Genomic DNA, 57,067 nt, shown 5'->3' on the forward strand with positions numbered 1-57,067 from the left:
GCTGGCCCCGGCCGCGGCGTCCTTGGACATGTTCGCCGACTACACGCACCGCGGGCGCAGCTTCGCGGCCGCCGTGCAGGCCCTGGACGAGAAGGACATCGGGAGATCCGAATGACAGCGGCGGCGCCGCGGCAAGCCACGGGTGCGACGCCGGGGCGGGCAGGGAGCAAGCCCCAGCAGCGTGCGCGAGCCGGATGGTTCGGAGCATGGCTGGCCCGCCCGCTGGCGTCGTTCCACCTCGTCGTCGCCATCGCGGTGCTGTTGACCGTGCTGGGTCTGGTCATGGTGCTCTCGGCCTCCAGCGTCGAGTCCTATGCCGATGGCGGCTCGGCGTATTCGCTGTTCATCCAGCAGGCCATGATGGCGGTCTTCGGCGCGGTGCTGTTCTACATCGCGCTGCGGGTGCCACTGCGGGTGATGCGGCAGCTGTCGTTCCCGGTCTTCGCGCTGTCGCTGGTGCTGCTGGTGCTGGTGCTGATTCCGGGCATCGGCACCGAGGTGCAGGGCTCGCGCCGCTGGTTCGACCTCGGCTTCGTGTCGGTGCAGCCGTCCGAGATCGTGAAAATCACGCTGGTGGTGTGGGGTTCGCACCTGCTGGCTTCCCGGAAGAGCGAAAGGTCCGGGTACAAGGACATTCTCATGCCGCTGGTGCCCGCGGGCCTGCTGGTCTGTTTCCTGGTCGTGCTGGAACCGAACCTGTCCACCACGATCGCGCTGGGCATCGTGCTCACCTCGCTGCTGTGGTTCGGCGGGCTGCCGCTGCGCATGTTCGTCACCATCGCGGTGTCCGGCGGCGTCGCGGCGGCCATCCTGGCGCTGTCGGCCGGGTACCGGTCCGACCGCATGCGCGCCTTCTTCAGTCCGGGCTCGGATCCGCAGGGCATCGGCTATCAGGCCCGGCAGGCCATGTACTCGCTGGCCGACGGCGGCATCTGGGGCCGCGGGCTCGGGCAGTCGCGGGCCAAGTGGAGCTATCTGCCCAACGCGCACAACGACTTCATCTTCGCCATCATCGGCGAGGAGCTCGGCTTCCTCGGCTGTGCCCTGGTGCTGGGGCTCTTCGCGCTGTTCGTCTACACCGGCCTGCGCATCGCGACCCGCTCGGTGGATCCGTTCATTCGTTTGCTGACCGCCTCGGCCACCACCTGGATCACCGGGCAGGCCTTGATCAATGTCGGCTATGTCGTGGGTTTGCTGCCGGTGACCGGTCTGCAGCTGCCGCTGGTGTCGGCGGGCGGTTCCTCGCTGGCCATCACCCTGCTCATGTTCGGCATCATCGCCAATGCCGCCCGGCACGAACCCGAGGCCGTGGCCGCGTTGCACGCCGGAGGCGACGGTCGCTTCAGCCGCCTGCTGCGACTGCCCAAGCCCGAAATGTATTCGCCCACACGGGCGCGCGCCGCCCGCGAGAAGTCCAAGGCCGCCCGCGCCCGGTCCCAGGCGAAGGCCAAGGTCAAGCCGAGCCCGCCCAAGCGCGCGCTACCATCGGGCCGTGGACGGGGCGGGTCGGAACCGGCCTCGCGCCGCTCGATAGATTCGGATTCGGCCCGGCGCACCAGCCGCTCGGCGGCGGACGACAATCGGGCTAAGGGGCGCAGCAGCCGATCCACGGAATCGTGGCGCGGCACCCGCGCCTGGGAACCCAACTATCCGATGAAACACGCGAGGGAACGGGGTAATTCGAGGTGACAGTGGAGCGGCCGGACAGCGAAGCGGCTACCGCGACCGAGCCGATCGCAGGAGAGCACACCGATTTACCCGAACACCTGCGGCGTGTGCACATGATCGGCATCGGTGGTGCCGGTATGTCCGGAATCGCCCGAATTCTCTTGTCGCGCGGGGGCATGGTGTCCGGTTCGGACGCCAAGGAGAGCCGCGGCGTGCTGGCCCTGCGGGCGCGCGGGGCCGAGGTGCGCATCGGGCACGACGCCAGCGCGTTGGACCTGCTGCCCGGCGGACCCACCGCCGTGGTCACCACCTACGCCGCCATCCCCAAGACCAATCCCGAACTGGTGGAGGCGCACAAGCGCGGCGTGCCCGTGCTGCTGCGCCCCGCCGTGCTCGCCTCGCTGATGCAGGGCCACAAGACGCTGCTGGTGTCGGGCACGCACGGTAAGACCTCGACCACCTCCATGCTCGTGGTCGCCTTGCAGCACTGCGGATTCGACCCGTCCTTCGCCGTCGGCGGCGAGCTCAACGAGGCGGGCACCAATGCCCACCACGGCACCGGCGGCATCTTCGTGGCCGAGGCCGACGAGAGCGACGGGTCGCTGCTGCAGTACGCGCCGGATGTCGCGGTGGTGACCAATATCGAGTCCGATCACCTGGACTACTTCGGCACGGACGAGGCCTACGTTCAGGTCTTCGACGACTTCGTGGACCGGCTCGAACCGGGCGGTCGCCTGGTGGTGTGCCTGGACGATCCGGGTTCGCTCGGGCTGGCCCAGCGTTCGGCGGCCAAGTTGAAGGACGATCCGCGCGGCATCCAGGTGATCGGTTACGGCTCCGGCGATTTCGAAGGCTCCGGCGTTCCGGTCGGCGCGCACCTGCTGTCGTTCGAACCCCGAGATGTCGGCGGCGTGGCCGTCTTCCAGCTCTCCGACGAGGCCGCCCCGCGCACCCTGCGCCTGTCGGTGCCCGGCCGCCACATGGCCCTCAACGCGCTCGGCGCGCTGCTGGCCGCCCGCGCCACCGGTGCCGATATGGGCGAAATCATCCAGGGCCTCGAAGGTTTCGGGGGAGTGCACCGCCGCTTCCAGCTCACCGGGCGCGAGAACGGCGTGCGCGTCTTCGACGACTATGCCCACCATCCGACCGAGGTGCGCGCGGTGCTCTCGGCCGCCGCCGAACTGGTCGCCCAGGAGGCCCGCGACGGCGCGCGCTCGCGCCCGGGCCGGGTGATCGTGGTGTTCCAGCCCCACTTGTACAGCCGCACCGCCACTTTCGCGACCGAGTTCGGCGAGGCGCTCTCGCTGGCCGACGAGGTCGTCGTGCTCGACGTGTACGGCGCCCGCGAGGAGCCGCTGCCCGGCGTGAACGGCGCGCTGGTGGCCAACGCGGTCACCAAACCCGTGCACTACCAGCCGGATATGTCCCGGGTCGGCAAGCAGGTCGGCGCGCTGGCGCGGCCCGGCGACGTGGTGATCACCATGGGCGCCGGCGATGTGACCATGCTGGGCGGCCAGATCCTGGACGGGCTGCGCGCCCGGCCCAGCCACGGGCGGTGAGCGCCCATGACCTCGGGTGGATCGCCGCCGACGACAACGGATGCGGCCGAAGACGATTGGGACGAGGCCGATCCGGCCGAAACCGATGAGCCGGAGGAGGCCGCCGAGAGCGCCGCGGCCCGCCGCGCGCGCCTGCGCCGCGGTCGTGTCCGCGAGGAATCCCGGTTTCTGAGCGCCTGGCGCTCCCGCAAGGTCCGCTTCGGCGTGCTCGCGGGAGTGGTGGCCCTGATCGCGCTGGGACTGGTCGCCTGGTTCACGCCGCTGCTGGCGGTCCGCGCGGTCCGCGTCGACGGCCTGAGCGCCATTCCGGAGCAACAGGTTCTGGACGTGCTCCAGGTGCCCGACGGCTCCATGCTGCGCCTGGACACCGATGCCCTGGCCGAGAAGGTCTCCCGGCTACCCAAGGTGCGCTCGGCCCGCGTGCAGCGGGTGTTCCCTTCGACGGTCCGCGTGACGGTCGTCGAACGCACCCCGGTGCTCTACTTCGACAGCCCCGATGGGACACACCTGCTCGATTGCGACAGCGTGGAATTCGCGATCGAGCCGCCGGGACCCGGAGTGCCCAAACTCATTACCGACCATCCGGGCGGTTCGGATCCGGCGACGAAGGCCGCCGTCGCGGTCATGGCCGCCATTCCGGTTCCGCTGCGCGATCAGGTGGGGGTGGGAGCGGTTGTGGCCCGCTCGGTTTCGGATATTGCCCTGGAGTTGCGTGACGGGCGTACCGTGCTCTGGGGAGGGACCGTGGATTCGCCGCGCAAGGCGGCGGTGGTCGGACCCCTGCTTTCCCAGCCGGGCAAGGTATTCGATGTTTCGAGTCCGAATCTGGTCACGGTAAAGTGAGCGATACCTATTGGGCCGCCGAAATTTTCGGTGGTTTGCCGGAAGGGCACCGTCGGTTCCGATCCAGGACCGGAGGGTAACCGTCCACGATACGATGCTCATGTGGGTCGGACGAGGCGAATCACACAAGATTCTGACACTCGTTTCGGCGCGCCTGCGCGAGTAACGGGGTGGCTGCGAATACCGTTCCGCACCAGGTACTTGACATAACGCTGAAGCTGTGGTTGAGGGTTTATCGGACCGAGACCATTCGCCCGGCATATGGCGAGTAACCGAAGACGACAAGCTGTTTCAGATCGAAGGAAGGCGAGAGCCCATGACGCCCCCGCACAACTACCTTGCTGTGATCAAGGTCGTCGGTATCGGCGGCGGCGGCGTGAATGCCGTCAACCGGATGATCGAACAGGGACTCAAGGGAGTCGAGTTCATCGCGGTCAACACCGACGCGCAGGCTCTGCTGATGTCCGATGCCGACGTCAAGCTCGATGTCGGCCGTGAACTGACCCGCGGCCTCGGCGCCGGTGCGGACCCGGAGGTCGGCCGCAAGGCCGCCGAGGACCACAAGGACGAGATCGAGGAAGTCCTCAAGGGCGCGGACATGGTCTTCGTGACCGCGGGCGAGGGCGGCGGCACCGGCACCGGTGGCGCCCCGGTCGTGGCGTCCATCGCGCGCAAGCTCGGCGCGCTCACCATCGGCGTTGTGACGCGGCCGTTCTCGTTCGAGGGCAAGCGCCGCAGCAACCAGGCCGAGGCGGGCATCCAGGCCCTGCGCGAGTCCTGCGACACCCTCATCGTCATCCCCAACGACCGGCTGCTGCAGCTGGGCGACGCGGCCGTCTCGCTGATGGACGCCTTCCGTTCGGCGGATGAGGTGCTGCTCAACGGTGTTCAGGGCATCACCGACCTGATCACCACCCCGGGTCTGATCAACGTCGACTTCGCGGACGTCAAGTCGGTCATGTCCGGTGCGGGCTCGGCCCTGATGGGCATCGGTTCCGCGCGCGGTGAGGGCCGATCGGTCAAGGCCGCCGAGGCGGCGATCAATTCGCCGCTGCTGGAAGCCTCCATGGATGGCGCGCACGGCGTGCTGCTCTCCATCGCCGGCGGCTCCGATCTCGGTCTGTTCGAGATCAACGAGGCCGCCTCGCTGGTGCAGGAGGCCGCGCACATCGAGGCCAACATCATCTTCGGTACGGTCATCGACGACTCCCTCGGCGACGAGGTCCGGGTCACGGTGATCGCCGCCGGCTTCGACGGCAGCGGGCCCTCCCGCCGCATCGAACCCGCCGTGAGCCGCTTCAGCTCCACGGCCAGCTCCACCGCCTCGGCCTCGGCCGGATCGGTAAGCCGCAGCAGCGAATACGCCCCGGCCCGCGCCGCCGAACCGGCCCGCCCGGCCGAACCGGCCCCCGCCCCGGCTCCCGCGCCCGCCCCGGTCGCCGAACGCGGCCCGGCCCCGTCCTACAGCGCCCCGCGCCCGACCTCGGTCGACCCGACCATCGGCGGCAACAACCGCGGCCACATCCAGCCCCCGGACGCCGATGACGACGACGTCGACGTCCCGTCCTTCATGCGCCGCTAACCCCAAGCGCCGCCGAGGATTTCGATCCGGACGCGCCCGTCCCGCTCACCGGGACGGGCGCGTTCGCGTATCCGGGTGTGGTGTGGGACCGATCTCCCCGGTGAGTGCGAGGTTGCCGGGGAATGGCTACTACCCTCGGAGGCATGACTTCAGCCGCACCTGTTTTCCGGACCAGACGCGTGGTGACCACCCGGGCGGGTGGGTTCTCGCAAGCGCCCTACGACTCGTTCAATCTGGGCGATCACGTGGGCGATGATCCGGAGGCGGTGCGGCGCAATCGGGTTCGGCTCGCGGAGAACATCGGGCTGGCGCCGGAGCAGCTGGTCTGGATGGAACAGATCCACGGGCGGAACGTCGAGATCGTGGATGGGCCGCAGAGTGAGCCGGTGCCCGCCACGGATGCGCTGGTGACCACGCGGCGGGATCTGGCGCTGGTGGTGCTGACCGCCGACTGCGTGCCGATCCTGCTGTCCGACGACGAGGCCGGGGTCATCGCGGCCGTGCATGCCGGGCGGATCGGGGCGCGCATCGGGATCGTGCCGCGGGTGCTCGAGGCCATGGCATCGCTGGGTGCGAAGCCCGAGCGCATCGGCGCGTTCCTCGGACCGGCGGCCAGCGGTCGCCAGTACGAGGTGCCCGCCGCCATGCGCGCCGATGTCGAGGCGCATCTGCCGGGCAGCGCGACCACCACGGCCAAGGGCACGCCGGGCCTGGATCTGCGCGCGGGCATCCGCCGGCAGCTGGAATCGGCGGGTGTGGGCGCGGTCGCGATGGACCCGCGGTGCACTATCGAGGACAAGACGCTGTTCTCACACCGCCGCGGCGCGCCGACGGGCCGACTCGCCGGTGTGATTTGGATGTCATCCGAGGGAGTTTCAGAATGACCGAAAGTTTTACCGCCGCAAAGGGATCCGATGCGACGGAGGTCACGCCCGACGCGGGGCGCGCCGCGGAGCTGAAAACCTCGCTCGCAGCGCTCATCGAGCGAATCGACGCAGCGTGCCGGGCCGCGGGCCGCGATTCGGGCTCGGTCCGGCTGCTCCCGGTCACCAAGTTCTTCCCCGCCTCGGATATCGAGATCCTCTATAACCTGGGCCGCCGCGAGTTCGGCGAGTCCCGCGAACAGGAGGCCGCGGGCAAGGTGGCGCAGCTGAGCCACCTGTCCCAGGTGCGCTGGGAGTTCATCGGGCGACTGCAGCGAAACAAGGCGAAATCCGTTGCACGCTGGGCCGATACCGTCTACTCGGTGGACAGCGACCGGCTCGCCGACGCCCTCGACGCGGGCGCGCGGGCCGCCCTGGACGACGGTGACCGTAAGACCCCCTTGCGCGTCTTGCTGCAGGTCTCTCTCGACGCCGATCCCGAGCGCGGCGGTGTCCGTGACGCCGCGCTGCACGCGCTCGCCGATCGTGTCGCGGCCTCCGAATCTCTGCAGCTCGCGGGCCTGATGGCGATCCCGCCGCTGGATGCCGACCCCGATGCCGCCTTCGAGCAACTTGCCCGCATCCACGCCTCATTAACGACCGACCACCCCGAAGCTATAGAGCTGTCGGCGGGCATGTCCGGCGACTTGGAGTCGGCCGTCCGCCACGGATCGACGTGCGTGCGTGTCGGTACTGCGCTGATGGGCGCGCGACCGATAACCTCGGCGTAGCAAAGAAACCTCATCAGTCACATTTGAAACATATGCTTGGTGGCAGACGAGGGCTGAGCAGGACAACACCCCAGGCCAACCGGGGCCGAAGGAAGGTCGACCAGATGAGCACGCTGCATAAGTTCAAGGCGTACTTCGGCATGGTTCCGCTCGAGGATTACGAAGACGACTACGTCGACGATCGCGGCGCCACCCGGAGCGCCGACGAGCGCGGTCAGCGTCGTTCCCGGTCCTACGTCGAACGCGAGCGCGACTACGACCGATACGGCGAGGACCGCTACGACGACGAGCCCGCCTACGAGCCGTCGTACAAGGCGCCCTACAAGCCGGCCGGTTACGCTCCCGTCTCCCGTCGCGACGACTACGCCGACGAGGTGCGCGAGCGCGACCGCTACGACGCCGACGACCGCTACGAGCCGTCGCGTCGTCCCACCCGCATCGACACCGCCCCGTCCAGCCGCACCCGGTCCATGGGCGGCAACGCGCCCATGGTGCGCGGCAGCACCCGCGGCGCGCTCGCGATGGATACCGACGCGGAGCGTCGCATTGAGGAGCTGCGGGAGCAGGAGCGCCGGATCGAGGCCGCCCGCCGTCCGCAGATCTTCGAGGACGGAGGCACCTTGTCCAAGATCACCACGCTGCGCCCGCGCACCTACGCGGAGGCCGCCATCATCGGTGAGCGCTTCCGCGACGGCACCCCGGTGATCATGGATCTGGTCGAGATGAGCAACTCCGACGCCCGCCGCCTGGTGGACTTCGCCGCGGGACTCGCCTTCGCCCTGCGTGGTTCGTTCGACAAGGTGGCCACCAAGGTCTTCCTGCTGTCACCCGCCGACGTGGACGTCTCCGCCGAGGAGCGCCGCCGGATCGCGGAAAACGGCTTCTACAACCAGAAGTGAGTGGCCCAACTCTCGGGAACTCTCAGGGGCTGCGCCCCTGAAACCCCTGGGGAGGGGTTGGGCCCCGCTCGTGCGGGCGGTAGCGGTCAGTGTCGCCGGTGAGCGGCAGAAGTTCAAAGCTTAACGGCAGCAACGAATTGCGCCGCGTATACGGGGGTTGCGAAATAGTCGCGGGGGAATCGCGGGGGAGTCTTGTGCCCGAGTTGTCGGGTATCCGGGTGCCACGAGGTGTGTCAGTGCGCCGTCGCGGTCATCAACATGAGTTATGTGGCAGCAGTACAGCTGTGACCGGCGCGATCAGTGTTTCTATTTTGCTGATCATGGATTCTGAGGCAGAGTGGTGCGGTGGCCCTGTTCCCGGTGCTGAACCTACTGCTGTTCCTCTTCTGGCTGCTGCTGATCAGCCGAATCATCGTCGAGTTCATCCGCAGCTTCGCGCGGGACTGGCGGCCGACGGGGTTCGTCGTGATCATCCTGGAGGTGATCTTCACGATCACCGACCCCCCGGTGAAACTTCTGAGGCGATTGATACCCCCTGTGAATCTTGGGGGAATTCGGCTCGATCTGTCCATTATGGTCCTGCTTTTCATCGTGTTCCTCTTGATGACGATCACGGGCCAGGCAGGGCAGTCGATAGCTCGGGTGTGACAGAATGGCCGGAAAGAAAGCTTGCCCAGATCTACCGCTAGATCTCCATACGAAGCGTGAAGGGATCGTTCCATGCCGCTGACCCCCGCCGATGTTCATAACGTCGCGTTCAGCAAACCGCCGATCGGGAAGCGCGGCTACAACGAGGATGAAGTCGATGCCTTCCTCGACCTGGTCGAGCAGGAGCTCTCACGCCTCATCGAGGAGAACGCTGATCTTCGCCAGCGCGTTGCCGAGCTGGACGCGGAACTGGCTGACGCCAAGAAGAATCGGGGCCCCGCGGTCCAGCCGGTGAAGGCGCCCGCGCCGGAGCCCATCAAGGCCGCCCCGCCGGTGCCCCCGGCCCCCATGCCGGCGCCGATCCCGGTCGCCCAGGTCAAGCAGGACGCTCCCTCCGCGGACGCCAATCTGCAGGCCGCCAAGGTGCTTTCGCTGGCTCAGGAGATGGCCGACCGCCTCACCTCCGACGCCAAGACCGAGGCCGAGCAGTTGCTGGCCAACGCCAGAGCCAACTCGGAGCGACTGGTCAGCGACGCACGGACCCGCTCCGAGGCCATGATCGCCGACGCCCGCCAGAAGGCCGAGGCCATGCTGTCCGACGCGCAGACCCGTTCGGATTCCCAGCTGCGCCAGGCCAAGGAGAAGGCCGACGCCCTGCAGGCCGACGCCGAGCGCAAGCACACCGAGATCATGGCCACCATCACCCAGCAGCGCAGCGTGCTGGAGAGCCGCATCGAGCAGCTCAAGACCTTCGAGCGCGAATACCGTGTGCGCCTGAAGTCCTACCTGGAATCGCAGCTGGAGGAGCTGGAGAACCGTGGTTCGGCGGTCCCGGTCGATGGCGGCGAATTCGGCGCGGACGCGTCCGGCAACGGCGCACTCCTCAAGGGCAGCAAGTAAAGTCGGTACTACGGCCAGCGATGCCGTACCGCTCCGGGCCGCTACCCGGGTGGTCAGGCATCGTCGCCAACCTTTCGAGTCCTCCGATAGCCCGTGCTGTCGAAGCCCAAGAAGGGGATGGTGCACTTGCTCGTAGTGACGCTGACGCTCGCCGCCGTGGGTTTCGGCCTGCTGGTGACCGCACTGACCACCGGTTCGGTGATCTGGGCATGGGGCTGCATCATCGTGTGCGTGATCGGCGCGGTGCTGTTGCTCGTCAGTGCGTTGTCGCTGCGGACCGAGAACGACGAGGACGCCTCGTCACGACCGGGCGGTAGACACGCGAAACATTGAGTTCTGGACACCCGGAACACCGAGATCTAGCTGTGGGGCGGGTCCGCGGAATAACCGCTGGACCCGCCCCGCTAGTATGGAGACAGCTTTACGGCGTTGATCCGGCCATCACCGGGGAGTCTTCGGAAGAACGGCGAGGTCACTCGCTTACTAGAACCGAACGGGTGAGCCCGTCACAGCTCGCAACGAGAGGCTTGGTCCCACAAGGGTTTTCGTGATCCTGGGGGCTGGGCAAGCGGGGTGGTACCGCGGTTACGACGCACCTGCGTCGCCATCGTCCCCGTGCCCTTAGGTGATGGCACGAGGAGACGAGAGGCCGCCATGGCGGACGAGACCACTACCCGAAGCGCATACCCCCGCGTCGAGCTGAGCAAGACCAGCGGTCAGGTGTCCTTCCCTGAGCTGGAGCAGCGGGTCCTGGACTACTGGGCCGCCGACGACACCTTCCGTGCCAGCATCGAGAACCGTTCCGATGCAGAGGAATTCGTCTTCTACGACGGTCCGCCCTTCGCCAATGGGTTGCCGCACTACGGCCATCTGCTCACCGGATACGTCAAGGATTTGATCCCGCGATTCCAAACCATGCGCGGGAAGAAGGTCGATCGGCGATTCGGCTGGGATACTCACGGCCTGCCCGCGGAAATCGAAGCCGAGAAGCAGCTCGGTATCACGGACAAATCACAGATCGATGCCATGGGTCTCGCGGAATTCAATGCCGCGTGCAAATCCTCGGTACTTCGCTACACCAACGAGTGGCGTAACTATGTCACCCGTCAGGCGCGCTGGGTCGACTTCGACAACGACTACAAAACCCTCGACCTCGACTTCATGGAATCGGTCATGTGGGCGTTCAAATCGCTGCATGACAAGGGCCTGATCTATCAGGGCTTCCGGGTGCTGCCCTACAGCTGGTACGAGCAGACCCCGCTCTCCAACCAGGAAGCGCGCCTGGACGATTCCTACCGGATGCGCCAGGACCCGGCGGTCACCGTCGACATGGTCCTGGAGGTGCCCGCGGATCATCCGCTGCACGCCCTGGACGGCGCCAACGCCCTGATCTGGACCACCACGCCGTGGACCCTGCCGTCCAACCTCGCGATCGCGGTGCACCCCGACGTCACCTACGCGCACGTCGAGGGCAAGGACGGCAAGCGGTACCTGCTCGCCGCCGAGCGGGTCTCGCACTACGCGCGCGAGTTCGGCGAGGAGCCGACGGTGCTGTCCGAGCATTCGGGCGCGGCGCTCGAGGGCCTGCGCTACCGGCCGCCGTTCGACTTCTTCCTCGGCCACCCGAACGCGCACCGCGTGCTCAACGCCGATTACGTGACCACCGACTCCGGCACCGGCATCGTGCACCTCGCACCCGCCTTCGGTGAGGAGGACATGGATGTCGCCTCCGCCAATGGCATCGATGTCGTGCAGCCGCTCGACGCGGGCGGCAAGTTCACCTCGATGGTGCCGCCGTACGAGGGCCTCATGGTCTTCGACGCCAACCCGGTCATCATCAAGGACCTCAAGGCCGCCGGAAAGTTGCTGCGGCACGAGACCATCGAGCACTCCTACCCGCACAGCTGGCGTTCGGGTCAGCCGCTGATCTACATGGCGGTGCCGTCCTGGTTCGTGGCGGTCACCAAGTTCCGCGATCGCATGGTGGAGCTCAACAAGGAGATCACCTGGGTTCCCGAGCACATCCGCGACGGCCAGTTCGGCAAGTGGCTGGAGAACGCGCGCGACTGGAACATCAGCCGCAACCGGTACTGGGGCGCGCCCATCCCGGTGTGGATCTCCGACGATCCGGCCTACCCGCGCGTGGACGTGTACGGCTCGCTCGATCAGATCGAGCAGGACTTCGGTGTGCGGCCGACCGATCTGCACCGGCCGATGATCGACGAGCTGGTGCGCCCGAATCCCGATGACCCGACCGGGAAGTCGATGATGCGGCGCACCCCCGAGGTGCTCGACTGCTGGTTCGAGTCGGGTTCGATGCCGTACGCGCAGGTGCACTACCCCTTCGAGAACAAGGAGTGGTTCGAGGGCACCGCCGACAGCGCCCCGCACAGCCCCGGCGACTTCATCGTCGAGTACAACGGCCAGACCCGCGGCTGGTTCTACAACCTGCACGTGCTGTCCACCGCGCTCTTCGATCGCCCGGCGTTCAAATCGGTTGTGGCGCACGGCATCGTGCTGGGCGACGACGGCCTCAAGATGTCCAAGTCCAAGGGCAACTACCCGGACGTCAACGAGGTCTTCGACCGTGACGGCTCCGACGCCATGCGCTGGTTCCTCATGGCCTCCCCGGTGCTGCGCGGCGGCAACCTCATCGTCACCGAGCGCGGCATCCGCGAGGGCGTGAGCCAGGCGCTGCGCCCGCTGTGGAACGCCTGGACCTTCCTGCAGCTGTACGCCTCGGCCCCCGGCACCTGGCGCACCGACTCGAAGAATGTGCTGGACCAGTACGTCCTGGCCAAGCTGGCGCAGACCCGCGACGTCATGACCGAGGCGCTCGAGGTCTACGACATCGCGACCGCCTGCGAGGAGCTGCGCACCTTCGCCGACGCGCTCACCAATTGGTATGTGCGCCGGTCGCGTTCGCGCTTCTGGGAAGAGGACCGCGACGCCATCGACACCCTGCACACGGTGCTCGAGGTGACCACCCGCCTGGCCGCCCCGCTGCTGCCGCTGCTGAGCGAGGTCATCTGGCGTGGCCTCACCGGCGAGCGGTCGGTGCACCTGGCCGACTGGCCCGCCGCGGACGAGCTGCCGCACGACGCCGAACTGGTGTCGGCCATGGACGAGGTCCGCACGGTCTGCTCCACGGTGCTGAGCCTGCGCAAGGCCCAGAATCTCCGTGTGCGCCTGCCGCTCTCGGAGGTCACCGTGGCCGCCGCCGACGCGGAACGCCTGCGGCCCTTCGTGGATCTGATCGCCGACGAGGTGAACGTCAAGCGCGTCGACCTCACCACCGACGTGGCCGCCCACGGCCGCTTCGAACTCGTGGTCAACGCGCGTGCCGCCGGACCGCGCATCGGCAAGGACGTCCAGACGGTCATCAAGGCCGTCAAGGCGGGGGAATGGAGCGAGGCCGCCGACGGCACCGTGTCCGCCGCCGGAATCGCCCTGCTCCCCGAGGAATACACGCAGCGCCTGGTCGCGGCCGAACCCGAGTCCACCGCCGCCCTGCCCGGCAATGCCGGTCTGGTGGTGCTGAATTCGGTGGTCACCGAGGAGCTCGAGGCCGAGGGCTGGGCCCGCGACCTCATCCGCGATCTCCAGGAGACCCGAAAGTCGCTGGGGCTGGATGTTTCCGACCGCATCACCGTGGTGCTGGACGTCCCCACCGAGCGGCTGGGCTGGGCGGAGACCCACCGCGAGCTGATCGCCGGTGAGATCCTCGCCACCGCACTCACTTTCGGTGAGGCGGGCGCGGGCGCCGCCGAGATCGTCGGCGGCGTAAAGGTCTCGATCACGAAGGCGTGAGCCAGTAGACGAGAAGGGGCGGAACCGATTCGGTTCCGCCCCTTCTCGTTTGCGCTATTTGCGGGGGCGCAGGCCGTCGAGGACGTGCTCCACCAGGTTCGGGGCGTCGAGCACATCGCCGACGCCCAGCAGGAACCGCAGATAGACCGGGCCGTAGATCAGATTGGTCATGACCAATGGCGACAGGTCGTCCCGGATCTGCCCGGCACGGATGGCCACCTCCAGCCGCTTCGACGCATTCGTCTGCCGCGGTTCGACGAAGGTGTCGCGGACGTTCTGCATGAGCTTCGGATCATGCTGCGCCTCGGCGATCACCCCGCGATAGACGCATCCGACATCGCCGGCGAACATCCGGGACAGCGCGGTGACCTGGGTCTTCAGATCGGCGGCGATATCGCCCGTATCGGGAAAGTCGGTGGCCGAACCGATCTGGTCATTGATGGCCTCGAGTGCGATCGCGCCCTTGGACGGCCACCACCGGTAGATGGTCTGCTTGCCCACCCCCGCCTTGGCGGCAATGGCCTCGATGGTGAGTTTGCCGTAGCCCTTGCTCACCGCCAGCTCGAAGGTCGCGTCCAGGATCGCCTGATGCGACGTGGCGTTGCGCAGCTCGGGATTCGGTGCCGGTGACATGCGTCGATAGTACCCCGCAACGAGACGGAACGTCTCGTCTTGACAGGCGATCATGACCGGTCTAACTTCTCTACATGAGACGAGACGGACCGTCTCGTCGGATTCATCGGGAACACGGTCGCTAGGAGCGAACAATGACCACTCTCACCACCACCGCCGCAGTCACCACCGCGAATGTCGCAACCCCCGCCGCGATGCCGTCGGTGCACCGGCGCGCCGTCATCACCTGGCTGGCCGTGTACCCGACCATCACCCTCGCGCTGGCCCTGCTCGGCCCTCTGATGACGGGCCTGCCGCTGATGGTCCGCACCCTGGCCCTGACCGCCGTCGTGGTCCCGGCCACCGCCTACGTGCTGATCCCCATGCTGATGAAGGCCAACCACCACCTGACCCTGCGGCTGCACCGCTGACCGTGTCTCGAAACCCGCACACCCCCAACGGATTCGAAGGAACCATCATGACCGACACCGCAACCACCGCCGCCGACCGCTTCGAGCGTGGCCTGTCCGTCCTCGACGAGGTCGGCGGGCCGAGCGGCCGCGCGGTGGTCGGCGGCCTGGCCGATATCGCCCCGGACCTGGGCCGCTACGTCGTCGAATTCGGTTACGGCGACGTCTATTCCGGCCCCGGCCTGACCCTGGCGCAACGGCAGCTCGCCACCATCGCGGCGCTGACCGGAATGGGTACCGCCGCACCGCAATTGCGCTGGCACATCGGCGGCGCGCTGAATGTCGGGGTTACCCCCGCCGAGGTGGTCGAGACCATCGTCCACATCGGCGTCTACGCCGGATTCCCGGCCGTGCTCAACGCGCTGGCCGAGGCCCGTGCGGTCTTCGCCGAGCGGCCCGAGGCCGGAAACCCGGTGACCGCCAGTGAGATTCGCCCGGACGAGACCACCCAGCAGCGCTACGAGCGTGGCCTGGCCAAGCTCGCCGAGGTCGACGGCGATGCCGCCGACCACATCTTCGAGACGCTCGGCGCGACCTCGCCGGACCTGGCGCGCTACCTCGTCGAATTCGCCTTCGCCGATGTGTATTCGCGCCCCGGACTGGATCTGAAGACCCGCGAGCTCGCGACCGTCGCCGCCTGTACGGCCATGGGCACCGCGGCTCCCCAGCTCCGCGTGCACCTGCACGGCCTGCTCAATGTCGGCGGCACGGTGGAGGAGGCCGTCGCGGTCATCACCCAGATGGCGTCCTACGCCGGATTCCCGGCCGCGATCAATGGCATCGCCGCGCTGCGCGAGGTGCTGGCCCAGCGTTAGGCGGCTTCGGCAACCGATTCGTTATCCGCCGGTCAGTATCTGACCGGCGGATCTTCTTTCGAGGTGATCTGGGTCTCGAGACACGCCAGCCCAGGTTCTCTTGTGGCTCATGTTGCGCGTGGGATACAACGGCTATCAGCTAGCAAATTGATCTTTGGCTGAAGCAGTTCCCGCGGTACCGCCGATGAAGGGGCGCGCACATGGCTCGAAGGCAGCTAGGCAGACTCAGAACATTCATCACCGCGATGGTGGCAATGGGGGTGACGGGGGCATTGGGTGTCGGTGCGGCCCACGCGGACAGCGGATCGGCGTCCGGATCCTCGTCGGGTAGCGGCACCGGTTCGTTCTCCGGAAGCGCCAGCGGCTCGGCGCAATTGCCGCTGGCCAGCCCGCGGGCCATGGCCGCGCTGGCATTGGCGGGCACTCAGACCGGCAAGCCCTACGAATGGGGCGGCACGGGCCCGGACACCTGGGACTGCTCGGGTCTGGTGCAGTGGGCCTTCCGCAGCGTCGGCATCAATCTGCCGCGCACCACGTGGCAGCAGGCCGAGACCGGGCTCGAGGTCCCCTTCGGCGCACTGCAGCCCGGCGATGTGCTCATCCTCAACGACGACGCCTCCCACGAAGGTATCTACGCGGGAGGCGGCAACGTGTTGAACGCGTACGACTGGGGTGTGCCCGTCGGTCTGACTCCGCTGAGTCAGTTCGACATCTACACCATTCGCCGGTACTTCTGAATCCTCTTACTCGACAACGAGTTCCACGGGGATGTTGCCCCGGGTGGCCTTCGAGTACGGGCACACCTGGTGCGCGGCCTCGACGAGCTCGCGGCCCTGCTCGTTCTGCAGCTCCTCGGGCAGCTCGACGCGCAGCACGACGGAGATGCCGAAACCGGTCTCCTCGTCCTTGTTCAGGCTGACGTCGGCGGTCACCGAGGCGTCGCCGATAGAGACACCCGCGTTGCGGGCGACGACCTGCAGCGCACCCGCGAAGCAGGCCGAGTAGCCCACCGCGAACAGCTGCTCCGGGTTGGTGCCGTCACCGCTGCCGCCGGCCTCCTTGGGCTGGGCCAGCTTCAGGTCGAGGTAACCGTCGGAGCTGACCGAGCGGCCCTCGCGGCCGACGGAGGTAGCGGACGAGGTGAAGAGCTTAGCCATTTCGAATCTCCCTAGACAGACTTGTCTGTTCAGACGTTGCCCAGAGTAGACAGACCTGTCTGCTATCGTCAATACCGTAATCCCGTGCAGGGGGAAGGAGTGCAGGTCAGCATGAGCGAAGCGCGTGATCGCCTGCTGGACACCGCGACTCGGCTGTTCTACGCCGAGGGCATCCACACGGTGGGCATCGACCGCATCATCGCCGAGGCGGGGATCGCGAAGGCGACGTTCTACCGGCACTTCAAGACCAAGGAAGACCTGGTCGTCGCGTATCTGGTGCGCGAATACGCCCGCCAGCGCGAGACTTTGGAAGCCATCCCCGGCGAGGGGACCGACTCCATCGTCGGCATTTTCGATCGGCTCGGCGAACTCAGTCGCGGGCCCGGTTTCCGCGGCTGCCCGTTCCTCAATGCGGCCGTCGAGTTCCCGAAGCCCGATCACGCCGTACGTCAGGTGGTCGACGACTACCGCGGCTGGTTCCGCGACCTCATGGCCGACCGGCTGCGCGCGGCCGGGTACACCGACGTCGACGACGCCGCGCGGATGTTGCTGATGACCCGCGACGGCGTGACCATCAGCGGGGGTGTGGGAGACAGCGAGACGGTCCGGGTGGGCATCCGGACCGCCTTGTCGCAGTTGGGCATTCGGCCGAGCTAGACCCCGACGGTCTCCTCCATTTCCTCTTCGGCCTCTTCGCGAGTCTCGACCGCGGCCGCGTGGCGTGGGCCGAGTTCGGCTGCGCGCCGGCGCTTCTCGGCCAATCCGGCGATGGCCATGAGCGCCACGCCCGCCGCGAACCACAGGATCAGGCTGGTGATGCGACCGCCGAATCCCGCGCCGTCGAAGTACATCAGGCTGCGCGCGCCCTCGACGAAGCCCGCGCCGTTCCAGAAGTCGTGCAGCGTCCCGAAGAAGTCGTTCTGCAGCCACGGGCTGTAGACGCCGCCGGAGCTGGTGAAGTTCAGCATCACGAACAGCACCATCATGGCCAGCGTGGTCCAGCGCTTCAGGAAGGTGTGCAGGCCGATGCCGATGGCCATGATGCCGGCCGAGTACAGCCACGACATGGCCCACACCGCGCCCGCGTCATGGTCGACCACGTGGAAGACCGGGCCCGAGAGCGCCAGGCCGATCAGGCTGACCAGCAGCGAGGTGATCAGGCCCAGGAGTCCGCGCGTCCACATGGGCAGGCCCGCGCCCGCCGCGCCGATGGCGGCCACGCTGCCGTAGGAGCCGATGCTCAGGGCGACAAGGAGGAAGAAGATGCCCTGCGCGGTCGGATCGCCGGAGGCCGGGCTGGTCACGTCGGTGACCGTCATCGGCACGTTCTGCTTGGCCGCGACCTGACCGAAGACGGCCTCGACCGCCATGGCGGTGGTGTCGGATCCGGCCTTGGCGACGAGCAATTCGGGCTTTTGCGGATCGGGCACGTAGGCGCCCGCCAGATCCCGGTCGCGCAGCTGGCTCACCGCGTCGTCGCGGGTGGGCACGGTGATCACGTCGAGGGCATTGCCGCCCTTGTCCTTCATGGTCTGCGCCAGCACCTTGACCTGCGGGCTGTCGCCGACCACGGCCACGGCCAGGTGGTTGGGCTCGGGCTGGTGGAACGCGCCCAGGTAGGCCAGGCCCATGCCCAGGCACATGAGCAGCGGGGTCAGCAGGTGGACGGCGACGTGCCGGATCTGGTGGGAGGCCATCAACTCATCTCCAATAGTTGGTAAATGCAACCAAGCGAAGTTGTAGTCTACAACCATGGACGGTTCACCCGCATTCCCCGGACGCGCCGATGCGATCGAGGTCATACAGCGCGAGCTCACCGCGTTCGCCCGCCGCGCCCGCGGGCGCGCCACCGAACTGCATCCGGAGCTGTCGCTGGTGGCGTCGAGCATCCTGGATCTGGTGATCGAGCGGAACGGCTGCCTGGCCGCGGACCTGGCCGGGCACTTCCACCTCGACAAGTCCACGGTCAGCCGCCAGGTGGCCGCGCTGGAACGCGACGGCTACCTCGCGCGCGAGGTCGATCCCACCAACCGCCGCAACCTGGTCCTCCACGCGACCCCGGAAGGCAAGCGGGTGGCGCGCGCCGCCGCCCGCAGCCGCGCCGCCGCCTTCGCCGAACGTTTCCGGGACTGGGACGACGCGGACGTGGAGCGAATGGCCGAATATCTGGTCCGCTACAACGCCGCCGACGAATGACCACCCGTCATCCCGGCGACGAGCGATCACTCGTCATCCCGGCGTGTATTTGGCCGGGATCCACACCGACGCAGTGGATTCCGGCCAAAAGCGCGCCGGAATGACGGGGGCTCAGGCTGTCTCGGGCAGTCCGAGGCCCTTGGCCAGGGTCGGCCACGAGGTGCGCAGCGCGTCCTGCCAGTAGCCCCAGGAGTGGGTGCCGGGCTTGGCGATATCGAAGGTCGCCGGAATGTCCAACTGCCGCAGGCGGGTTTTGAGGTTGCGCGCGCACCAGTCGCTGGCCGCCTCCAGGATGCCACCGACCAGGATCTGGTTCGGCAGACCGCCGTCGAAGGGGCCGAGGCTGCGCACGTCGGCGATGTTGTCGTGGCGGCCGGGTAGACCCGAACCGTTGGAGACGTAGATCCCGAGCCCGCGCAAGGCATCCGCGTGCACGTAGGGGTCGTTGGCGGCCCACTCCGGATCGTCGGCGGGGCCGTACATGTTCACCGGATTGCCGCCGCCGATGGAGATCACCAGGTTGGCGAACTTCTGCCCGACCGGATCGCTGATCTGCGCGCATCCGCTGTAGGCGGCGACCGCCGTGTACAGGCCGGGCGCGGCGATCGGCAGCTGCAGTACCGAGGTGCCGGACATGGACATGCCCGCGATGGCGTGAATCCCGTTGGTGTCCAGGGCCGTATCGACGAGCGGAGGCAGTTCCTCGGTGAGGAAGGTCTTCCATTTGGGCAGCCCGAATCGGGGATCCGGTGTGCGCCAATCGGTGTAGTAGGTGAATGCGCCGCCGATGGGCATCACCACGTTCACGTTCTTGTCGTCGAAGAACTCGCTGGAGTCGGTGTTTCGCTTCCAGGTGGCCGTATCCTGGCCGCCCCCGGCGCCATTGAGCAGGTAGAGCACCGGCCGCGGTTCGGAGGTGTCGGCGGGGCGCTGCACCTCGACCGCGATCTCGGTGTCCATGGCCGCCGAGTGCACGTGCAGCGTCAGATTGCGGTCGTCGCGAATCTCGAAGGAGCGGATGGTGGATCCGTCGTCGGAGACGGCGGTCCCGGCCAGGGTGGCGGTGCTGGTGATGGGATCGGGCGGTGCTCCGGAGGCCGCCCCCGCGGGGACCACTATCGAGAATGTGGTGACAACAGAACATCCTGCCGCCGCGAGCATCGCCGCTCGGGTGCCCAATCCGCCTAGCAAAATCGACCTTCGATCAACCGGGTGTCCCGACCCGCATGGATGATCGTCGAAACATGCCCCTATGTTTCGGGTTTCGACAAAATCGGTGATGTGATCTATTCGGCGACGAGCTGACGCAGCAGCGGCCCGTACTCCGGATGCGCCAGCGCCGAGGCGAATTGGGCGGTCAGGTAGTCGGCCGGGTTGCCGGTGTCGTACCAGCGGCCGCGAATCACCTGGCCGTACACCGGGTTCGAGGCGGCGAAGATATTGATGGCATCGGTCAGGTAGACCTCGCCGGTGCGGTGGGTGTACCAGTCGTCGACCTGCTTGCGCAGCTCGGCGATGATGCCGGGGGTGACCACGTAGCCGCCGATGGCCGCGAAGGACGAGGGTGCGTCGCTGGGCTTGGGCTTCTCCTTGAGGCCGCTGATCCGCATCAGGCCCTCGCCGACGGTCTCCTCCACCACCGGCACGCCGTAGCGCTGGGATTCGGACGGATCCATGGGCATGAGCGCCAGCACGGGCGCGCCGGTCTTCTCGTAGGCGTCCACCAGCTGCTGGGCGCGCGGCACCTCGGCGACGAAGACGTCGTCGGGCCACAGCACCAGCATGGGCTCGTCGCCCAGGTGGCGGGCGGCATTGAGCACGGGGGTGCCGTTGCCGTAGGGGCCGTGCTGGTCCAGATAGGTGATGTGCCCGGCGCGGCCGAGCTCACCGACCTCCTCGACGGCGTCGGCATAGGCGGCCTTGCCGTCGGCGCGCAGCTGGGCGACCAGGGCCGGATTGGGGCGGAAGTGGTCCTGGATCAAGGACTTTCCACCGCTGACCACGATGGTGATATCGGTGATGCCCGAGTCCACCAGCTCACGCACCGTGTGTTCGATGACCGGCTTGTCGCCGACCGGGAGCATTTCCTTCGGAATCGCCTTGGTCAACGGCAGCAGCCGCGAGCCGATGCCGGCGGCGGGAATCACGGCCTTGCGAATCGTCATGGCTCGATCATCACACAGATGAATGGACGTACCTGTCGGTAGCCGGTTGTAGATTTCCCGTTGTGAACACGTCCGCCGACCTCGAGGCGCAGGTCATCGAGCCTGCTCGCGGGCAACGTCGGTGGGTGCTGCACATCGATATGGACGCCTTTTTCGCCTCCGTCGAGCAGTTGACGCGGCCGACCTTGCGCGGGCGGCCGGTGCTGGTCGGCGGCATGGGCGGGCGCGGCGTGGTGGCGGGAGCCAGCTATGAGGCGCGGGTGTTCGGGGCCCGGTCGGCCATGCCGATGCATCAGGCGCGGCGGCTGGTCGGGGTCTCGGCGGTGGTGATCCCGCCGCGCGGGGCGGTGTACGGGGAGCTCAGCGGGCAGGTCTTCGACACCCTGCGGTCGCGGATCCCGGTGCTGGAGACGTTGTCGTTCGACGAGGCGTTCGGGGAACCGGCGGAACTGGCGGGGGCGACGCCGGATCGGGTGCTCGAATTCTGTGAGGAGCTGCGCGCGGCGGTGCTGGCGCGCACCGGGCTGGTGGCCTCGGTGGGCGCGGGCGGCGGCAAGCAGCTCGCCAAGATCGCATCCGGCTTGGCCAAACCCGATGGGGTGCGGGTGATCTCGGCGGCCGAGCAGGACAAGTTCCTGTCCGCGCTGCCGGTGCGCAAACTCTGGGGGATCGGCCCGGTCGCCGAAAGTCGTTTGCGCTCACTGGGAATCGAGACGGTGGGTGCGCTGGCCGCACTGCCGGAATCGGAGGCGTCCTCGATTCTGGGCGGCAGCATCGGGGTGGCCCTGCACCGGCTGGCCCGCGGCATCGACGACCGGCCGGTGGCCGAACGGGCCGAGGCCAAGCAGATCAGCGCCGAAACCACCTATGAGACCGACATTCTCAACCTCGCCCAGCTGCGCCCGGCCATCGAGGCCATGGCCGCCTCGGCGCACCGGCGGCTGACCGAGGACGGCCGGGCCGCGCGCACCGTGGTGCTCAAATTGAAGAAGACCGATATGAGCATCCTGACCCGGTCCTCCACTTTGCCCTATGCCACCGAGGATCTGGTGACACTCACCGCCGCCGCCCAGCGCTCGGCCCTCGATCCGGCCGAGATCGGCCCGATTCGCCTGGTGGGCGTGGGTTTCGCGGGTTTGTCGGAGATCCGGCAGGAATCGCTGTTCCCCGAACTGGATCAGACCGTCGACCCCGGCGGCGCGGTCTCCGACGAGCCGACCTTCGCGATGCCGCAGGCCCCGGATCCCGTGGTGCCGCCCGCAACTCGCTCCTACGCCGTCGGAACCTGGTATCCCGGACTCGATGTCGAGCACCCTGAATACGGCCACGGCTGGGTGCAGGGCGCGGGGCACGGCGTGGTGACCGTCAGGTTCGAAACCCGTTCCACCGGACCGGGTCCCGCGCGCACCTTCCCCGCCGAGGACCCGGATCTGCAGCGCGCGGATCCCCTCGACAGCCTGCGGTGATGCGGTTAAGACATATTTGCGCGAATTATGAGGATTCGGACTGAAAATGCCGCGTCATCGGCGACGAAGGGGGTTTCCGAGACCCTGCGTTGGTAGTCTCGCGAGTCGTCGAACGGATCTCCACGAATGCAAAGGACGAGCAGTTGAAGCTTCAGAAAACTGGACGCATCGCGGTTGCCGCTCTCGCGGTGGTCACCGTACTCGGGCTGTCGGCGTGTGGGAGCGATGACAAGAAGGACAGCAAGCCCAAGACCACCACCTCCAAGGCCACGACCTCGCAGACGGCCTACCCGCCGGCCCCGACCGCCGCGGACCTGAACGCCCAGCTGCAGAAGGCCCTCGACCCGAGCGTGCCGGATTCGGAGAAGCTGGACATGATGCAGGGCGTCTCGGCCGACCCGACGCTGCCCAACCGCCTGGCCGAGGCCTACAAGCAGAACAACGCCACCATCACCGTCACCAATGTGACCGATCTCGGCAACGGCACCCTCACCGCCGACGCTCAGGTGGCGGTCAACGGCGGCCAGCCGCAGCAGGCGGTCGTGCCGTTCGTGGCCGAGGACGGCAAGTGGAAGGTCCAGAAGGAATGGATCTGCAACGCCCTCTCGCTGGCCAACCAGACCTCCCCGGCCTGCAGCTAGGCCCCTAATGAGCGACCCGGCATCCCCTAACCCGGTGCCGGGTCGCTCCTCTCTTGGCGCGTGATCATGAGTTCCGCTTAGGATCGGCGGTCGTGACCGACGTGTTGGAGAAGGCGGGGCAGGATTCCGCCGGGAGTGCTGATGCCGAACCCGAGAGACGAATTCGAGGGGGATGGGCCCGGCCGCTCGCTCTGATCGCCGGCCTGGTGGCCGTGGTATCCGCGCTGGCCGTGCCGCTGCTACCCGTCGTGGTCGACAACACGACTCTGACCTGGCCGCAAGGCAATTCGACACAGAGCATCGAAGCTCCGCTGGTGACGTACGCGCCGTTGACCTTCGACGCCAGCATTCCCTGTACAGCCGTGACACAGCTCGGTTCGAAGGGCGGCACGCTCGCCGCCACCGCGCCCAATGGTGCGCCGGACCTCGAGCGCTACGGGTTCGTGGCCCGGGTCACGGCGGCCTCCACCGCCGACGGGGTGGCCACTCCGGGCAAGTTGGAGGCGATCACCCACCACAAGACGCTGGTGAGTGTTCCCACAGATCAGCTCCCGGCCGGGTGCGCTCTCATCGTCCACTCGGATATGACCGCCACCACCGCGACGCTGAGCGGCTCGTCGGTCGCGCCGGTCACGCTGAACGGTGATTACCGGCCGCAGCTGGTCGGGGTGTTCAGCGATCTGGGCGTCTCGGACGGGGCCAAGGTCACCGCGCAGGTGGACAGCCGCTTCACCTCGGTGCCTTCCACGATCAAGAAGATCGCCATCTGGACCGCGATCCTCGGCACGCTGGTCGCCTTGTTCGCGCTGTACCGGCTGGACCGCCTCGACGGTCGCCGCAGCCGCCGCTTCCTGCCGCAGCACTGGTGGAGTTTCAAACCGGTCGACGCGGTCGTGCTGGGGACACTGCTGCTGTGGCACTTCATCGGCGCGACCACGTCCGATGACGGCTACCAGTACGGCATGGGCCGGGCGTCCATTCACGCCGGGTACATGGCCAACTACTTCGGCTACTTGGGTGTGCCCGAAACCCCGGTCGGCACACCGTATTACGACCTGATCGGCCATATGGCGCAGATCAGCCCGGCCAGCCCGTGGATGCGGCTGCCGGCGCTGCTGTGCGGCATCGTGATCTGGCTGGTGCTCAGCCGCGAGGTGATTCCCCGGCTGGGCGCGCGGATCCGGCGGGATCGGATCGCGGTGTGGACCGGTGCGCTGGGCTTCCTGGCCATCTGGCTGCCGTACAACAACGGCCTGCGGCCGGAACCGCTGGTGGCGCTTGGGCTTCTGCTCACCTGGGTCTCGGTGGAGCGGGCCATTGCCACGGGCCGACTATTGCCTTACGGCATCGCCATCACGATCGGCGCGCTGAGCTGTACCGTCGGCCCGTCCGGCATCATCTGTTTCGCGCCGCTGCTCGCCGGTGTCCGGCCGATATGGCGGATTCTCAACAGGCGCGCAAGCGAATTGAGCAAGCCGGTGCCCGAGGGCTCGAATGGATTCACCGTGCTGCGCACCCGGTTCGGCGCGTATCTGAGTCTGTCGGCTCCGCTGGTGGCGGCCGGTGCGGTGGTGCTGGCGATCATGTTCGCGGATCAGCCGCTGGCCTCGATGTTCGAGATGCGGCGGGTGCACGATCTCATCGGGCCGAATGTGCACTGGGACGCCGAATACATTCGCTACCAGTACCTGTTCATGCCGACCATCGACGGTTCGCTGGCGCGGCGGTTCGGGATGCTGGCGTTCTGGATCGGGCTGCTCGCATGCACTTTCGTGCTGCTGCGCAAGGGCGGGCGGATTCCGTTCACCGCGCCCGGACCGGTGAAGCGCGTGTTGGGCACCGCTGTCGGCGTCATGCTGCTGATGATGACGACGCCCACCAAGTGGACCCACCACAATGGCATCTACGCCGGAATCGCCGGTGTCGTAGCCGTTCTGGCCGCGGTGGCCCTCGGTCCGCTCGTGCTGCGCTCGCCGCGTAACCGCGCGCTGTTCGCCTCGGTGATGAGCTTCGCCCTCGCGATCTCGTTCGCCAGTTGGAACGGCTACTGGTACGTGTCGAACTGGTCGATCTCCTGGAACGACAAGTCTCCTGTGATCGCGGGGACCGAGTTCTCCAAGATCTTCCTGGCGCTCTCGCTGGCGTTGCTGGGCCTGGCCGGTTGGTTCCACGTGCGCGCGCCGCATCAGCCTGGTCCGCACCGGATCTCGAAGTTCGGCTGGCGCTTCGTCGCCCTGCCGCCGCTGACCGTGGCGGCCGCGTTCATGGTGTTGTTCGAGATGGCATCGCTAGCCAAGGGCGCCGTGGCGCAGTACCCGGCGTTCTCGCTGGCGCGCTCGAATGTCGATGCGGTGCTGGGCAAGCCGTGCGGTCTGGCCAATGACGTGCTGGTGGAAGAGAATCCGAACAAGGGCATGCTGAAGCCGCTGAACGGCGACGCGCTCAGCGCCTTCACCGCGGACGCGGTCGGCTTCTCGCCCAAGGGTGTGTCTTCCGACCTGCGCACCGACGACGAGGCCGATACGGGCGGCAACGTGGGTACGGCGGTCAGCGGCCGCTCGTCCACGACGGTGGACGGAACCACCACCGCGCCACTGCCTTTCGGCCTCGAAGCGAACACCCCGATGCTGGGCAGCTACGGCAGCACCGAGGCCGTCTCCACCCTGACCACGGGCTGGTACTCCCTGCCCGCGGCCCAGGATCGTTCCGGCATCATCGCCATCGCCGCGGCCGGGCGCATTCGCTCGGTGGACAAGGACGGCGTCGTCACCCCCGGCCAGTCGGTCGAGGTGGAATACGGTGTGCCGGGCGCCGACGGCGTCGACGCGCAGGGCCGGGTGACGCCGATCGATATCGGTCCCGCGCCGACGTGGCGCAATCTGCGGGTGCCGCTCAGCGATATTCCCGCCGATGCCACCGCGATTCGCATTGTCGCCTCCGATCGCGACAGCGACGGCAAGCAGTGGGTGGCGCTCACCCCGCCGCGCATTCCGCAGACCGTCACGCTCGAGGATTACGTCGGCCGGTCCAAGCCGGTCCTGCTGGATTGGGAAGTGGGCCTGCAGTTCCCGTGCCAGCGGCCGTTCGATCACCTCGACGGCATTGCCGAGGTGCCGGACTTCCGCATCCTGCCCGACCGGGGCGGAGCGGCCATGACCACGCTGTGGCAGAGCCACGACGGCGGCGGTGCGCTGGGCTGGAGTTCGATGCTGCTGCGGCCGGTCACGCTGGCGACGTTCCTCGACAACGATCCGCGCCGGGACTGGGGTGAGCTCCAGCGGCTGGAGCGCATCGACGGTTCCGCGCAGACCGCGAAGCCGGTGGTGACCACCGAAACCCATTCGGGCCGTTGGAATCCCGGACCGATCAACGTGACCGGCTGGCAGTAACTCGCGGTCAGCCCTGCATCTCGGCCATGCGCTTCTGCATCTCCTCGGGGCTCACGTCCTCGACGTGCAGGGCCAGGGTCCAGCGGTGGCCCCACGGGTCCTCGAGGGCCGAGGTGCGGTCACCGTAGAACTGGTTGGCGGGCGGCTGGAGCTCCTGTGCTCCGGCCGCCAGCGCCGTCGAGTGGGCGGCGTCGACGTCATCGACATAGATGTAGAGGTTGACCGGCGTGCCGCCGATCGAGCGCGGATCCAGGAAGCCCATGGACGGTGCCGGGTCGCCGAGCATGATCACCGAAGTGCCGAACTGCATTTCGCAGTGGGCCACCTTGCCGTCCGGACCGGGCATGCGATAGCGCTCGTCGGCGCCGAACACATGCTTGTAGAAATCGATCGCCTGGGCCGCGCCGTTGCAGGCCAGGGCCGGGCTGACGGTCGGGTAACCATCGGGAATGGGTTTGACATCGGACATCGGAAACCTCCGATCGAGGTTATCGAGGTTGTTGTCGGACGCCCCGAGCCTATTCCCGGGTACCGGCGGGAAATACGCGAATATCCCGATGATCACCCGAAAAGAGTTGGGTACCGGAAATATTCCGGGAGCTACGGCCCGGCCGCGCCGCGCAGCTTGCGGACCTGCGCCGCGGTCATGGCGCTGAGCTGCTGCGGATCGGGTTCCTTGGCATCGGAGTAGGCGATCTGCACGACCGTCGAACCGACCAGGGTAATGCTTACATCGGTATAGAGCGTGAGCCCGTCACTGGTGGTGCGCACCTGGAATGCGGTCGATCCGTCACCGGCCTGCGGCTGATTCAAACCGCCCAGCCGGAATTCGACTTTGGTGTTGTCGGCATCCTTACCGGAATATTTCGTGCAGCCCTGCAGTAGTCCTTGCACGGCGGAAAAGGCCTGCGCCGCTCCGCCGTTCGCGTACGACGCGGCGTCGATGTCGATGGTGGCGAAATCGGATCCGGCGAACTGGGCCGCCGCCTGCGCGGCCGAGCCGGGAGCCTGATTGGCGATGGACGCCAGGATCTTCGCGCACTGCGCCGGATCGGTCTTGGCGCCCGCGCCGCCACCGCTGCCCGGCGGCGGATCATCGAGGGCGGTGAACCCATTGGGCAGCTGCGACGCGTCCAGCAGATCCGAGCGCAGCGTGTACTGATCCAGCACCGGCGCGTTACCCGGCGATTGCGAAGGCTGTACGGTCGGGCCGAGACTCGGCAGGGCGGGCGCGGAATCCTTGTTCCCGCAGGCGGTCACCGTCAGCGCGAGCGCGCCGAACAGCAGCGCCAGCCGCGTCACGCTCCCCACTGCACCTCCGTGCGCAGGGTCTGCCGCAGCGTCACCGCGCTACGCGGGTCGCGGTAGGTCTGGTTGCCGCCGACTTGGACGGTGCCCGAAACCGGCAGCGGCAGGCCCAGATCCACCGCGATGGTGCCGGTGCCGTGCATGAGGTAGTCGACGATCTCCAGCTGGCCCGCCTCGTTGGGCAGATGCCAGACAGTGGATTTCGGGGTCTGCACCACATTCAGTTCGATGGTGAGCTGGTTGCCGTCGCGGGCGGTCAGGGTCGCGGTGGTCACCTGCTCGAGCGGCACACTGCCGGAAACCTGTTGGCGCACCGTCCACACCGCGCCCACGCCGACCGGCTCCTGCGGGAACGCGATCGACTGGTACACCGCCTGATAGAAGGACTGTTCCAGCGCGGCGCGCGCGGTATCGGAGGTGGCGGGCTTGGGGGCCAGCTTGAGCGCGGTGATCGCGCCGAGTTCGTTGACGTCGAAGCCGACCTGCGACCCGTCGGCGGACAGCAGCGCCTTGGCGAGGGTCGGATCGGGGGAGGTGACATTGCCGAGGGTCAGCGCGACGCCGTCATTGCCGGTCTGCGCGATGAGCGGAATCGTCACCGAGGGCGGGGAGATGTCGCGCAGCGCCTGATTGTTGATCTGCTGCTCGATGTGATGCTCGGTGCTGAGCGTGACCTGCTGGGTGCAGCCCGGCTCGAGCGTGCGGCGCAGCTGTGCGCGGGGTTCGGCGCCCGGGTCGACGACGGTGGTGGTCACCGCCTCGATGGGCATGGTGACCTCTTTGTTGATGCCGACCGGCTCGGTGCCGTCGGCCTCGACCGTGCGCTCGGTGACATCGCTGCAGCCGACGCCGAAGGCCGTCAATGTCATCGCGAGAACTACCAGCAGAACACCCGAGCGCCCGCTGCCTCGCCGCGGTGGGCGCGGGGTGCCGGAACAGGGTGCGGTGGCGTTCGCCGAGCTGGGGGATGAAGACAACACCGTCACGTCGAACAGGTTACGGCGCGTTCCTGAAAAACAGCTGGGATCACGAGGGGGACGGCCATTCGAAGTCGCTGGGCGGGGATGAGGAATGATGGGCAGGGTGAGTACCGACCGCCCGCGCGAATCCGGCGCAGAGGAACCCGATATCGCAGCGGAACCCGAGACGTCGCCAGAGTCCGAGGACGCTGCCTCGTCGAAGGCCGAGTCGCAGGACGCCGAGGCCGCATCGAAGGAGACCGCGGCATCGCAGCCGCTACGGCTGCGCAACCTGCTGGTGATCGCCGCGGTGGTGCTGGCGCTGGACCTGCTGACCAAGACCATCGTGGTCGCGACCATGACCCCCGGCAAGCCGATCTATCTCATCGGTGACTGGGCGCGCCTGACCCTGGTCCGCAATCCGGGCGCGGCGTTCTCCATGGCCACCGGCATGACCTGGCTGCTGACCCTGGTCGCGGCCGCCGTGGTGATCGGTGTCGTCCGGATCGGCCGCACGCTGCGCTCGCTGCCGTGGGCCATCGGCCTGGGCATGGTGCTGGGCGGCGCGCTCGGCAATCTCATCGACCGGTTGTTCCGCGCGCCCGGGCCGCTGCAGGGACATGTGGTGGATTTCGTGGCCGTCGGCTGGTGGCCGGTGTTCAATGTGGCCGATTCCTCGATCGTGTGCGGCGCGATCCTGCTGGTGGCGTTGACCGTGTTCGGTTACGAACCCGACGGCAGCCGCATGCACCGCGAGCACGCGACGAGCGCGAAGGGGGAGACCGCATGAGGGAGACCCGCAGTATGCCGGTGCCCGACGGGCTGGACGGCATGCGTGTCGATGCCGGACTGTCGCGGCTGCTGGGGCTGTCGCGCACGGCGGTGGCCTCGATGGCCGAGGAAGGCGCGGTCCAGCTGGACGGCGTCGCGGCCGGGAAGTCGGATCGGCTGAGCGCCGGGGCGTGGCTGGAGGTCGAATTCCCCGAACCCAAGCGCGAACTCACGGTCGAGGCGACGCCGGTGGACGGGATGAAGATCCTCTACGCCGATGACGACATCGTGGCGGTCGACAAACCCGTTGGGGTGGCGGCGCATACGGGTGTCGGCTGGAGCGGGCCGACCGTGGTCGGCGGGCTGGCGGCCATGGGGTACCGCATCTCGACCTCGGGAGCCCATGAGCGGCAAGGGATCGTGCACCGGTTGGACGTCGGCACCTCCGGTGTGATGGTGGTGGCGCAGTCCGAGCACGCGTACACGCAGCTGAAGCGGGCGTTCAAGTACCGGACGGTGGAGAAGAAGTATCACGCGCTGGTGCAGGGGCATCCGGATCCGTCGAGCGGCACCATCGACGCGCCGATCGGGCGGGCGCGGGGCAACGACTGGAAGTTCGCGGTTACCGCGGACGGGCGGCCGTCGGTGACGCACTACGACACGATCGAGGCGTTCCAGGCCGCGAGCCTGCTCGACATCCACCTGGAAACCGGTCGCACCCACCAGATTCGCGTGCACTTCTCGGCCGTGCGGCATCCCTGCTGCGGTGACCTGACCTACGGCGCGGACCCGCGCCTGGCCGAGCGGCTGGGGCTGGAACGGCAGTGGCTGCACGCGCGGCAGCTGGGCTTCAATCATCCGGCCGACGGGCGCTGGGTGGAGATCACCAGCGAGTACCCGGCCGACCTGGAACATGCTCTTGACGTGCTGCGCGCACACTGATCGGATTCCTGGGTGGATGCAACGACGCTGCGCCGCGCCGGGATCGCCACGGCGGTCGTACTTTTCGCGGTTCTGATCGTCGTCCTGGGGTGGGCCATCCCGCCCCGGGCGGCGATCATCGCCACGGACCGGCTGGGGCCGGAGGGCGGCGAGCCGGTCGCGCAGTATCTGGCGCGGGCGCAGATGTCGTTGGAGGGCAGCGATTCCGGTGAGCACTGGGCGCTGATGTCCTTCAGCCCGGGCATCACCGCCGAGCGGATTCCCGAATTCAGCGGCGGCCTGCGGATTTCACAGGTCGAGTACCACGTGTCCGTCGACCGGGTCGCGACCCCGATTCTGGCTGTCGGCGTGCCGGCCGGTGATGCGGCCGCGGTCGCCTCGATCAAATCGGCTGCGGGGCAGGTGGAAACGACACCGACCTTCGACGATCGGTCGGCGCGGGTCAAGAAGCTCGTCGCCGCCCGCTTGAATGCCAACTGTCCGTGCGTCGTCGGTGTGGTCCTGCACGGCACCCTCCCGCAACTCCGAAACCTGGCCTCCCACCCAGGAGTTCGCGCCGTCGAGGCCCTCCCCGAAGACGCCCCGGCGGGCGTCTTCGCCGTATCACCGCTGCTCCCAGAACAACTCGACACGGCCAGCCCCACACCCGACGACGCACCCGTCCCCGAGCCCTGATGCTCCTGTTCCTACTGGCCCTGGCGGGCTTCGCGTTCCTCGACTCGCTCGACATGCTCCTGGTCGGCGTCACCACCGCGGTGGTCTTCGACAGCCGCCTGAGCCGCCGCTCGCCACTCCCCGGCGCCCTCAGCTTCCTAGCCGGAGTCTTCGCTGTCACAACGACTTTCGGCATCACCTTCGTCCTGGGCCTCCACTTCCTGACCAATCTGGTCAGCTTCGACATCACTCCGACGATGCGCTACTGGGCCGAACTCCTGGTCGGCGCAATCCTGCTGTTTCTGGGCAGCGTGCGTCTATCGAAGGGCGGCGGTGACGCCCCGGTCGTCCCGCCCTGGGCGCTGGAGGCCCGCCGAAAACCGCTGCTACTAGGCCTCGTCGGCATAGTTATCGGCCTGGCGCAGTCCCCGACCGCAGTCCCGTACCTAGCGGCCCTGACCATGATCTCGGCCCGCGACCCCCACCCGCCCCTGTGGCCTCTGATCATCGTCATCTACTGCGGGATCGCCCTCCTACCACCGACCCTGATCCTGTTGACCTCCCTCATGCCCTCGACCCGCGCACGCAAGTTCTATCGATCGCTGATCCGAGCCCTGAAACGCTTCGGCCCATGTCGATCCGCCTCCTGCTTCTACTGGCAGGCGTAGCCCTGATCACCGACGCCCTGATCCACCACGCCGCTCTCTAGCTCTCGCCGCGCGTGATGATGCCGAGCAATCGGCCATGGGTATCGGCGTCGGCGGCAGCGATCAGACCGTGCGGGGGAGTGTGCAGGGGTTGGCCGCCGAGTCCGCTGAGGGCGCACCCGGCCGCGCGGCAGACGGCGATGCCCGCCGCGAAGTGGACGTCGTCCCGTAGATCGCGGTCGACGACGTAGGCAGCCCGACGCCCCGCCGCGACCCAGGCCAACGCCAGCGAAGTGGAGAGGACGCGGGGATAGAAGTCGGCGGTGAACGCGGTGTCGCCGAACAGCTTCGCCGCGGAGAACCAATCCGTGTACGGGGTTGGATTGTCGGCGTCGACTTCCACCAGGCGGCTCGCGGCTCGAGGCCGCAGCGGATGGTCCTCGCCGTCGCGTCGGACGGCGGCGGTTGCGCCGTCGGTCCAAGAAGACCTCGGCGGCAAAGGGGTCCGCTACGGCAGCGGCGGTGATCGTGTCTCCCACCTTCAGTGCGATATTCACGGCCACGAGTGGGGTGGCGGCGGCGAAATTACGTGTGCCGCACAGAGGGTCGATCAGCCAGGTTCGGTCCGAGATCTCACCGGTGTTGCCGGACTCCTCGGCCAGGAAGTGGTCGGTGGGGCGTGCTGCCCGCAGGATATCGAGGATCGTTCGTTCGGCCTCGAGATCGGCTTGGGTCGCGAAGTCGTCGGAGCCCTTGTCATGGCGGGTGATCGGGGCGTGGAATTGGCTGCGGATCACGCCGGCGGCGGCTTCGGCTGCTCGGATGGCAAGTGCGACATCGGGTTCGTTCACGGAACGAACATTACCTCGGCTCTGAAATGCGCGAAGTTCTGAAATGTGTTGTATCACAATGGAATTCGGCTTCCGTGGCGATCTTTGGGGGCGTAGAATTAGCACATGGGTTCGAAAGGGGAGACACTCGACAGCTGCGGGCTTACCGAATTGGAAGCCGCAGTCCGCAACTGCGCCGACCGGGTGCAGTACGGCGACCTGTCCTCGCTGTCCGGTGAGGATGTGGTGGCGGTGATGCAGCGCGTGGAGACCTGCCAGCGTCAGCTTTCGGCGTTGGGGTCCAAGCTGATCATCGAGGCCAGCGACCGTGGTCTGCCCGAATCCAGCGGTGCGGGTTCGCCGGTGGCGTTCCTGCGTCATACCCTGCATTTGACCCGTCACGACGCCTCGACCCGCATCAAGATCGCTGCGCAGGTCGGGGAATTCCACCAGGCGAACGGACAGCTCGCCCCGCCGGTGCTGGAGGTGACCGCCGAAGCCTATGAGGCAGGCGACATCTCACGCGATCATGTCCGCAACATCGTCGACGTCATGAACCACCTGCCCGCTGATGTGCCGGTCGAAACCCGTGCCGAGACCGAGCAGATCCTGGTCAACTACTGCTGCGAGGGCTGGCCCGACGACCTGCCCCGCATGGGCCGCGAAATCCTGGCCCGCCTGGATCCCGAAGGCACGGTGGTCAGTGACGCGGATCGTCACCGCCGTCGCGGGATCAAGGTGGGCCGCCCGGGTATTGACGGGATGTCGTGGATCGAGGGCTGGATCACCCCGCAGTTGCGGGCGTTGTTGGATGCGTTCTTCGCCAAGTACGCCCGCCCGGGCATGTGCAACAGCGACGACGCCGACAGCCCGCACGTGTCGGATGCTTTGATCGACTCGAAGGTGCTGGACGCGGCCGCGCGCCGGGATCGCCGTGATGCGGGGCAGCGGGTGCATGATGCGTTCATCGCCCTGTTGCAGCCCGACTTGGATCTGCGCAAGCTCGGCTCCCATCGCGGCATGCCGGTGCAGGTCACCTTGCAGATGAATCTGGCGGATTTGGAGCGGGGTTCGGGTCTTGCGACCACCGCCTCCGGTGTCCAGATGTCGATCAACGAAGCGTTGAAGATGGCGGGCGGTACTCGCCCGGTGTTGATCGTGAACGATGACAAGGGGATTCCGCTCTACCTCGGGTACGGGCAGCGCATCGCGTCCTGCGGGCAGCGGTGGGGATTGCTGGCGCGCGATCGGGGCTGCACCTTCCCGGGTTGCGATGCCCCGGCGGATATGTGCGCGGCGCACCATGTCACCGACTGGGTCAAGGGTGGCCCGACCGACTTGGACAACCTGGCGCTGGTCTGTGATCACCACCACGCGTTGGTGAACGACAGCGTGAACGGGTGGAAGACGGTGATGTTGGGTAAGGAATCCCGGCATAGCGGTCGGATCGGGTGGATCGCGCCGAAGGCCCTCGACCCCACGGCCACACCGCGAGTCAACGAGAAGCATCACGTCGGGCAGCGGGTCGCCGCTGCGGTGGAAGCCAGTTGCCGGGAGTGGGGTTCAACGGCTGCGTGAGGCCCGGCTGCTCGTCTACGTCTGGTGTGCGCAGGGACGGGGAAGTGTGGTTGCTTCGCCTGCCCTACCGGACTGGGGCTGACGCCAAGTTGGGAGCCGCCCCCGCCGATCCCGGCCCACGGACTGCACGCATCACCTTCACAGACAACAGAACAAGAACCAAACCCCCAAGCACCAGTGATCATTGACAACTCCACAGGGTTTCTCACCCCGTCTGTTCGTCGAGCGGCACATCCTGGAGGGCCTTTGTCCGGCTCCTCCCTAATCCCGCCTCCAGGATGTTCCTCTCGATGACAGCAACCGGGCGAATCGGACACGCGCCGGGCGTCTTTGAGTGTTCTTCCCCGGGCCGCTGCGCGCCCGAGCCTCGAGGAGGCTGGTCCCGCCACCGAGGTGCCCAACCCAGCCCCCTCCCCACCCCTCCTCCTGGCGTCTTTTGTCTTTGTTTCTTTTCTCTCTTTATCTTTTCTTCTTTTGTCTCTTGGTCTTTTCAGTGATCGAACTGCCAGCGGGTGGCGCCGTGGGGGTCTGTCAGGGCAAGCCCGACCGCTGTGTGAATGGTGAAGCGGTACAGGTCCCACGGTCCCGGCCCGGCGCTCTGCGCGCTGTAAGGCGCGGTTATCGCATTGCCGGATCGTTCTGCGGGCCAGCCGGACTCGCGGAAGACGGCGGCGACCCGGTCGATCTCTCCGGGGTCGACAACGCGTTGCGCGACACCGGAGAGGACGAGGTCCACTTCGGGGAAGCGGAACGACAGCGTGCAGTACGGGTTTCCGGCCAGGTTCCGGGACTTCTTGGTACCCGGTCCGCTGGTGAAGTACAGGGTGCCGCCGGTTTCGATGCAGCCGATACCGGCGGAACTGGGTTTGCCGCTGGGGCTGACGGTTCCGAGGAACGCGGCCGTTTCGGCCAACCCGATGCCGGCTTCGGCGGCTTTGCGGACGAGGTCCCAAGGTAGTTGGCCGGTGCCGTAGATATTGAGGTCCTGCGCTGATATCGGATCATTGAGCATGGTGTCTCCTCAGCCCGCGGGCCGGAGCTGGGCTATGGCTCGCGGATCGTGGTCTACGGAGAACCAGAGGGTCAGTGCGTCTGACGTCCGGGTGGTGTGGATGTCGAGGGGTTCGCCGTAGCGGATGGGCTTGTTGTATTCCAGCACGAAGCGGTGGGGGGATTGGGTGAGTTCGGCGTCGTCGGCGGTGAATTCGTGGACGGCGTGCCAGTAGGCGGTGTTGGTGATGTGCTGGAAATGGTCGGTGTCGGTGCGGCGCAGGGGGAATCGGGTGCCGGGGCCGTCGGGGAGGGGTGCGTCGAGCCATTGCTTCCAGCGCAGGCGGTGTTCGTCGGTGGTGGTGCACATGAGGTCGAAGAACTCGTCGTGGACGCGGGACGGGCTCATCGTGTCCTTGTTCATGTGGATCCAGAAACCCTCGGTCTCGATCAACCCGCCGTTGTCGGAGTCGATGCGGGCCCGCATGGTGCACCAGCGCGGGGAGATGCCGGAGCACCAGCGGCGGATGCGGAGTTGGGCGGGCCAGGTGATGGGGCTGAGCACGTCGATGACGGTGCGGCGGCAGATCCAGTGCGGGTGGGATTCGAGGGCGTCCATGTGGACGAGGTGGTCGACGCCCGCGTCCTGTAGGTGCCGCGCGATGCCGTCGATGCGCAGGTACTGGTTCTCGTCCATATCGACGGTGCCGAGGCGGCGGGTGACGTCGAAGATATGGCCCGAACCGGGCACCGGCGCCAGGGGCCGGGTGAGCGGGTGGGGTTCGATCGGGGTGGGACGGTCTACGAGCTGGTTCATCATCGGCAGAACCTCCGGATCATCCATCCGAGTAAGTGCCCCCGAGCGTAGTGCGGAACCCGTAAAGACCACGGCTGGCCGGGTCGGCGTGCCCGCGAAGTGAGTAACGTCGTGATAGATCGATGTGGACGCATCGGAGCGGAAGAGGCGAGCACAGATGGAATTGACGCCGGAGCAGGCCGACCGGGCCGCGGGGGTACTGCTGGGCACAGCGGCCGGTGACGCGCTGGGGGCGGGCTACGAGTTCACCTATCCAGGCCCGGACGCGGAGATCCACATGAAGGGCGGCGGCTCGTTCATGTGGGCCCCGGGCGAGTGGACCGATGACACCGCCATGGCGGTCGCGGTGGCGCGGGCGGCCGCGAAGCAGGGCGACATCTGTAATCCGGAGGGCCTGGATGCGGTGGCCGCCGAGTTCGTCGCCTGGTGGGATTCCCAGCCCAAGGACATCGGCAACCAGACCCGGCAGGTCCTGGAGTGGCGTGACCAGACCGGCCGCGCCATGCAGATGCGAGCTCACGACCTCACCGGCCTGAAGGCGGGCAACGGCTCGCTCATGCGCACCGCCCCGGTGGCACTGGCCTACCTCGACGATGCCGAGAAGTGCGGCAAGGCAGCCAAACTCGTCAGCTCCCTCACTCACTACGACATGCAAGCCATGCAGGCGTGCAAGGTGTGGACCCTCGCCATTCGCCACGCCGTCATCCACGGCACCTACGACGGCCTCCGCGAGGCGCTGTCCCAGGTCGACACTGGATTCTGGGAACCCTTGCTGGACAAGGCCGAAACCGGCAGCCCGGCCGACTTCCCCAAGAACGGCTGGGTGGTCCACGCCCTGCAGACGGCCTGGTGGGCTATCACCCACGCCGAAACCCTGCCCGCGGCACTGGAACTCGCGGTTCGGGCGGGCGGCGACACCGATACGACCGCCGCCATCGCGGGCGGTCTGCTGGGCGCACGCTGGGGCGCGTCGGCCATCCCGGCCGAATGGCTGTCGGTGCTGCACGGCTACCCGGGCTACCGCACCGAGGACCTGCTGACGTTGACCCGCCAGATCACAGATCGCCGAGTTCCCTAGTCCGGCAGGCGAACTACCCCGTCGAGATAGCGGCGGCAGCGCCCGGTCAGCCGGACGCGGTCGTCGCTGAGGGTGCAGCGGAGCGAACCGCCGCGGCGGGAGAGCTGCCGGGCGGTGAGTGCGGTGCGGCCGAGCTCCTTGCTCCATAACGGCGCGAGCTGGGCATGCGCGGAACCGGTGACGGGATCCTCCGGGATCCCCTGGCCGGGTGCGAAGACCCGGGACACGAAGTCGACCTCATCGCCTTCGGCGGTGAGGATGGCGGCACGCTTCATTGCCGGGAACGCCGAGAAGTTCGGGCGTGATTCGCGCACTTCGTGTTCGGCGGTCACGAACAAAACGACATCGGTGCCCTCGAAGGCGCGCAGCGGGCGCACACCGAGCGCCTTGGCCAACATGTGCGGAATGTCTTCGTGAACATCGATTTCCACCGATGACACCGACGGCAGATCCAGCACCAGATCATCGCGGTCGCGATCCACGCGCAACCATCCGCTGCGCGTGTAGAAGTGGACGCGATCCGCACCGGGATGCATATCGTCGAGAATCTGGGCCGCCGCGGCCATGGTGGCGTGCCCGCACAGGTCGACCTCCACGGTCGGGGTGAACCAGCGCAGGTGGAACGCGGGCGAGTTGTCCGGCGGCGCACCCGCTTCCGGCGGCAGCGCGGACGTGTAGAAGGCGGTCTCCGCGAGATTGTTCTCCTCCGCTAGCCGCTGCAGCAGTTCGTCCGGCAGCCAGGACAACAGCGGCATGACCGCCGCGGGATTGCCTGAGAAGGGTGCGTCGGCGAATGCGTCGAGCTGATGCAGCAAGACCTCCATGAGCCACAAGGTACCTGCGAATTCGGTACCTGCCCAGCACGGTAAAGCCCCCGGCGAGCCAAACCATGCGACCAGTTTGGATGTAAAAGACGGCGGCACACCGGATGGTGTACCGCCGTCGTGGAAGGTGCTGAGGGTCAGTCGGTTTCGACCGGCTCAGCGGTTTGCGTGTGCGGCGACTCGCCCAGGTACTTGGCGCTCAGCCACCAAGCCACCTCGACGAGCACGATGCCGATGCCGCCGCAGATGACCGCCGAGGTCGTCAGCGCCACGTTGGACGGATCCAGTTTGAAGAAGTGGCGCGTGAACGGCACCGAGAACAGGATCAGGTACCCCGCAACGGAACCCGCGACGAGCAGGATCTTCCACCAGTTCCACGGCCGCGCCACGATCGCCAGCACCCACACAGCGATGATGAGCAGTGTGATGAGCGCACTGGTGCTCACCTGCACCTTCTCGGTCTCCCCGGGGTTGGGCCCCTTGTAGGCGATCATGTACGAGATGAAGGTCATCACGCCGATCACCAGTCCCGACGGCACCGCCAAACGCATGACGCGCCCGACGAATCCGCTGCGGGCACGCTCATTGTTGGGCGCCAGCGAGAGGATGAAGGCCGGGATGCCGATGGTGAACCAGGCCGCGATCGTCACATGACGTGGCAGGAACGGATAGCCGATCGCCTTGTAGTGGAAGATCTGTGAACCGATGCCCGCGATGCCGACCAGGAACGCCAGCACCACCGAGTACACGGTCTTGGTCAGGAACAGGTTGGAGACCCGCTCGATATTGCCGATCACCCGGCGGCCCTCGCCGACGACGTAGGGCAGGGTCGCGAACTTGTTGTCCAGCAGCACGATCTGCGCCACCGAGCGGGTGGCCGGGCTACCCGAGCCCATGGCGACGCCGATATCGGCATCCTTCAGCGCGAGCACGTCGTTGACGCCGTCGCCGGTCATGGCGACCGTGTGCCCGCGCGACTGCAACGCTCCGACCATGGCGCGCTTCTGATCCGGGCGGACCCGTCCGAAGACGGTCTTGTGCTCCAGCACATCCGCGAGTTCGTTCTGGTCGGTCGGCAAGGTGCGGGCGTCGACCGCGTCATGACCGCCGGCCAGCCCCAGCGAGGAAGCCACGGCCCCGACCGACACCGCATTGTCGCCGGAGATGACCTTCGTCGAAACATGCTGGGACGCGAAGTATTCGAGCGTGCCCTTGGCGTCGGGCCGCACCTTCTGCTCGAGCACCACCAGCGCGGCAGGCGTCACGGTGCCGGGTGCGTCGGGGGCGTCGACCGACCGGTCGCTCCGCGCCAGCAGCAGCACGCGCAGACCCTTGGCTCCGATTTCTTGTGCGGTGTCGGCTATTTCGGAGGCGGGATCCAGAAGGACGTCGGGCGCGCCGATGAGCCAGTTGCCGTGCTCGCCATAGGACATGCCCGACCACTTCTTGGCGGAAGAGAACGGCGCGACGCCGGTGGACTGCCAGCCGGGCGCGTCGGGCAGGGCCTCCTTGATGGCGAGCATGCTCGCGTTCGGCCGCGGATCATCGCCGGCCAGCGCGGCGAGAACCGGCTTCAGGTCCTCACCGTCCGTGTCGCCGACCGGTCGAATCTCGGAGAGCCGCATGCCGTTCTCGGTCAGCGTGCCGGTCTTGTCCGCGCACACCACATCCACCCGGGCCAGCCCCTCGATGGCGGGCAGCTCCTGCACCAGGCACTTGCGCGCGCCCAGCCGCACCACGCCGACCGCGAAGGCGATCGAGGTCATCAGCACCAGGCCCTCGGGCACCATCGGCACCAGCGCGGCCACCATGCCGTTGACGGCGGGCCGCCAGGATTCCTTGGACGACACCAGCTGGTTGTAAATGGATAACAGCCCCGCCGGAATCAGCAGGTAGGTAATGACTTTCAGAATGGTGTCGATACCGCTGCGCAGTTCCGACTTCACCAGCGTGAACTTGCTGGCCTCCTCGGCGAGCTTGGCCGCGTAGGCGTCCTTGCCGACCTTGGTGGCCCGGTACGCGCCGCTGCCGGACACCACGAAACTACCCGACATGATCTGCGCGCCAACGGTTTTGTCGATCGGATCGGCCTCACCGGTGAGCAGCGACTCGTCGACCTCGAGCAGTTCGCATTCGACTGCCTCGCCGTCGACGACGACCTGATCGCCGGGTCCGAGCTCGATGATGTCGTCGAGCACGATCTCCTGCGGCGCCACCGCCACGGCCTTGCCCTCGCGGCGCACCATCGGTTTGGCCTGGCCGACAATGGCCAGCCGGTCCAGGGTCTGCTTGGCGCGGACCTCCTGGATGATGCCGACCGCGCTGTTGGCGACGATCAGCAGGCCGAACATGCCGTCGATGATCGATCCGGTGGCCAGCACCAGAATGAACAGCACACCCAGGATGGCGTTGATCCGGGTGAACACATTTGCCCGGACGATGTCGCGGACCGACCGGCTGGCCCGCTCCGGCACGTCATTGGTGAGCCCGTCGCGCCGCCGCTGCTCCACCTCGGCGGAGCTGAGGCCCAGGGCGGGTGGGCTCGGTGGACTAGCTGCCTGCGCAGTAATCGACATGCCCTCCACAGTAAAGGGCGATCAAAGAAACTGGCCCGTAGCTGTTCGTCACGCGCCGGGCAGGTGTGAGGATCATCCGATGTATTGACTGTCGGGCCGATAGTTGCGCGGGCTAACGTAGTCGAGTGGCCCAAGGACATGGAACCTCAGACGCGGCGCTCGAGACAAAGCAGCGCGAGGGGCACGACGTCACCCGGGACAGCGGTATCGCCTTCGGTATCGGGGCCTATTTCATGTGGGGCCTGTTCCCCGCGTTCTTCGGGCTGCTGTCCTTCGCGAGCGCGGGGGAGGTGCTGGTCGAGCGGATCCTCTGGACGCTGGTCGTCTCGCTGCTGGTGATGGCGCTGGCCGGGCGGCTGGGCGAACTGCGGCGGATCGATGCGCGCACCTGGCGGCTGGCCGCGGTCGCCTCGGCGGCGATCTCGTTGAACTGGGGCGTCTACGTCTACGGCGTGATCTCGCATCACGTGGTCGAGTGCGCGCTGGGCTATTTCATCAACCCGCTGGTGACGGTCGCGTTCGGTGTCCTCATCTTCCGCGAGAAGCTGCGGGCCGCGCAGTGGGTCGCGCTGGGGCTCGGCGCGACCGCGGTGATCGTGCTGACCATCGATTACGGCCGCCCGCCCTGGATCGCCTTGATCCTGGCCTGTTCGTTCGCCACCTACGGTCTGGTCAAGAAGGTGATCCGCCTCGACGCGCTGCCCGGTCTGGCGGCCGAGGGGCTGGCGGCCGCGCCGTTCGCGTTGATCGCGGTGATCGTCATCGCCCTGACCGGCAACGCGACCTTCGGTTCGTCGGTGCCGCATACCGGCCTGCTCATGCTGACCGGCCCCGTCACCCTCGTACCCCTGGTCCTGTTCGCGCTGGCCGCCCCGCGAGTCCCGTTGTCCACCATGGGAATCCTGCAGTATCTGACCCCCGCGCTACAGCTGACCTGGGGCGTGGCGGTCGGCCACGAAGCGATGCCCGCCTCGCGCTGGGCCGGTTTCGCACTCATCTGGCTGGCCCTGGCGATCTTCACCATCGACGCCCTGCGCCGAGCCCGCCGCACTCCGGTAACCGTCCCCGAATAACGCGAAACCGCACACCCCTCACGTGATGTGCGGTTCCGCGTGGGCCGGTCAGGGCTTGCTCGCCCCCTGGGCCTTCTCCACGAATTCGTTGGTGTAGGTCGCGTTCAGGTCGATGCGATCCTTCACCGGGGAGACATTGCGCGAGTACTGCCCGAGGATGCGCAGGACGTTCTGCGCGCCTTCGCGTTTCATCAGGCCGTCGCCGTTGAACATGCTGATCGAATCGCCGATGGACTTGACGTAGAGCTTGGGGTCGCCGCCCGCGTACTGGCTGGGCATCTTGGCGGCGATCTCCTCCGGCGTGTGGGTCTTGATCCAGCGCAGGGTCTGGACGAAGGAGGTCGCCAGCTTCTGCACGATGTCCGGATGGTTCTCGACGGTCTCGCAGCGCATGTAGAGCGAGGCCGCGGGGTAGAGGCCGCCCAGCGCGGCGCGGGTGCCCTGCTCATTGCGCATGTCGACCAGGATCTGGGCGTCGCCGGAGGTGGTCATCTTGGCGACGGTCGGATCGGTGGTCATGCCCGCGTCGATGCCGTTGTGGTTCATGCCCGCGATGAAGGTCTGGCCCGCACCGACTTTCACGCGCGTGTAGTCGGAAGTCTGCAGACCGGCCTGCCCGGCCAGGGCCTGGGTGAGGAAGTCGGTGGAGGAGCCCAGCGACGTGACACCCAGATTGCGGCCCCGGAAGTCCTTGGGAGACTTGATGGTATCGGCGTCCTGCTTGGACACCAGCTCGACCTCACCGGGCACATCGGCGAACTGCACGACCGTCTTCAAGCACTGATCCTTGGCCTGCAGGTCGATGGTGTGGTCGTAGAAGCCCACCACGCCCTGCACATCGCCGGTGAGCAGCGCGGTCTCGGCGTTGGCGCCGGACTGCTCGCCCAGCAGCTGCACGTCGATATCGTTGTCCTTGAAGAAGCCCAGCTTCTCGGTGAGCATGGCCGGCAGGTAGATGACCTTCTCCAGACCGCCCACCATGATGGTGATCTGGGGCCGCCCGTTCTTCGCGGGAATGGTGCGCGAATCGCGGCAGCCGGTCACCAGCAGCAGCGAGCTGATCGCCAGCAGGACCACGGCAATATGCTTGCGGTACTTCATGGCTCAGATCCCGTGCGCCGAAGACGACTGCGACGGACGCCACTTCAGCAAGCGGTTCTCCGCCAGGCCGATCAGCCATTCCGCGACCAGGGCCACCACGGTGATGATGATCATGCCCGCGTAGATGCCGGCCGCGTCGAAGGTGCCCTGGGCATTGCTGATCAGCAGGCCCAGACCCTTGCTGGCGCCGGCGTATTCACCGACCACCGCGCCGATCAGCGCGAAGCCGAAAGCGGTGTGCAGCGAGGACAGAATCCAGGTGGTGGCGCTGGGCAGCACGATGGAGCCCAGTACCTGGCCGCGGCTCGCACCCAGGATGCGGGCATTGTTGATGACATTGCCGTCGACTTCGCGGGCACCGGTGAAGGCGTTGAAGAACACCGCGAAGAACACCAGCACGACGACGGTCGCCACCTTGGACTGCAGTCCCAGGCCGAACCAGATGATGAACAGCGAGGCCAGCACGATGCGGGGAACCGCGTTGAGCGCCTTGATGAACGGGGCCAGCACATCGGCCCAGTAGCGGGAGCGGCCCAGCAGCACACCCAGCACGACACCGGCGACGGTGCCGATGACGAAGCCGAGCACGGCCTCCTGCACGGTGGTGTAGAGCTGCAGCCAGATGGAGCCGAACTGCGTTCCCTTGGTGAACCATTCGACCAGGCGGTCCCAGATCAGGGAGGGCTTGGAGTAGAAGAACGGGTCGATCCAGTAGGTGGCGGTCAGCTGCCAGGAGCCCAGCCAGGCGACCACGATCAGGGCGCGCAGGCCCCAGGTGCGGATCTTGTTCCGGCGGGACTGCGAGCGGACCCGCGCGAGGATCTGCTCCTCGGTCTCGACCTCGAACTCCGGTGAGTTAGCAGCGGTTTTCTGAATTGTATTAAGCGACACGAGACGCTCCCTTGGTGCGAGCCGCCTCGACCTGATCGCGCAGCGTTTCCCAGATTTCCTTGTAGAGGTCGCGGAACTCCTCGGTGAGCCGCACCTCCTCGACATTGCGGGGACGATCGAGGGTGACCTTGAAGTCGCCGCAGACCGTCGCGGGGCTGGCGGTCATGACGACGACCCGGTCGGCGAGCGCGATGGCCTCCTCCAGATCGTGGGTCACGAAAATCACCGCGGCGCGGGGCTTTTCCCCGTCGGTGCCGGACCACACGCGCAGCAGCTCGTCCTGCATGAGCCCGCGGGTCTGCACATCCAGCGCGCTGAACGGCTCGTCCATGAGGATTATCTCGGGATCGTTCACCAACGTCTGCGCCAGCGCCACCCGCTTGCGCATACCGCCCGAGAGCTGATGCGGGTAGTAGTTCTCGAACCCGCCCAGCCCGACCGTGCGCACCCAGCGGCCCGCGCGCTCGCGCGCCTCGGCCTTGGACACGCCCCGGAACTTCGGGCCCAGCGCCACATTCTCGAGGACCGACTTCCACGGCAGCACGGCGTCCTGCTGGAACATGTAGCCGACACCGTCCGGGATACCGCGAACATCCTTGCCGCGCACCAGGGTTCGCCCGGCCGAGGCGGGCTCCAGGCCCGAGACCAGCGACAGCGTCGTCGACTTGCCGCAGCCGGTCGGCCCGACGACGGCGACGAACTCGCCCGCCGCGACGGTGAAGTTCAGATCGCGGACCGCGGTGTGGATCCCGCCGTTGTTCCCGGGGAACCGCTTGGTCGCACCGCGCAGTTCGATCAAAGGCGCCTCATTGCGCTCAGTGGTCGTTGTACTCATTACTGCTCCTGTCCAGTGCCGCAACTGCGGCGTTGGACAGAAGCTACGTGTGCCGGGTCACACTCGGCCCGCTTGTGCGCGCAAGTCACACAACTGACGATCCGCCCGTTTTGTGCATTCTGCTCATCGGTTTGCGGACCGTTGTCTACACTGTGCCCCGTGTTCTCGCTCGGCCCCCGCTCCGTCCGTCTCCGGACCCAGATCCTGCTCCTGCAGATCGCCGTGGTGGGCCTGACCCTCGGACTCGCCTTCGGCGTCTTCGCCTACGTCAGTGGGCAGCGGCTGTCGGACGAATACGGCCAGCGCGCGCTCGCCGTCGCCCGCACGGTCGCCTCCGACCCGGAGGTGCGCGCGGAGGTATCGCGCTACGCGGGCATCGCTCTGCAACCCGGGCCCGCGCTGAAGAACGAACTCGCGCACGGTGACCTCGAACGGGTCGCCGACGACGCCAGGCTCCGCACCGACGCATTGTTCGTGGTGATCACCGATGACGCCGGAATCCGCCTGGCCCATCCCGACCGCGACCGACTCGGCGAAATGGTGAGCACCGACCCGACGAAGGCGCTCGGCGGCACCGAGTTCGTCATCCGGGAACACGGCACCCTGGGGGAGTCCGTGCGCGCCAAGGTTCCGGTCTTCGCGCCCAATGGCGAATCGGTGGTCGGCGAAGTCAGCGTGGGCATTTCGACCGCGGCGGTGCGCGACCAACTGCTGCGCGACCTCCGCCGCGCGGGCCTGCTGATCGGCGGCGCACTGCTGGCGGGCATTGCCGGATCGGTTTTGCTGGCTCGTCGCTGGCACGGCCTGACCCTCGGCCTGGAGCCATCGGATCTGGCCGACCTGGTCCGCGAACAGGACGCCGTTCTACACGGCATCGGCGAAGGCGTGGTCGCCGTGGATGCCCGATGGCGGATCACGGTCGTCAACGACGAGGCTCGCCGCCTGCTCGCCATCGACCCCGAACCCGGCAGCGCCCTCGACGCCATCGGCTTGACTCCTCGTGTCCTACAAGCCTTCCGAGCCGCGGACGGCCAACCCGTCCAGGCCGCCGTCGGCGATCGCATCGTCGTCGTCACCGCCCGCGCCGTCGCCCGCGACAACCGCCCACTCGGCGCGGTCCTGTCCGTCCGCGACCGCACCGACGTCGAATCCCTGACCCGCCAACTCGACGCGGTCTCCACCATGAGCACCGTCCTGCGCGCCCAGCGCCACGAATTCGCCAATCGCCTCCACCTGCTCTCCGGCCTACTGCACACCGACCGCCCCGACGAGGCCGCGCGCTACCTCGAGGAACTTCTCGGCACCGGCCCATTGGGCGCGACCCTTCCGGGTCTGGAAACCATCCGCGACCCCTACCTGCAAGCATTCCTCGCCGCCAAGTCCGCCCACGCCCGTGAACGCGGCGTCCATCTCCGCCTCGGCCCCAACACCTGGGTCGAAGCGAATCTCGCCGCCCCCGTTGACGTAACGACCGTCCTGGGCAACCTGCTCGACAACGCCATCGACGCCGCGGCGGCCGTGAGCTCCGCCGACTCTGAGCGTGCGGCCGGGTCGTCCACCCGTCATTCCGGCGTGCTCTTGGCCGGAATCCACCCTGCCGGTGTGGATCCCGGCCAAAAGAACGCCGGGATGACGAAGCAGCATTCCGCGGCCGGGGGATCGGGGCCGGTCGTCGAGGTGGAGTTGGTGCAGGAAGGGGACACCCTGCATATCGCGGTCGCCGACAACGGGGCGGGCGTTGCGCCCGATCTGGTGGATTCGGTCTTTGCCGAGGGCGTCTCGACCAAGTCGGGTGGTGGGCCCGGCGGGCGCGGGCTGGGGTTGGCGCTGTCGCGGCAGGTGGCGCGGGCGCGCGGCGGGGATGTGTGGCTGGCGGACCCGGGCGGTGCCGAGACGGCTGCGGGTGGGGAAGTCGAAGGCGAGAAGGCTTTGGGGGGAGCGGAATTCATTGCCCGGATGCCGGGTGTGTTGTCGGAAGAGGAAATGGTGTGGGAGAGCTGAGCGTGCTGGTGGTCGATGATGACTTCCGGGTGGCGAATATGCATGCGGGGATCGTGGCGGCATTGCCGGGGTTCGCGGTGGCGGCGACGGTGAACAGTTTGGCGGGGGCTCGGGCCGCTATTGCCGGGGCGCAGGTGGATTTGGCGTTGGTGGATGTCTATCTGCCGGACGGGTCGGGGATCGAGTTGGTCCGGGAGGTTCGGTTCGATGCCATGATGCTCACTGCCGCAACGGAATCGGAGACGGTGCGGGCGGCGCTGGCGGCGGGGGCGCTGGGGTATCTGGTGAAGCCGTTCGATCATGCGGTGCTGGCGGCGCGGCTGGCGGGGTATGCGCGATACCGGCGGATCCTCGCGGCGCCGGAGGTGACGGCGGGGGACGTGGACGCGGCGTTGGCGGCGCTGCGTCCGGCGGTGGTGGCCGCAGCGTCGGCGGCCGGTGCGGTGGCGGCTGCTTCGCCGACGAAAGACCTGGTGCTGCAGGCGGTTCAGGCCGCCGACGCGCCCATGTCCGCGGCGCAGGTCTCGGCCGCGATCGGCATCTCCCGCGCCACCGCCCAGCGCTATCTGGCGACCCTGGTCGGCGCGGGCGACCTGCGCATGCAACTGCGCTACGGCAGCACCGGCCGCCCGGAGCAGGAGTACTCCGCGCCCCGCCGCCCGCTGTGAAGGCACGCACAGGGGGCTTGGCAAATTCGGCGGTTTCTGGTTAACGTCGTAGGCGTGGCGGTGCTCCTGTCGGCCGACTTGTACCGGTCCAGGGTCGGGATCGTCACGAGTACAGGAGAATTCCTATCACTATCCAGTTCAACCACACCATCGTCGCGTGCGTCGACAATCAGGTTTCCGCCGAATTCTGGGCGGATATTCTCGGGGTGGAGGTGGGTAAGCCGTATGGTCCGTTCATTCCGATCACGGTCGGCAATGGCGTAACCTTCGACTTTTCCAATATGCCACCGGGATTCGAGGGCGAGCCGCAACCGCAGCACTACGCCTTCCTGGTGTCGGAGGAAGAATTCGACGCGGCCTACGAGAAGATCAAGCGGTACGGCATGACCTATTGGGCCGATCCGCGGCAGCAGGGCGTGAACGAGATCAACCACAATGACGGCGGCCGGGGGATCTATTTCCTCGATCCCGTCGGCCATTACATGGAGCTGATCACCGTCCCGTACGGCGGCTGGCCCCAACAGGTTTCATGACGCGGTAGATCTCAGGCGGACACCGCGACGCCCAGCGAGAGCGCACCCCAAGGCTTGGGGCCGTCCTTCTGGTAATAGCGGTCGATTTCGCGGATCTCGAACCCCGCCGATTCGACCAGGCCGCGAATATCGCGATTGAGGTGGCAGCCACCGGCCACGGCCTTCTGGATCGGGTTCAACCGGTTCTGCCACTTCACCACGCCGGGATCCGGTGCGAGACCGTGCTCGACGAAATGAAAAGTGCCGCCGGGCACCAATACTCGGCGCACTTCGGCGAGCGCGGTCTCGACATCGGGAATGGTGCACAGCGTCCAGGTGGACAGCGCCGAATCGAAGCTGTCGTCCTCGAACGGCAGGTGCTGCCCGTCCAGTCCGGCTCGCTCCACCGGCACCGTCGACGCGGCGACCCGTTCGGCCGCCATCTTCCAGCCGAGATCGGCGGGCTCGACCGCGCTGACCGACTTCACGGTGTCCGGATAGAACGGCACATTGCGTCCGGAGCCGAATCCGATCTCGACCACGCGCCCGTGCAGGTCGGCGCAGACCCGCTCACGCTCGCGGTTCAGGTATTTCGTCCCGCAGCACATGTCCACGAGCCGCGGCAGCACCCGGTCTTCGTAAATTCCCACCCCACCACTCTTCCCGCCGAAGTGCCCGCGCGCCATGTGCACGTGCACGAACGCTCATCGTGTCGGCGGGAAGCGCTGGGTCAGCCAGCCGGTCACGAAGGTCAGCACCTGCGGATCGATGGTGGTCTCGATACCGGCGTATTCCTTGGGGCTGCCGGTATCGGCGGGCTGCATCAGGTGATTGAGTCCGTCGAAGACGTGCACGGTGGCATCCGGGTCGGCGGCCAGCAGGCTGCGTGCGGGGCCCTCGCTCTGGGACGCGGCCACCTGCAGATCCTTGGTGCCGTAGAAGGCCAGCACCGGCATGCGCAGCGCCTGCAGTGCCGGGGCCGGGTCGTAGCCGATGAGCGCGGCCATATACGGGGTCACCAGTGCGGCGATATCGTCCTCGGAGAGCTTCTGCTCGGCGGGCAGCTCGTCATTGTGCTGGCGCACATAGGTCTTGGCGGCCTCCAGATCGCCCGAGCGCATGAGGGTCGACAGGGTCGAATTGAAGGCGACCGCCTTGTCGATCTCCTCGGGGGTCGCGCCCTGGGCGGTGAGGATGAGCCGGTTCTGCAGCACCAGGACATCCGAGCCGGGCACCGCCGGGCCCGCCATCATGATGACGAAGGCGACGCCGCTGTCCGGACGCGAGGCGTAGAGCGGGCCGACATAGCCGCCCTCGCTGTGCCCGAGCAGACCGATCCGTTTGGCATCGATCTCGGAACGTCCGCGCAGGAACGTCATTCCGGCGCCGATATCGTCGGCCAGATCCTTGTAGTCCGAGGTGTCGAGGTTGCCGCCGGTCTTGCCGACCCCGCGCTTGTCGGTGCGCAGGACCGCGTATCCGGCGCGGGTGAGGGTGTCGGCCAGCAGCAGGAACGGCTTGTGGCCGAGGATTTCCTCATTGCGGTCATTGGCCCCGCTGCCGTTGATCAGCACGACGGTCGGGAACGGGCCGCCGCTGTTCGGCTCGGTCAGCGTCCCGGCGATGGTGATGTCGCCGCTGCGGTAGGTGACGTCCTCGGATTTGTACGGGAACGGCGGCTTGGGCTCCTGCGGCCGCGACGGGCCCTCGACCTTGCCGCGCGTCAGCGTCAACGGGAAGCTCTGCCCGGCTTGGGTGAACTGCCCGGTGATGGTGTCCGAGCCCTTATCGTATTTACCCTGGTACGAGGGGTCTCCGGGGATCTTGGTAATGGCCCAGGAGACGCCGTCGGCATCGGCCTGCACCGCGCTGAGCGACTTGCCCTGCAACCCCTGCGCCGGAATGTCGATGGTCGCCTTGCCATCCTCGGCGAAGCTGACACCCACCGCCAGCGGATGATCGGGAATCTCGATGTTCCCGTGGAAGTCGCCGGTGACGCGCGGCGGCGCGGTCTCCTGCTTGGTCGCGCACCCGGCAACCAGGGCGACCCCCGCAACCAGAGAGACGATGGCGAGCACAGCCAGGAGTACCGACCGCAGCGTACGCATGATGCCCAGCCTACGCACCGACTCGCGATAACGACCCCATCCCGACTCGGACACTCCAAATAACCACTGGGCCAATGCGAATAACTCTCCCGTCCAGATCATTGCCCGGTGTGACCCATCGCTCGTACCGTGTAAAAGGTGAGCAATGATGCTTCCCGCACGGGTCTCGTGGACCTGCCCACCTCGGTGAGCGGCTACGCGACCAGCGAATTCGGTCCGCTGGTACGTACTTTCGCGCGAATGGTGGGTGGTCGCCCGGGGGCGGGCGGCGGGCTCACGGTGCATCTGCGCGGGGAGCCGCTGGTCGAGATCTGGGCCGGTGAGGCCGCGCCGGGGGTGGGCTGGGACGCCGACACCGGATCGATCGTCTTCTCCGCCACCAAAGGCATTGCGGCCACGGTCATCCACCGGCTCGCCGACCGGGGACTCATCGACTACGACGCTCCCGTCGCGCACTACTGGCCCGAGTTCGCGGCCAATGGCAAGCAGCGGATCACGGTGCGCGAGGTCATGTCCCACCGGGCCGGGCTGTACGGGCTGCCGGCGATCGCGCGCGGGCTCGACGACGTGCTCGATCACCGGATGATGGAAGAGCAGCTGGCCGCGGCGAAACCCGATCATCTGCTGGGCATTCCGACCTATCACGCGCTGACCTACGGCTGGCTGCTGGCGGGTCTGGCGCGCGCGGTGACCGGGCGGGGGATGGCCGAGTTGTTCCGCAGCGAGGTCGCCGAACCGCTGGGGGCCGAGGGCATTCACCTGGGCCTGCCGCCTTCCGGATCACCGACCAGCGCGGCCGTGCTGCAGGGCAACAAGCTCTCGGCGGTCGGCACGAATTACGTGTCGCTGGTGCTGGGCCGGGCCTACTCACTGCCCGGTGCGCTCGGCGCGGCAGCTCGCGCGCTGTTCCTGCCCGGCCTGGATCTGCTGCTCGAGGGCGAGGATCCGCCGATCCTGCACACCGAGCTCGGGGCGGGCAATGGCGTCTGCACCGCGACCGGACTGGCCACCGTGTACGGCGCGCTCGCTAATGACGGCATGCATCAGGGCCGCCGGTTCCTGTCGCCGCAGACCATCAAGGCGATGCGGCATGTCGAGACCTATCGGCTCGATCACGCCTTGTTCTACATCCCGATGATGTGGCACATGGGCTATCACTCCCTGCCGATCCCGGGCGCCCGCGCGGGCTTCGGGCACATCGGCCTCGGCGGCTCGTTCGGCTGGGCCGATCCGGGCCTGGGGCTTTCGGTCGGGTTCGTGCACAACCGGCTCGGCATCGGCGCCGCGAGTCTGGATCAAATCGCGTCGGCATGGGTGCTGCCGCTGGTGGTGCGGGGCGCTCACGCGGCGCGCCGCACCACTACCCATGTCGAACCGGCGGCCGCGTCCGTCGCCTGATCGCGAGTCGCTGATCGCCCGAGGGCGGTTCAGCGCCGGGCGATCGCGGCGAACACGCCGGGATCCACCAGGGTCGAGGTGTCACCGAGTTCGCGACCCTCGGCCACGTCGCGCAGCAGGCGGCGCATGATCTTGCCGGAGCGGGTCTTGGGCAGCTCCGGCACCACGTGGATGTCACGCGGGCGGGCGATCGGGCTGATCTCGCGGGAGACCTCGGCCTTCAGCTCGCGCACCAGATCGGTTCCGGTGTCGGTGGTTTCGGCGGTCAGGATGACGAAGGCGACAATGCCCTGACCGGTGGTCTCGTCCGAGGCGCCGACGACCGCGGCCTCGGCCACGCCGGAGTGACCGACCAGCGCGGACTCCACCTCGGCGGTGGAGATGCGGTGGCCCGACACGTTCATGACATCGTCGACCCGGCCCATGATCCACAGGTCGCCGTCGGCATCCAGGCGTGCGCCGTCACCCGCGAAATACCAACCGGTGGAAGCGAATCGATCCCAGTAGGTCTCGCGGAAGCGCTGCGGATCGCCCCAGATGCCGCGGGCCATGGAAGGCCAGGGCTGGGTCAGCACCAGCAGGCCGTCGGCGTCGCGGTCGCCCAGGTCGGTGCCGTCCTCGTCCACGACCTTGGCGGAGATGCCCGGAATCGGGGTCATGGCCGCGCCGGGTTTGGCGTCGGGTGTATCGGGTAGCGGAGCGATCATGATGGCCCCGGTCTCGGTCTGCCACCAAGTGTCCACGATGGGGGTTCGGTTGCCGCCGATGACTTCCCGGTACCAGCGCCAGGCTTCCGGGTTGATCGGTTCGCCGACCGAGCCCAGCAGTCGCAGGCTCGACAAGTCGTGGGCGCCGGGGATCTCGCGGCCCCACTTCATGAAGGTGCGCACCAGCGTCGGAGCGGTGTAATAGATGGTGACGCCGTACTTTTCGATGATCTGGAAGTGGCGGTGCTCGTCCGGGAAGTTCGGGGTGCCCTCGTACACGACCTGGGTGACGCGGTTCGACAGCGGTCCGTACACGATGTAGCTGTGCCCGGTGACCCAGCCGATATCGGCGGTGCACCAGTGCACATCCTGGCCGGGCTGGTGGTCGAAGACGATGTCGTGGGTGTAGGACGCCTGGGTCAGGTAGCCGCCCGACGTGTGCAGAATTCCCTTGGGTTTTCCGGTGGTGCCGGAGGTGTAGAGGATGAACAGCGGGTGCTCGGCGTCGAAGGGCTGCGCCTGATGCTCGGCCGGTGCCTGTGCGACCGTGTCGTGCCACCACAGATCCCGGCCCGTGGTCATCGGAGTTTCGATTCCCGTGCGCTGCACCACGAGTACGTGCTCGACGGTCGAATTACCCTCGGCCAGCGCCTCATCCACGGCCGCCTTGAGCGGAGCCGCAGTGCCGCGCCGCCATTGCCCGTCGGTGGTGATGACCATTCTGGCCCCGGCATCGTCGACCCGCTGTCGCAGCGCGCTCGCCGAGAACCCGGCGAACACCACCGAATGCACCAGCCCGAGCCGGGCACACGCCAGCATCGAGACGATGGCCTCGGGAATCATCGGCATGTAGATGGCCACCCGATCACCGGATCGCAGACCGAGCGCCGTGAGAGTGTTGGCGGCCCTGGACACTTCGGCCAGCAGGTCGGCGTAGGTGAGGTCGCGGCTGTCGCCGGGCTCGCCCTCCCAATGGATGGCGACCTGGTCGCCGTGCCCATCGAGGACGTGGCGGTCCACGCAGTTGTAGGCGACATTCAGCTGCCCGTCGGCGAACCACTCGGCGAACGGCGCGTCCTGCCAATCCAGCACCCGGGTGAAGGGTCGATGCCAATGCAGGCGGCGGGCCTGGTCGGCCCAGAATCCCTCCCGGTCCGATGCCGCCCGGTCGGTTTCGGTCGTGCTGGTCACTGCGCTTTCTCCTGTCGAATGATGGTGGGGGACAATGCCGTTCCCCGGGGCGGGCCGCGCGGTGCCCGCCCCGGGGCGGGTCAGTGCGCGACGGCCTTCTCGGCTCCGACGCCGGTGAGGGCGCGCACCTCCATTTCGGCGGCCTTGGCGGGGTCCTCGTCGGCCTTGCCGAGGAAGGTGCCCACGATGCCGAGCACGAAGGCCAGCGGGATGGACACGATGCCCGGGTTGGACAGCGGGAACCAGTCGAAGTCCAGCTTGGGCAGCATCGCCGTCTTGGAACCGGAGACGGCGGGGGAGAAGACGATCAGCACGATGGTCGAGATCAGGCCGCCGTACATGCTCCACAGCGCGCCGGTGGTGTTGAAGCGCTTCCAGAACAGCGAGTACAGGATGGTCGGCAGGTTCGCCGAGGCCGCCACCGCGAAGGCGAGCGCCACCAGGAACGCGACGTTCTGACCGTTGGCCAGGATGCCGAGGCCGATGGCCAGCAGGCCCACCACGACCGCGGTGATGCGCGAGACCCGCACCTGCTCGCTGTCGGAGACCTTGCCGCGCTTGATGACTCCGGCGTAGATGTCGTGCGCGAAGGATGCCGAGGCGGTGATGGTCAGACCGGCGACCACCGCCAGGATGGTGGCGAAGGCGACGGCGGAGATGACCGCCAGCAGCACCACGCCGCCGAGCTCGTAGGCCAGCAGCGGGGCGGCGGAGTTCTGTCCACCGGCCGCGCCCAGGATCTTGTCCGGGCCCACGATGGCGGCCGCGCCGTAGCCGAGCACCAGCGTGAACAGATAGAACGCGCCGATCAGGCCGATCGCCCAAACCACCGAGCGGCGCGCCTCTTTCGCGGTCGGCACGGTGTAGAAGCGCATGAGCACGTGCGGCAGACCGGCCGTGCCGAGCACCAGGGCCAGGCCCAGGGAGACGAAGTTCAGCTTGGAGGTGCCGTTCGCGCCGTACTGCGCGCCCGGTGCCAGCACATCACGCTTGGCCACGGCCTTGGCGGTCGACTCCGACACGTGCTGCTGCGCCGAGCCGAGGATGTCGGAGAAGTGGAATCCGAACTTGCCCAGCACCATCACGGTCATGAACGCCGCGCCCGCGATCAGCAGCACGGCCTTGATGATCTGCACCCAGGTGGTGCCCTTCATGCCGCCGACCAGCACGTAGACGATCATGAGAACGCCGGCGACCGCGATCACGATCGACTGCCCGGTGCGGCTCTTGATATCCAGCAGCAGCGCCACCAGACCGCCCGCGCCTGCCATCTGCGCCAGCAGATAGAACAGCGACACCGCGAGCGTCGACAGCGCCGCGGCCGTCCGTACCGGCCCCTGCTTGAGCCGGAAGCTCAGCACATCGGCCATGGTGAATTTGCCGGTGTTCCTGAGCATTTCGGCGACCAGCAGCAGCGCGACCAGCCATGCCACCAGGAAGCCGATGGAGTACAGGAACCCGTCGTACCCGTACACGGCGACGGCCCCCGCAATGCCGAGAAAGCTTGCGGCCGAAAGATAATCGCCCGCGATGGCGATCCCGTTCTGCGGCCCTGAGAACCCGCGCCCACCGGTGAAGAAGTCCGCCGCACCGGCATTGGACCGACTGGCCCGCACCACCACGACCATGGTGACGGCCACGAACAGCGCGAAGATCGCGATATTGACCGCGGGCTTGCCGACGGTCTCGGCCGCGGCATAGGTCAGCGTATTCACGCCCGATCCCCCTCCAACTCGGCGCGCAGCGCGGCCGCACGCGGATCCAGCTCCCGATTGGCGAACCGCACATACAGCCCGGTTATCACAAAGGTCGACACGAACTGCCCGAGCCCGAGCAGCAGTCCGGTATTCACATTCCCGAACACCTTGTGCGCCATGAAGTCATGGGCATACGCCCCCAGCAGCACATAGGTCAGATACCAGGTGAGAAACAGGGCGGTCATGGGAAACACGAATCGGCGCAACCGGTTCCGAAGCTCCTGAAACTCCGGACTGGCCTGCACGGCGACGAACTCCGCCGCCGTGGGCGCGGCCGGCGGAGTCCCGCCAACCTCAATACTGCTGCTCATCGAACGTTCCTAGCGTGTGACGTGGCTTACTTGCCGCGAAACGCTAGCCAGGACTTCATGATCAACACATGATGTGGCCCCGGTCACTCGCCGAAGGCCCCGCTCCGTGCGCCGAACGGTCGATCCCACGCGCCGAGCGGTCAGCCATCCAAGCGGCGCCGATGCTCGGCCACGTGCACCCGAGTCGAGCAGCGGGTGGTGCAGAAGCGACGCCTGCCGTTGCGCGAGGTGTCGACGAAAACAACGTCGCAGCCCTCCCGGGCGCAGCGGCCGATCCGGGTCGGGTCCTCGCAGAACAGTGCCGCGAGACCGAAGGCGGTGTACGCCTTCACCCGCTCGTCCACCGGGGCCGTTTCTTCGGCGTAGTGCAAGTGCGGGGCCCGACCGTCGTGCACCGAAATGTATGGGCGGCCGGTCGTCTTGGCCAGCAGCGCATTGAGCAGCTCAACCGACGGATTCGTGAACACCGCATCGAGTTCCCTTATCCACCGCCGCAATTCGGCATCCTGCCGTGCGTCGATCGGTCCGACCGGCTGGTAACCACTGCTCACGAGCAGCCGGCTGAGATCCTCGCCGGGTGCCGCGTTCACCAGCCGCACCGCAATCTCGGCGGCCACCCCGCCGTAAGGGTTGAAATGCACTAACTCATTACATCACTGTGAAGGCATGCCCGCTACCTGCCCCGCCTGCTCCTGGCCGACCCCGACCACCGTCTCCACCCACGGCGATATCCGCTACCTGCGCTGCGTTTGCGGCAAATGGCTGATCCAAGACCGTAACGAAGTACTGGCGACAGCGGGCCCCAGCACCTTCGCCGACCCGCACGAAACCCCTGCGCCCCGGTAAGCAGCAACCGCGAACGGGCCTGGACCTGCACTGAGACACCGAAATTGACGGAAATCCGAGATCAGCCCTCGGGGTAGAAGAGGAAAAGGGTGCAGCCGGTTGCGGTTGCGGGGATGTGCCAGGATCCGGCCGGGGCGTGGAGGAAGGTTCCGGCGGGGTAGTCGCGGGCGCCGTCGTTGAAGACGCCGGAGAGTACGTAGACCTCTTCCGGGCCGGGCTCGTGGATGTCGCGGTGGGGCCAAGAGGTGCCCGGGTCCATTTCCAAGATATTCGCGTGTGCGCCTGATTCTCCGGTCCATAGGTGGCGGACTCTGATTCCCGGGAAGAGTTCGCGGACAGGGGATTCGGCGGCGGGGACGGCGATGTAGCCGATCTGGTCGAGGATCTCGGAGTGCATGTCTGCCACCCTGCCGGGCGCGAGGCGTACCGGGCCAGTGTCGGGGAAGACACCATGGGGTACTTTCTTGCCATGCATCGTGTGGTGGCTCTGGTGCGGCCGGTGCAGCCGGTCTTCGAACTCGGGTGTGCCGTCGAGGTATTCGGTACGCGGCGGGGCGGGGTGGCGCAGCACTACGAGTTCGAGGTCTGCACCGAGAAACCCGGCCCGGTACCGAGTTCGGCCGGGTACGCGATGTTCGTTGAACGTGACCTGTCGGCGCTGGAGACCGCGGATACCGTCCTCATCCCGGGCTGGCATCCGCCCGAGGAACCGTTGTCCGACCGAGTGCGTGCAGCGCTGCTGCGCGCCCACGCCCGCGGGGCGCGACTCGCCACCATTTGCTCCGGAGTGTTCGCGCTGGCCCGCACCGGATTACTCGACGGTCGTTCGGCCACCACCCATTGGGCGGCGGCCGCGAACCTACAGCGCGAATTCCCTGCCGTACGGGTGGAGCCGGACCGTCTGTATATCGACCACGGCGACGTCGCCACCAGCGCCGGAGCCGGCGCGGGCATCGACCTGTGCCTGCATCTGGTCCGGCAAGACCATGGCCCCGCCCATGCCGCCCTGCTCGCCCGCCACATGGTGATGCCCCCGCACCGCGAGGGCGGCCAACTCCAATACGCCCCGACGCCACCACCGGGCGAGTCCCTCGACGGCCTGCTCGACTGGGCGGAAACCCGGCTCGCAACGCCACTCTCGGTAGCCGACATGGCCGCCCACCTCAACATCTCCCCGCGCACCCTGGCCCGCCGCTTCACCGACCAACTCGGCACCAGCC

General features: G+C 67.4%; 54 protein-coding genes and 2 pseudogenes (1 of these 56 cut by a window edge). 32 read left to right on the top strand and 24 right to left on the bottom strand.

Translation table 11 applies throughout. From position 1 onward, the window contains the following. The first annotated feature begins 111 nt into the window (after positions 1 to 111). The 11 genes from ftsW (at position 112) to ileS (ending at position 13,563) form a co-directional block, all read left to right on the top strand. The gene (gene ftsW, locus ON43_RS12000; RefSeq protein ID WP_040806924.1) at positions 112 to 1,689 is read left to right on the top strand and encodes a putative lipid II flippase FtsW; all 1,578 of its coding nucleotides are present in this window, start codon (positions 112 to 114) and stop codon (positions 1,687 to 1,689) included. Positions 1,690 to 1,781: 92 nt separating this feature from the next. Further along, on the top strand, positions 1,782 to 3,227 hold the full coding sequence (murC, locus tag ON43_RS12005; protein WP_051178332.1) for a UDP-N-acetylmuramate--L-alanine ligase: 1,446 nt from the start codon (positions 1,782 to 1,784) through the stop codon (positions 3,225 to 3,227). Positions 3,228 to 3,233: 6 nt separating this feature from the next. Continuing rightward, a complete protein-coding gene (locus ON43_RS12010) occupies positions 3,234 to 4,070 on the top strand; it encodes a cell division protein FtsQ/DivIB (protein WP_083913344.1) in 837 nt (278 codons plus the stop codon). A 316-nt stretch (positions 4,071 to 4,386) separates the two neighbouring features. Then, positions 4,387 to 5,652: a cell division protein FtsZ gene (ftsZ, locus tag ON43_RS12015; protein WP_040806926.1), complete on the top strand. Its 1,266-nt coding sequence runs from the start codon at positions 4,387 to 4,389 to the stop codon at positions 5,650 to 5,652. A gap of 143 nt (positions 5,653 to 5,795) precedes the next feature. Beyond that, positions 5,796 to 6,536, top strand: a complete 741-nt coding sequence (gene pgeF, locus ON43_RS12020) for a peptidoglycan editing factor PgeF (protein WP_040806927.1) — start codon at positions 5,796 to 5,798, stop codon at positions 6,534 to 6,536. Further along, positions 6,533 to 7,306 (top strand): YggS family pyridoxal phosphate-dependent enzyme, encoded by a 774-nt coding sequence (locus tag ON43_RS12025; protein WP_051178307.1) that lies wholly within the window; start codon positions 6,533 to 6,535, stop codon positions 7,304 to 7,306. The genes pgeF and ON43_RS12025 overlap by 4 nt, the downstream gene beginning before the upstream one ends. Before the next feature lie 104 nt (positions 7,307 to 7,410). Beyond that, complete coding sequence (locus tag ON43_RS12030) at positions 7,411 to 8,205, top strand: cell division protein SepF (RefSeq protein ID WP_040806928.1); 795 nt, start codon at positions 7,411 to 7,413, stop codon at positions 8,203 to 8,205. A gap of 345 nt (positions 8,206 to 8,550) precedes the next feature. Then, on the top strand, positions 8,551 to 8,853 hold the full coding sequence (locus ON43_RS12035; RefSeq protein WP_040806931.1) for a YggT family protein: 303 nt from the start codon (positions 8,551 to 8,553) through the stop codon (positions 8,851 to 8,853). A 72-nt stretch (positions 8,854 to 8,925) separates the two neighbouring features. Further along, a complete protein-coding gene (gene wag31, locus ON43_RS12040) occupies positions 8,926 to 9,753 on the top strand; it encodes a DivIVA-like cell division protein Wag31 (protein WP_040806934.1) in 828 nt (275 codons plus the stop codon). A gap of 126 nt (positions 9,754 to 9,879) precedes the next feature. Beyond that, on the top strand, positions 9,880 to 10,086 hold the full coding sequence (locus ON43_RS12045; protein ID WP_040807064.1) for a hypothetical protein: 207 nt from the start codon (positions 9,880 to 9,882) through the stop codon (positions 10,084 to 10,086). Between the two features lie 321 nt (positions 10,087 to 10,407). Beyond that, positions 10,408 to 13,563, top strand: a complete 3,156-nt coding sequence (gene ileS, locus ON43_RS12050; protein ID WP_040806937.1) for an isoleucine--tRNA ligase — start codon at positions 10,408 to 10,410, stop codon at positions 13,561 to 13,563. 54 nt (positions 13,564 to 13,617) lie between these two features. On the opposite strand, the gene ON43_RS12055 is transcribed toward ileS, so the two are convergent. After that, positions 13,618 to 14,196 (bottom strand): TetR/AcrR family transcriptional regulator, encoded by a 579-nt coding sequence (locus tag ON43_RS12055; protein WP_040806939.1) that lies wholly within the window; start codon positions 14,194 to 14,196, stop codon positions 13,618 to 13,620. Positions 14,197 to 14,330: 134 nt separating this feature from the next. Between ON43_RS12055 and ON43_RS12060 the strand changes: the two genes are divergently transcribed. From ON43_RS12060 to ON43_RS12070, 3 genes are all read left to right on the top strand, one after another. Beyond that, positions 14,331 to 14,606 carry a putative antibiotic biosynthesis monooxygenase gene (locus tag ON43_RS12060; protein WP_040806941.1) on the top strand — a complete coding sequence of 92 codons (276 nt, stop codon included), beginning with the start codon at positions 14,331 to 14,333 and terminating at the stop codon, positions 14,604 to 14,606. A gap of 47 nt (positions 14,607 to 14,653) precedes the next feature. Beyond that, positions 14,654 to 15,460, top strand: a complete 807-nt coding sequence (locus ON43_RS12065; RefSeq protein WP_040806943.1) for a carboxymuconolactone decarboxylase family protein — start codon at positions 14,654 to 14,656, stop codon at positions 15,458 to 15,460. A 245-nt stretch (positions 15,461 to 15,705) separates the two neighbouring features. Next, positions 15,706 to 16,197 (top strand): NlpC/P60 family protein, encoded by a 492-nt coding sequence (locus ON43_RS12070; RefSeq protein WP_086007932.1) that lies wholly within the window; start codon positions 15,706 to 15,708, stop codon positions 16,195 to 16,197. A gap of 6 nt (positions 16,198 to 16,203) precedes the next feature. On the opposite strand, the gene ON43_RS12075 is transcribed toward ON43_RS12070, so the two are convergent. Beyond that, positions 16,204 to 16,617: an organic hydroperoxide resistance protein gene (locus tag ON43_RS12075; protein ID WP_040806948.1), complete on the bottom strand. Its 414-nt coding sequence runs from the start codon at positions 16,615 to 16,617 to the stop codon at positions 16,204 to 16,206. A 111-nt stretch (positions 16,618 to 16,728) separates the two neighbouring features. Between ON43_RS12075 and ON43_RS12080 the strand changes: the two genes are divergently transcribed. Beyond that, positions 16,729 to 17,274, top strand: a complete 546-nt coding sequence (locus ON43_RS12080) for a TetR/AcrR family transcriptional regulator (protein WP_040807065.1) — start codon at positions 16,729 to 16,731, stop codon at positions 17,272 to 17,274. Here the strand turns inward: ON43_RS12080 and ON43_RS12085 are convergent. Next, positions 17,271 to 18,314 (bottom strand): membrane protein, encoded by a 1,044-nt coding sequence (locus ON43_RS12085; RefSeq protein WP_040806951.1) that lies wholly within the window; start codon positions 18,312 to 18,314, stop codon positions 17,271 to 17,273. The two genes, ON43_RS12080 and ON43_RS12085, sit on opposite strands and share 4 nt — an antisense overlap. Positions 18,315 to 18,369: 55 nt before the next feature. On the opposite strand from ON43_RS12085, the gene ON43_RS12090 reads away from it, so the two are divergent. Beyond that, positions 18,370 to 18,813: a MarR family winged helix-turn-helix transcriptional regulator gene (locus tag ON43_RS12090; RefSeq protein ID WP_051178308.1), complete on the top strand. Its 444-nt coding sequence runs from the start codon at positions 18,370 to 18,372 to the stop codon at positions 18,811 to 18,813. A gap of 111 nt (positions 18,814 to 18,924) precedes the next feature. Here ON43_RS12090 and ON43_RS12095 read toward each other — a convergent pair whose 3' ends face one another. Both ON43_RS12095 and ON43_RS12100 read right to left on the bottom strand, forming a co-directional pair. Beyond that, on the bottom strand, positions 18,925 to 19,974 hold the full coding sequence (locus ON43_RS12095; RefSeq protein ID WP_040806954.1) for an alpha/beta hydrolase: 1,050 nt from the start codon (positions 19,972 to 19,974) through the stop codon (positions 18,925 to 18,927). Positions 19,975 to 20,099: 125 nt separating this feature from the next. After that, complete coding sequence (locus ON43_RS12100) at positions 20,100 to 20,978, bottom strand: UTP--glucose-1-phosphate uridylyltransferase (protein ID WP_040806956.1); 879 nt, start codon at positions 20,976 to 20,978, stop codon at positions 20,100 to 20,102. Between the two features lie 140 nt (positions 20,979 to 21,118). Here ON43_RS12100 and ON43_RS12105 point away from each other — a divergent pair, with 140 nt between their 5' ends. The 3 genes from ON43_RS12105 to ON43_RS12115 all read left to right on the top strand — a co-directional run bounded on the left by ON43_RS12105 (position 21,119) and on the right by ON43_RS12115 (position 26,474). Next, positions 21,119 to 22,444 (top strand): DNA polymerase IV, encoded by a 1,326-nt coding sequence (locus ON43_RS12105; RefSeq protein WP_086007934.1) that lies wholly within the window; start codon positions 21,119 to 21,121, stop codon positions 22,442 to 22,444. A 143-nt stretch (positions 22,445 to 22,587) separates the two neighbouring features. Next, entirely contained in the window at positions 22,588 to 23,085 is a 498-nt protein-coding gene (locus ON43_RS12110; protein ID WP_040806958.1) for a WKL family lipoprotein, read from the top strand. A 92-nt stretch (positions 23,086 to 23,177) separates the two neighbouring features. After that, the gene (locus tag ON43_RS12115) at positions 23,178 to 26,474 is read left to right on the top strand and encodes an arabinosyltransferase domain-containing protein (RefSeq protein WP_040806960.1); all 3,297 of its coding nucleotides are present in this window, start codon (positions 23,178 to 23,180) and stop codon (positions 26,472 to 26,474) included. A 7-nt stretch (positions 26,475 to 26,481) separates the two neighbouring features. Here ON43_RS12115 and ON43_RS12120 read toward each other — a convergent pair whose 3' ends face one another. The 3 genes from ON43_RS12120 to ON43_RS12130 form a co-directional block, all read right to left on the bottom strand. Next, entirely contained in the window at positions 26,482 to 26,943 is a 462-nt protein-coding gene (locus tag ON43_RS12120; RefSeq protein ID WP_040806962.1) for a VOC family protein, read from the bottom strand. Positions 26,944 to 27,074: 131 nt separating this feature from the next. Continuing rightward, the gene (locus ON43_RS12125; RefSeq protein WP_040806965.1) at positions 27,075 to 27,785 is read right to left on the bottom strand and encodes a hypothetical protein; all 711 of its coding nucleotides are present in this window, start codon (positions 27,783 to 27,785) and stop codon (positions 27,075 to 27,077) included. Continuing rightward, on the bottom strand, positions 27,773 to 28,651 hold the full coding sequence (locus tag ON43_RS12130) for a hypothetical protein (RefSeq protein ID WP_083913347.1): 879 nt from the start codon (positions 28,649 to 28,651) through the stop codon (positions 27,773 to 27,775). The genes ON43_RS12125 and ON43_RS12130 overlap by 13 nt, the downstream gene beginning before the upstream one ends. Positions 28,652 to 28,856: 205 nt before the next feature. On the opposite strand from ON43_RS12130, the gene lspA reads away from it, so the two are divergent. The 4 genes and pseudogenes from lspA (at position 28,857) to ON43_RS12150 (ending at position 31,817) form a co-directional block, all read left to right on the top strand. After that, a complete protein-coding gene (gene lspA, locus ON43_RS12135; protein WP_040807074.1) occupies positions 28,857 to 29,531 on the top strand; it encodes a signal peptidase II in 675 nt (224 codons plus the stop codon). Continuing rightward, positions 29,528 to 30,454, top strand: coding sequence for an RluA family pseudouridine synthase (locus ON43_RS12140; RefSeq protein ID WP_040806966.1), 927 nt, complete (start codon positions 29,528 to 29,530; stop codon positions 30,452 to 30,454). The genes lspA and ON43_RS12140 overlap by 4 nt, the downstream gene beginning before the upstream one ends. Positions 30,455 to 30,466: 12 nt before the next feature. Beyond that, positions 30,467 to 31,129, top strand: a complete 663-nt coding sequence (locus ON43_RS12145; protein ID WP_245568553.1) for a hypothetical protein — start codon at positions 30,467 to 30,469, stop codon at positions 31,127 to 31,129. Further along, positions 31,129 to 31,817: pseudogene (locus ON43_RS12150) on the top strand (GAP family protein). The gene ON43_RS12145 and the pseudogene ON43_RS12150 overlap by 1 nt, the downstream one beginning before the upstream one ends. Here the strand turns inward: ON43_RS12150 and ON43_RS45905 are convergent. Then, a complete protein-coding gene (locus ON43_RS45905) occupies positions 31,814 to 32,158 on the bottom strand; it encodes an inositol monophosphatase family protein (protein WP_218003242.1) in 345 nt (114 codons plus the stop codon). The pseudogene ON43_RS12150 and the gene ON43_RS45905 sit on opposite strands and share 4 nt — an antisense overlap. Positions 32,159 to 32,288: 130 nt before the next feature. Continuing rightward, a pseudogene (locus ON43_RS47150) lies at positions 32,289 to 32,711 on the bottom strand (inositol monophosphatase family protein); the annotation flags it as partial. Between ON43_RS47150 and ON43_RS12160 the strand changes: the two are divergent. Next, positions 32,712 to 34,163, top strand: coding sequence for an HNH endonuclease signature motif containing protein (locus tag ON43_RS12160; protein WP_083913349.1), 1,452 nt, complete (start codon positions 32,712 to 32,714; stop codon positions 34,161 to 34,163). Positions 34,164 to 34,653: 490 nt separating this feature from the next. Here ON43_RS12160 and ON43_RS12165 read toward each other — a convergent pair whose 3' ends face one another. Both ON43_RS12165 and ON43_RS12170 read right to left on the bottom strand, forming a co-directional pair. Continuing rightward, positions 34,654 to 35,175: a pyridoxamine 5'-phosphate oxidase family protein gene (locus ON43_RS12165; RefSeq protein WP_040806967.1), complete on the bottom strand. Its 522-nt coding sequence runs from the start codon at positions 35,173 to 35,175 to the stop codon at positions 34,654 to 34,656. A 9-nt stretch (positions 35,176 to 35,184) separates the two neighbouring features. Further along, positions 35,185 to 35,970 (bottom strand): acyl-ACP thioesterase domain-containing protein, encoded by a 786-nt coding sequence (locus ON43_RS12170; RefSeq protein WP_051178335.1) that lies wholly within the window; start codon positions 35,968 to 35,970, stop codon positions 35,185 to 35,187. Positions 35,971 to 36,127: 157 nt separating this feature from the next. Between ON43_RS12170 and ON43_RS12175 the strand changes: the two genes are divergently transcribed. Next, positions 36,128 to 37,048, top strand: coding sequence for an ADP-ribosylglycohydrolase family protein (locus ON43_RS12175; RefSeq protein ID WP_040806969.1), 921 nt, complete (start codon positions 36,128 to 36,130; stop codon positions 37,046 to 37,048). Here the strand turns inward: ON43_RS12175 and ON43_RS12180 are convergent. Then, positions 37,045 to 37,872: a PhzF family phenazine biosynthesis protein gene (locus ON43_RS12180; RefSeq protein WP_040806972.1), complete on the bottom strand. Its 828-nt coding sequence runs from the start codon at positions 37,870 to 37,872 to the stop codon at positions 37,045 to 37,047. The genes ON43_RS12175 and ON43_RS12180 overlap by 4 nt on opposite strands. 137 nt (positions 37,873 to 38,009) lie before the next feature. Next, complete coding sequence (locus tag ON43_RS12185; RefSeq protein ID WP_051178312.1) at positions 38,010 to 40,448, bottom strand: cation-translocating P-type ATPase; 2,439 nt, start codon at positions 40,446 to 40,448, stop codon at positions 38,010 to 38,012. Between the two features lie 206 nt (positions 40,449 to 40,654). On the opposite strand from ON43_RS12185, the gene rarD reads away from it, so the two are divergent. Continuing rightward, positions 40,655 to 41,521: an EamA family transporter RarD gene (rarD, locus tag ON43_RS12190; protein WP_040807084.1), complete on the top strand. Its 867-nt coding sequence runs from the start codon at positions 40,655 to 40,657 to the stop codon at positions 41,519 to 41,521. Between the two features lie 48 nt (positions 41,522 to 41,569). On the opposite strand, the gene ON43_RS12195 is transcribed toward rarD, so the two are convergent. From ON43_RS12195 to ON43_RS12205, 3 genes are read right to left on the bottom strand one after another with little or no spacing between them, the layout of a single operon-like run. Continuing rightward, positions 41,570 to 42,622, bottom strand: coding sequence for an ABC transporter substrate-binding protein (locus tag ON43_RS12195; RefSeq protein WP_040806974.1), 1,053 nt, complete (start codon positions 42,620 to 42,622; stop codon positions 41,570 to 41,572). Between the two features lie 3 nt (positions 42,623 to 42,625). Then, entirely contained in the window at positions 42,626 to 43,513 is an 888-nt protein-coding gene (locus ON43_RS12200) for an ABC transporter permease (RefSeq protein ID WP_040806977.1), read from the bottom strand. Next, complete coding sequence (locus ON43_RS12205) at positions 43,503 to 44,348, bottom strand: ABC transporter ATP-binding protein (protein WP_040806979.1); 846 nt, start codon at positions 44,346 to 44,348, stop codon at positions 43,503 to 43,505. Before ON43_RS12205 ends, ON43_RS12200 begins: the two co-directional genes overlap by 11 nt. Before the next feature lie 159 nt (positions 44,349 to 44,507). Here ON43_RS12205 and ON43_RS12210 point away from each other — a divergent pair, with 159 nt between their 5' ends. From ON43_RS12210 to ON43_RS12220, 3 genes are all read left to right on the top strand, one after another. Then, entirely contained in the window at positions 44,508 to 46,349 is a 1,842-nt protein-coding gene (locus ON43_RS12210; RefSeq protein ID WP_040806981.1) for an ATP-binding protein, read from the top strand. Continuing rightward, complete coding sequence (locus ON43_RS12215; protein ID WP_083913359.1) at positions 46,346 to 47,017, top strand: response regulator transcription factor; 672 nt, start codon at positions 46,346 to 46,348, stop codon at positions 47,015 to 47,017. Before ON43_RS12210 ends, ON43_RS12215 begins: the two co-directional genes overlap by 4 nt. Positions 47,018 to 47,142: 125 nt before the next feature. Beyond that, entirely contained in the window at positions 47,143 to 47,550 is a 408-nt protein-coding gene (locus ON43_RS12220; RefSeq protein ID WP_040806985.1) for a VOC family protein, read from the top strand. A gap of 11 nt (positions 47,551 to 47,561) precedes the next feature. On the opposite strand, the gene ON43_RS12225 is transcribed toward ON43_RS12220, so the two are convergent. Both ON43_RS12225 and ON43_RS12230 read right to left on the bottom strand, forming a co-directional pair. Continuing rightward, the gene (locus ON43_RS12225; protein ID WP_040806986.1) at positions 47,562 to 48,179 is read right to left on the bottom strand and encodes a class I SAM-dependent methyltransferase; all 618 of its coding nucleotides are present in this window, start codon (positions 48,177 to 48,179) and stop codon (positions 47,562 to 47,564) included. Positions 48,180 to 48,233: 54 nt separating this feature from the next. Beyond that, entirely contained in the window at positions 48,234 to 49,637 is a 1,404-nt protein-coding gene (locus ON43_RS12230) for an alpha/beta hydrolase family protein (RefSeq protein ID WP_040806988.1), read from the bottom strand. A 138-nt stretch (positions 49,638 to 49,775) separates the two neighbouring features. Between ON43_RS12230 and ON43_RS12235 the strand changes: the two genes are divergently transcribed. Continuing rightward, positions 49,776 to 51,035: a serine hydrolase domain-containing protein gene (locus ON43_RS12235; protein WP_051178313.1), complete on the top strand. Its 1,260-nt coding sequence runs from the start codon at positions 49,776 to 49,778 to the stop codon at positions 51,033 to 51,035. 29 nt (positions 51,036 to 51,064) lie between these two features. Here the strand turns inward: ON43_RS12235 and acs are convergent, their stop codons facing one another. The 4 genes from acs to ON43_RS12255 all read right to left on the bottom strand — a co-directional run bounded on the left by acs (position 51,065) and on the right by ON43_RS12255 (position 55,642). Further along, on the bottom strand, positions 51,065 to 52,933 hold the full coding sequence (gene acs / locus ON43_RS12240) for an acetate--CoA ligase (RefSeq protein ID WP_245568554.1): 1,869 nt from the start codon (positions 52,931 to 52,933) through the stop codon (positions 51,065 to 51,067). A gap of 80 nt (positions 52,934 to 53,013) precedes the next feature. After that, a complete protein-coding gene (locus ON43_RS12245) occupies positions 53,014 to 54,648 on the bottom strand; it encodes a monocarboxylic acid transporter (RefSeq protein WP_040806991.1) in 1,635 nt (544 codons plus the stop codon). Beyond that, positions 54,645 to 55,001, bottom strand: coding sequence for a DUF485 domain-containing protein (locus tag ON43_RS12250; protein ID WP_040806993.1), 357 nt, complete (start codon positions 54,999 to 55,001; stop codon positions 54,645 to 54,647). The genes ON43_RS12245 and ON43_RS12250 overlap by 4 nt, the downstream gene beginning before the upstream one ends. A gap of 140 nt (positions 55,002 to 55,141) precedes the next feature. After that, positions 55,142 to 55,642, bottom strand: coding sequence for a CGNR zinc finger domain-containing protein (locus ON43_RS12255; protein WP_040806995.1), 501 nt, complete (start codon positions 55,640 to 55,642; stop codon positions 55,142 to 55,144). 25 nt (positions 55,643 to 55,667) lie between these two features. Here ON43_RS12255 and ON43_RS43635 point away from each other — a divergent pair, with 25 nt between their 5' ends. Then, positions 55,668 to 55,847, top strand: coding sequence for a hypothetical protein (locus ON43_RS43635; protein WP_083913350.1), 180 nt, complete (start codon positions 55,668 to 55,670; stop codon positions 55,845 to 55,847). Positions 55,848 to 55,908: 61 nt separating this feature from the next. Here ON43_RS43635 and ON43_RS12260 read toward each other — a convergent pair whose 3' ends face one another. After that, entirely contained in the window at positions 55,909 to 56,244 is a 336-nt protein-coding gene (locus ON43_RS12260; RefSeq protein WP_040806998.1) for a cupin domain-containing protein, read from the bottom strand. Between the two features lie 72 nt (positions 56,245 to 56,316). On the opposite strand from ON43_RS12260, the gene ON43_RS12265 reads away from it, so the two are divergent. After that, positions 56,317 to 57,067, top strand: partial view of a GlxA family transcriptional regulator gene (locus tag ON43_RS12265; RefSeq protein WP_040807001.1) — the 5' portion only. 185 nt of this gene lie beyond the right edge of the window; 751 of the gene's 936 nt are visible here — the first part of the coding sequence; the start codon lies at positions 56,317 to 56,319; the stop codon falls past the right edge of the window.

This window comes from Nocardia concava NBRC 100430 (assembly GCF_000308815.1).
In the GTDB taxonomy this organism is placed as follows: Bacteria; Actinomycetota; Actinomycetes; order Mycobacteriales; family Mycobacteriaceae; genus Nocardia; species Nocardia concava.

Coding starts and splice junctions, on each gene's coding strand:
- ON43_RS12060 (WP_040806941.1), top strand. CDS start 14,331: ATGACCACTCTCACCACCACCGCCGCAGTCACCACCGCGAATGTCGCA.
- ON43_RS12195 (WP_040806974.1), bottom strand. CDS start 42,622: ATGAAGTACCGCAAGCATATTGCCGTGGTCCTGCTGGCGATCAGCTCG.
- ON43_RS12120 (WP_040806962.1), bottom strand. CDS start 26,943: ATGTCCGATGTCAAACCCATTCCCGATGGTTACCCGACCGTCAGCCCG.
- ON43_RS12130 (WP_083913347.1), bottom strand. CDS start 28,651: ATGACATTGACGGCCTTCGGCGTCGGCTGCAGCGATGTCACCGAGCGC.
- ON43_RS12030 (WP_040806928.1), top strand. CDS start 7,411: ATGAGCACGCTGCATAAGTTCAAGGCGTACTTCGGCATGGTTCCGCTC.
- ftsW (WP_040806924.1), top strand. CDS start 112: ATGACAGCGGCGGCGCCGCGGCAAGCCACGGGTGCGACGCCGGGGCGG.
- ON43_RS12080 (WP_040807065.1), top strand. CDS start 16,729: ATGAGCGAAGCGCGTGATCGCCTGCTGGACACCGCGACTCGGCTGTTC.
- ON43_RS12100 (WP_040806956.1), bottom strand. CDS start 20,978: ATGACGATTCGCAAGGCCGTGATTCCCGCCGCCGGCATCGGCTCGCGG.
- ON43_RS12160 (WP_083913349.1), top strand. CDS start 32,712: ATGGGTTCGAAAGGGGAGACACTCGACAGCTGCGGGCTTACCGAATTG.
- ON43_RS12170 (WP_051178335.1), bottom strand. CDS start 35,970: ATGAACCAGCTCGTAGACCGTCCCACCCCGATCGAACCCCACCCGCTC.
- ON43_RS12250 (WP_040806993.1), bottom strand. CDS start 55,001: ATGAGCAGCAGTATTGAGGTTGGCGGGACTCCGCCGGCCGCGCCCACG.
- ON43_RS12230 (WP_040806988.1), bottom strand. CDS start 49,637: ATGCGTACGCTGCGGTCGGTACTCCTGGCTGTGCTCGCCATCGTCTCT.
- ON43_RS12055 (WP_040806939.1), bottom strand. CDS start 14,196: ATGTCACCGGCACCGAATCCCGAGCTGCGCAACGCCACGTCGCATCAG.
- ON43_RS12070 (WP_086007932.1), top strand. CDS start 15,706: ATGGTGGCAATGGGGGTGACGGGGGCATTGGGTGTCGGTGCGGCCCAC.
- wag31 (WP_040806934.1), top strand. CDS start 8,926: ATGCCGCTGACCCCCGCCGATGTTCATAACGTCGCGTTCAGCAAACCG.
- ON43_RS12260 (WP_040806998.1), bottom strand. CDS start 56,244: ATGCACTCCGAGATCCTCGACCAGATCGGCTACATCGCCGTCCCCGCC.
- ON43_RS12025 (WP_051178307.1), top strand. CDS start 6,533: ATGACCGAAAGTTTTACCGCCGCAAAGGGATCCGATGCGACGGAGGTC.
- ON43_RS12075 (WP_040806948.1), bottom strand. CDS start 16,617: ATGGCTAAGCTCTTCACCTCGTCCGCTACCTCCGTCGGCCGCGAGGGC.
- ON43_RS12105 (WP_086007934.1), top strand. CDS start 21,119: ATGGACGCCTTTTTCGCCTCCGTCGAGCAGTTGACGCGGCCGACCTTG.
- ON43_RS12065 (WP_040806943.1), top strand. CDS start 14,654: ATGACCGACACCGCAACCACCGCCGCCGACCGCTTCGAGCGTGGCCTG.
- ON43_RS12010 (WP_083913344.1), top strand. CDS start 3,234: ATGACCTCGGGTGGATCGCCGCCGACGACAACGGATGCGGCCGAAGAC.
- murC (WP_051178332.1), top strand. CDS start 1,782: ATGATCGGCATCGGTGGTGCCGGTATGTCCGGAATCGCCCGAATTCTC.
- ON43_RS12095 (WP_040806954.1), bottom strand. CDS start 19,974: ATGCTCGCGGCGGCAGGATGTTCTGTTGTCACCACATTCTCGATAGTG.
- ON43_RS12140 (WP_040806966.1), top strand. CDS start 29,528: ATGAGGGAGACCCGCAGTATGCCGGTGCCCGACGGGCTGGACGGCATG.
- ftsZ (WP_040806926.1), top strand. CDS start 4,387: ATGACGCCCCCGCACAACTACCTTGCTGTGATCAAGGTCGTCGGTATC.
- ON43_RS43635 (WP_083913350.1), top strand. CDS start 55,668: ATGCCCGCTACCTGCCCCGCCTGCTCCTGGCCGACCCCGACCACCGTC.
- ON43_RS12085 (WP_040806951.1), bottom strand. CDS start 18,314: ATGGCCTCCCACCAGATCCGGCACGTCGCCGTCCACCTGCTGACCCCG.
- lspA (WP_040807074.1), top strand. CDS start 28,857: ATGGGCAGGGTGAGTACCGACCGCCCGCGCGAATCCGGCGCAGAGGAA.
- ileS (WP_040806937.1), top strand. CDS start 10,408: ATGGCGGACGAGACCACTACCCGAAGCGCATACCCCCGCGTCGAGCTG.
- ON43_RS12185 (WP_051178312.1), bottom strand. CDS start 40,448: ATGTCGATTACTGCGCAGGCAGCTAGTCCACCGAGCCCACCCGCCCTG.
- ON43_RS12165 (WP_040806967.1), bottom strand. CDS start 35,175: ATGCTCAATGATCCGATATCAGCGCAGGACCTCAATATCTACGGCACC.
- ON43_RS12090 (WP_051178308.1), top strand. CDS start 18,370: ATGGACGGTTCACCCGCATTCCCCGGACGCGCCGATGCGATCGAGGTC.
- ON43_RS12205 (WP_040806979.1), bottom strand. CDS start 44,348: ATGAGTACAACGACCACTGAGCGCAATGAGGCGCCTTTGATCGAACTG.
- ON43_RS12175 (WP_040806969.1), top strand. CDS start 36,128: ATGGAATTGACGCCGGAGCAGGCCGACCGGGCCGCGGGGGTACTGCTG.
- pgeF (WP_040806927.1), top strand. CDS start 5,796: ATGACTTCAGCCGCACCTGTTTTCCGGACCAGACGCGTGGTGACCACC.
- ON43_RS12180 (WP_040806972.1), bottom strand. CDS start 37,872: ATGGAGGTCTTGCTGCATCAGCTCGACGCATTCGCCGACGCACCCTTC.